Annotated in this window: 43 protein-coding genes and 1 pseudogene (2 of these 44 only partly in view); 19 read left to right on the top strand and 25 right to left on the bottom strand. The window is 71.0% G+C overall.

The window, feature by feature from the left end:
- The 4 genes in view from J7I97_RS18585 to J7I97_RS18570 are tightly spaced (at most 53 nt apart) and all read right to left on the bottom strand, a layout consistent with a single transcriptional unit that may run on beyond the window.
- On the bottom strand, positions 1–236 hold the 5' portion of the coding sequence (locus J7I97_RS18585) for a hypothetical protein (RefSeq protein ID WP_214936261.1). The gene continues 1051 nt to the left of window position 1, outside the view; only the first 236 of its 1287 coding nucleotides appear in the window; the start codon lies at positions 234–236; the stop codon falls past the left edge of the window.
- A 53-nt stretch (positions 237–289) separates the two neighbouring features.
- Positions 290–640 (bottom strand): hypothetical protein, encoded by a 351-nt coding sequence (locus tag J7I97_RS18580; protein WP_214936260.1) that lies wholly within the window; start codon positions 638–640, stop codon positions 290–292.
- Positions 637–1914 (bottom strand): hypothetical protein, encoded by a 1278-nt coding sequence (locus J7I97_RS18575; RefSeq protein WP_214936259.1) that lies wholly within the window; start codon positions 1912–1914, stop codon positions 637–639. Before J7I97_RS18575 ends, J7I97_RS18580 begins: the two co-directional genes overlap by 4 nt.
- Complete coding sequence (locus tag J7I97_RS18570; protein ID WP_214936258.1) at positions 1907–4318, bottom strand: hypothetical protein; 2412 nt, start codon at positions 4316–4318, stop codon at positions 1907–1909. The genes J7I97_RS18575 and J7I97_RS18570 overlap by 8 nt, the downstream gene beginning before the upstream one ends.
- A gap of 467 nt (positions 4319–4785) precedes the next feature.
- Between J7I97_RS18570 and J7I97_RS39935 the strand changes: the two genes are divergently transcribed.
- The 4 genes from J7I97_RS39935 to J7I97_RS18555 all read left to right on the top strand — a co-directional run bounded on the left by J7I97_RS39935 (position 4786) and on the right by J7I97_RS18555 (position 9800).
- On the top strand, positions 4786–5715 hold the full coding sequence (locus J7I97_RS39935; protein WP_308369171.1) for a hypothetical protein: 930 nt from the start codon (positions 4786–4788) through the stop codon (positions 5713–5715).
- A complete protein-coding gene (locus J7I97_RS38590) occupies positions 5637–6419 on the top strand; it encodes a hypothetical protein (RefSeq protein WP_308369172.1) in 783 nt (260 codons plus the stop codon). Before J7I97_RS39935 ends, J7I97_RS38590 begins: the two co-directional genes overlap by 79 nt.
- A 60-nt stretch (positions 6420–6479) precedes the next feature.
- Complete coding sequence (locus J7I97_RS18560) at positions 6480–7922, top strand: APC family permease (protein ID WP_214936256.1); 1443 nt, start codon at positions 6480–6482, stop codon at positions 7920–7922.
- A gap of 177 nt (positions 7923–8099) precedes the next feature.
- Positions 8100–9800 (top strand): SWIM zinc finger domain-containing protein, encoded by a 1701-nt coding sequence (locus J7I97_RS18555; protein WP_374195492.1) that lies wholly within the window; start codon positions 8100–8102, stop codon positions 9798–9800.
- A gap of 512 nt (positions 9801–10312) precedes the next feature.
- Here the strand turns inward: J7I97_RS18555 and J7I97_RS18550 are convergent.
- Together J7I97_RS18550 and J7I97_RS18545 are read right to left on the bottom strand one after the other, a co-directional pair.
- Positions 10313–11959, bottom strand: coding sequence for a trypsin-like serine protease (locus tag J7I97_RS18550; RefSeq protein ID WP_214936253.1), 1647 nt, complete (start codon positions 11957–11959; stop codon positions 10313–10315).
- 139 nt (positions 11960–12098) lie between these two features.
- Positions 12099–12623: a hypothetical protein gene (locus J7I97_RS18545; RefSeq protein ID WP_214936252.1), complete on the bottom strand. Its 525-nt coding sequence runs from the start codon at positions 12621–12623 to the stop codon at positions 12099–12101.
- 604 nt (positions 12624–13227) lie between these two features.
- Here J7I97_RS18545 and J7I97_RS18540 point away from each other — a divergent pair.
- On the top strand, positions 13228–16590 hold the full coding sequence (locus J7I97_RS18540) for an ALF repeat-containing protein (protein WP_214936250.1): 3363 nt from the start codon (positions 13228–13230) through the stop codon (positions 16588–16590).
- Between the two features lie 232 nt (positions 16591–16822).
- Here J7I97_RS18540 and J7I97_RS18535 read toward each other — a convergent pair whose 3' ends face one another.
- The 4 genes from J7I97_RS18535 to J7I97_RS18520 all read right to left on the bottom strand — a co-directional run bounded on the left by J7I97_RS18535 (position 16823) and on the right by J7I97_RS18520 (position 20883).
- A complete protein-coding gene (locus tag J7I97_RS18535) occupies positions 16823–18103 on the bottom strand; it encodes a DUF6545 domain-containing protein (RefSeq protein ID WP_214936249.1) in 1281 nt (426 codons plus the stop codon).
- Between the two features lie 13 nt (positions 18104–18116).
- Positions 18117–18629, bottom strand: coding sequence for a toxin-antitoxin system, toxin component (locus J7I97_RS18530; protein ID WP_214936247.1), 513 nt, complete (start codon positions 18627–18629; stop codon positions 18117–18119).
- A gap of 114 nt (positions 18630–18743) precedes the next feature.
- Positions 18744–19481 carry a hypothetical protein gene (locus tag J7I97_RS18525; RefSeq protein ID WP_214936245.1) on the bottom strand — a complete coding sequence of 246 codons (738 nt, stop codon included), beginning with the start codon at positions 19479–19481 and terminating at the stop codon, positions 18744–18746.
- A 223-nt stretch (positions 19482–19704) separates the two neighbouring features.
- A complete protein-coding gene (locus J7I97_RS18520; protein ID WP_214936244.1) occupies positions 19705–20883 on the bottom strand; it encodes a PP2C family protein-serine/threonine phosphatase in 1179 nt (392 codons plus the stop codon).
- Between the two features lie 410 nt (positions 20884–21293).
- Between J7I97_RS18520 and J7I97_RS18515 the strand changes: the two genes are divergently transcribed.
- From J7I97_RS18515 to J7I97_RS18505, 3 genes are all read left to right on the top strand, one after another.
- Positions 21294–24065 carry a SpoIIE family protein phosphatase gene (locus tag J7I97_RS18515; protein ID WP_251058920.1) on the top strand — a complete coding sequence of 924 codons (2772 nt, stop codon included), beginning with the start codon at positions 21294–21296 and terminating at the stop codon, positions 24063–24065.
- Positions 24066–24189: 124 nt separating this feature from the next.
- Positions 24190–25335, top strand: a complete 1146-nt coding sequence (locus tag J7I97_RS18510; protein ID WP_214936243.1) for an extracellular solute-binding protein — start codon at positions 24190–24192, stop codon at positions 25333–25335.
- Between the two features lie 455 nt (positions 25336–25790).
- Positions 25791–26873, top strand: coding sequence for a terpene synthase family protein (locus tag J7I97_RS18505; protein ID WP_214936241.1), 1083 nt, complete (start codon positions 25791–25793; stop codon positions 26871–26873).
- A gap of 89 nt (positions 26874–26962) precedes the next feature.
- Here the strand turns inward: J7I97_RS18505 and J7I97_RS18500 are convergent, their stop codons facing one another.
- From J7I97_RS18500 to J7I97_RS18455, 10 genes are all read right to left on the bottom strand, one after another.
- Positions 26963–28408 (bottom strand): cytochrome P450, encoded by a 1446-nt coding sequence (locus tag J7I97_RS18500; RefSeq protein WP_214936239.1) that lies wholly within the window; start codon positions 28406–28408, stop codon positions 26963–26965.
- Complete coding sequence (locus J7I97_RS18495; RefSeq protein ID WP_214936237.1) at positions 28405–29028, bottom strand: ATP/GTP-binding protein; 624 nt, start codon at positions 29026–29028, stop codon at positions 28405–28407. Before J7I97_RS18495 ends, J7I97_RS18500 begins: the two co-directional genes overlap by 4 nt.
- Positions 29009–29365 carry a DUF742 domain-containing protein gene (locus J7I97_RS18490; RefSeq protein ID WP_214936235.1) on the bottom strand — a complete coding sequence of 119 codons (357 nt, stop codon included), beginning with the start codon at positions 29363–29365 and terminating at the stop codon, positions 29009–29011. Before J7I97_RS18490 ends, J7I97_RS18495 begins: the two co-directional genes overlap by 20 nt.
- The gene (locus tag J7I97_RS18485; protein WP_214936337.1) at positions 29362–29751 is read right to left on the bottom strand and encodes a roadblock/LC7 domain-containing protein; all 390 of its coding nucleotides are present in this window, start codon (positions 29749–29751) and stop codon (positions 29362–29364) included. The genes J7I97_RS18490 and J7I97_RS18485 overlap by 4 nt, the downstream gene beginning before the upstream one ends.
- Before the next feature lie 19 nt (positions 29752–29770).
- Positions 29771–31342: an ATP-binding protein gene (locus J7I97_RS39930; protein ID WP_214936233.1), complete on the bottom strand. Its 1572-nt coding sequence runs from the start codon at positions 31340–31342 to the stop codon at positions 29771–29773.
- A 408-nt stretch (positions 31343–31750) separates the two neighbouring features.
- The gene (locus tag J7I97_RS18475) at positions 31751–32971 is read right to left on the bottom strand and encodes a type III PLP-dependent enzyme (RefSeq protein WP_214936231.1); all 1221 of its coding nucleotides are present in this window, start codon (positions 32969–32971) and stop codon (positions 31751–31753) included.
- Positions 32968–34845, bottom strand: coding sequence for an IucA/IucC family protein (locus tag J7I97_RS18470; protein WP_214936229.1), 1878 nt, complete (start codon positions 34843–34845; stop codon positions 32968–32970). Before J7I97_RS18470 ends, J7I97_RS18475 begins: the two co-directional genes overlap by 4 nt.
- Positions 34845–36203: an MFS transporter gene (locus J7I97_RS18465; protein WP_251050390.1), complete on the bottom strand. Its 1359-nt coding sequence runs from the start codon at positions 36201–36203 to the stop codon at positions 34845–34847. The genes J7I97_RS18470 and J7I97_RS18465 overlap by 1 nt, the downstream gene beginning before the upstream one ends.
- Positions 36200–38029 carry an IucA/IucC family protein gene (locus J7I97_RS18460; RefSeq protein WP_214936227.1) on the bottom strand — a complete coding sequence of 610 codons (1830 nt, stop codon included), beginning with the start codon at positions 38027–38029 and terminating at the stop codon, positions 36200–36202. The genes J7I97_RS18465 and J7I97_RS18460 overlap by 4 nt, the downstream gene beginning before the upstream one ends.
- Positions 38026–39210 (bottom strand): acetyl-CoA carboxylase biotin carboxylase subunit family protein, encoded by a 1185-nt coding sequence (locus J7I97_RS18455; protein ID WP_214936225.1) that lies wholly within the window; start codon positions 39208–39210, stop codon positions 38026–38028. Before J7I97_RS18455 ends, J7I97_RS18460 begins: the two co-directional genes overlap by 4 nt.
- A 217-nt stretch (positions 39211–39427) precedes the next feature.
- Here J7I97_RS18455 and J7I97_RS18450 point away from each other — a divergent pair, with 217 nt between their 5' ends.
- On the top strand, positions 39428–40309 hold the full coding sequence (locus J7I97_RS18450; protein ID WP_214936223.1) for a (2Fe-2S)-binding protein: 882 nt from the start codon (positions 39428–39430) through the stop codon (positions 40307–40309).
- A gap of 148 nt (positions 40310–40457) precedes the next feature.
- Here the strand turns inward: J7I97_RS18450 and J7I97_RS18445 are convergent, their stop codons facing one another.
- Positions 40458–41480: an ABC transporter substrate-binding protein gene (locus tag J7I97_RS18445; protein ID WP_214936221.1), complete on the bottom strand. Its 1023-nt coding sequence runs from the start codon at positions 41478–41480 to the stop codon at positions 40458–40460.
- A gap of 152 nt (positions 41481–41632) precedes the next feature.
- Between J7I97_RS18445 and J7I97_RS18440 the strand changes: the two genes are divergently transcribed.
- From J7I97_RS18440 to J7I97_RS18430, 3 genes are read left to right on the top strand one after another with little or no spacing between them, the layout of a single operon-like run.
- Positions 41633–42706 carry an iron ABC transporter permease gene (locus J7I97_RS18440; protein ID WP_308364869.1) on the top strand — a complete coding sequence of 358 codons (1074 nt, stop codon included), beginning with the start codon at positions 41633–41635 and terminating at the stop codon, positions 42704–42706.
- Positions 42703–43758 carry an iron chelate uptake ABC transporter family permease subunit gene (locus J7I97_RS18435; RefSeq protein ID WP_214936219.1) on the top strand — a complete coding sequence of 352 codons (1056 nt, stop codon included), beginning with the start codon at positions 42703–42705 and terminating at the stop codon, positions 43756–43758. The genes J7I97_RS18440 and J7I97_RS18435 overlap by 4 nt, the downstream gene beginning before the upstream one ends.
- A gap of 1 nt (position 43759) precedes the next feature.
- The gene (locus J7I97_RS18430; RefSeq protein ID WP_374103674.1) at positions 43760–44620 is read left to right on the top strand and encodes an ABC transporter ATP-binding protein; all 861 of its coding nucleotides are present in this window, start codon (positions 43760–43762) and stop codon (positions 44618–44620) included.
- 77 nt (positions 44621–44697) lie between these two features.
- On the opposite strand, the gene J7I97_RS18425 is transcribed toward J7I97_RS18430, so the two are convergent.
- Complete coding sequence (locus J7I97_RS18425; RefSeq protein WP_308364867.1) at positions 44698–45015, bottom strand: endo-1,4-beta-xylanase; 318 nt, start codon at positions 45013–45015, stop codon at positions 44698–44700.
- A gap of 396 nt (positions 45016–45411) precedes the next feature.
- Here J7I97_RS18425 and J7I97_RS18420 point away from each other — a divergent pair, with 396 nt between their 5' ends.
- Both J7I97_RS18420 and J7I97_RS18415 read left to right on the top strand, forming a co-directional pair.
- Positions 45412–46914 carry a cellulase family glycosylhydrolase gene (locus J7I97_RS18420; protein WP_214936215.1) on the top strand — a complete coding sequence of 501 codons (1503 nt, stop codon included), beginning with the start codon at positions 45412–45414 and terminating at the stop codon, positions 46912–46914.
- 47 nt (positions 46915–46961) lie between these two features.
- Positions 46962–48698 (top strand): glycoside hydrolase family 6 protein, encoded by a 1737-nt coding sequence (locus tag J7I97_RS18415; RefSeq protein WP_214936213.1) that lies wholly within the window; start codon positions 46962–46964, stop codon positions 48696–48698.
- Positions 48699–48781: 83 nt separating this feature from the next.
- On the opposite strand, the gene J7I97_RS18410 is transcribed toward J7I97_RS18415, so the two are convergent.
- Positions 48782–49810 (bottom strand): LacI family DNA-binding transcriptional regulator, encoded by a 1029-nt coding sequence (locus J7I97_RS18410; protein ID WP_214936329.1) that lies wholly within the window; start codon positions 49808–49810, stop codon positions 48782–48784.
- Positions 49811–50226: 416 nt separating this feature from the next.
- On the opposite strand from J7I97_RS18410, the gene J7I97_RS18405 reads away from it, so the two are divergent.
- The 5 genes and pseudogenes from J7I97_RS18405 to J7I97_RS18385 all read left to right on the top strand — a co-directional run.
- On the top strand, positions 50227–51588 hold the full coding sequence (locus J7I97_RS18405) for an ABC transporter substrate-binding protein (protein ID WP_214936212.1): 1362 nt from the start codon (positions 50227–50229) through the stop codon (positions 51586–51588).
- Between the two features lie 143 nt (positions 51589–51731).
- Positions 51732–52742, top strand: coding sequence for a carbohydrate ABC transporter permease (locus J7I97_RS18400; protein WP_214936210.1), 1011 nt, complete (start codon positions 51732–51734; stop codon positions 52740–52742).
- Complete coding sequence (locus tag J7I97_RS18395) at positions 52739–53590, top strand: carbohydrate ABC transporter permease (RefSeq protein ID WP_214936208.1); 852 nt, start codon at positions 52739–52741, stop codon at positions 53588–53590. Before J7I97_RS18400 ends, J7I97_RS18395 begins: the two co-directional genes overlap by 4 nt.
- A gap of 142 nt (positions 53591–53732) precedes the next feature.
- On the top strand, positions 53733–55199 hold the full coding sequence (locus J7I97_RS18390; RefSeq protein WP_214936206.1) for a GH1 family beta-glucosidase: 1467 nt from the start codon (positions 53733–53735) through the stop codon (positions 55197–55199).
- Between the two features lie 57 nt (positions 55200–55256).
- Positions 55257–55421 (top strand): annotated as a pseudogene (locus tag J7I97_RS18385) (substrate-binding domain-containing protein); the annotation flags it as partial.
- A 25-nt stretch (positions 55422–55446) separates the two neighbouring features.
- On the opposite strand, the gene J7I97_RS18380 reads toward J7I97_RS18385, so the two are convergent.
- On the bottom strand, positions 55447–56745 hold the full coding sequence (locus J7I97_RS18380) for an MFS transporter (protein WP_214936204.1): 1299 nt from the start codon (positions 56743–56745) through the stop codon (positions 55447–55449).
- Positions 56742–57671 carry the 3' portion of a PLP-dependent cysteine synthase family protein gene (locus J7I97_RS18375; protein ID WP_214936202.1) on the bottom strand. It continues 174 nt past the right edge of the window, so 930 of the gene's 1104 nt are visible here — the last part of the coding sequence; its start codon lies beyond the right edge, outside the window — the gene reads right to left on this strand; its stop codon occupies positions 56742–56744. Before J7I97_RS18375 ends, J7I97_RS18380 begins: the two co-directional genes overlap by 4 nt.

Here is a 57671-nt window from a genome sequence, read left to right as displayed (position 1 = left end):
TGCCGGCGCGGAAGGATGACGCCCTGCTGGGGTCCCGGCCGCGTCGCCAGCGGACCGAAACGGCTCCGCGTCGGCCAGGCACCCCCAAGCACAGGAGTCGCGTTGCGCAGGGGGAGCACGGCTGGTGGGTTCCCCGCCCGGAAGCCCTGTCCCCAGGCGCTCTCCAGCAGTGACAGCAGCTCCGCGGGGTGCTGCTGGAAGAGGAAGTCGGCCTGGTTCAGCACCGGGAGCGGCACAGGCGGAACCGCAGGCGGATAAAGCACAACATTGCTGGCAAGTTGTCGGAACATCAGAAGCTCCCCTCGGTCTTCTCGGAGTCCGCGGACTTCTTCGACGGCTGCTCGGATTTCGGCGGTGCCTGCTGCTGCACTTGTCCCTGACCCTGCTGCTGTACGGGTGCCTGTTGTTGCACCTGACCCTGAGCCTGCTGCTGTACGGGTGCCTGCTGCTGCACCTGACCCTGACCCTGCTGCTGCACGGGTGCCTGCCCCTGCCCCTGCCCATGCCCCCTGGGCAGCGTCCAGAAGTCGTTGAGTTTGCTGGTCGGCAGGTCCGGCCCCTTGAGAACGTCGGCAAGCTCCTTCAGGGCCGCCGCAATTCTGAGCTGTTCCTGCTCCTGAGGGGTCAGTGCTCGGTTCACGGTCTCTCCTCTCGCACTACGTCGCGGACGCCCTGTCCGAGTCGCGTCATCCAGTCCTCGAACTCCGCCGCCACCGACTCCGCCGCCTCGGGCTCCGTCGCGGCTCGCCACCCCGAAAGGGCCAGCAGCCGGAGCCCCTCCGCGTCCAGCCAGTGCGGGGAGCTGTACAACGCCGGCCCCGCCTCTTGGGCCAGTTGCCTCAGCGCGTCGGGCCGCACCCGCACCGGGTCGACCAGGCCGGCCAGCGGCGCGCCGCCGAAGGCCCGCATGGGCCGCAGCAGGCACACCTCCGCGATGAGCGGCAGCCACGGGACCGAGCGCCGCAGCAGCTCCCGGTCACCGTCCGGCGCCGAGCCGATCCGATAGGTCAGCGTCCAGGCCCGGGCCAAGTCGTCCCACGGGCCGGAGCCGTAGAACCTGCGCGCCATCGCGGAGTTGAGCAGCACCCTCAGGTACGCCACGGGATGCGGATCGCCGGGCCGGATGCGGAAAACTTGCCGGGGCTCCCCGGCCAGGACGTCGTGGAGCGCGGCCACCGCCGCGTATCCGGCGTGCGCGAAGGCGAAGGTGTCCGCCGCGGTCTCCGACGCCCAGCCGGCCCATGTCTCGGCCACCTCTGGGTCGTCGGCGAGCGTGAGCCGCAGCGCGCTGGCGAGCTCCTCGTTCCAGCCGAGCGTGTGGGCGACTTGATGACCGGCCTCGTGCATCAGTGCTGTCGGGCGGTGCAGATTGTGCCGCGTGATCTTGATGGCGGCGGCCGGGGTGAGACCGCCCGCGTCCCAGAGGCGCAGCCCGGTTCTCAGGATGGAGGCGCCCATGCCCTTGTCGACGTACGTGAGTACGGGCGGCGTGGGCCGGCCGAGGGGGCCGAGCACCGCCTGCATGCTTCGGATCGCGAGCAGGTCGCAGGCCCGCAGGACGGCGGCCAACTTGTCCGAGGTACGGGAGTTCACGGCGTCGCCGTAGAAATCGAGGGCGGTCTCCACACGCGTGTAGCGCCGCCGGAATCTCGTGATTCTGCGGCGGAGTAGCTCCAGGTCGGCCCCGACGCGGGCGGCGCCCAGTTCCGCCGCCAGGACGTCGGCCTCGGCGCGCAGTGTCTCGACGGCCTCCGCGAGGTGCCGCCGAACCGCCACCCCCAGCTGGTGCTCGAGAGTTCGCCAGGCCCCGGCGGCGGCGAAGTTCTCCGGGTCGGCGAGCGTGCTGACGGCGCCCCTCCAGTGCCCGACCTGACGGGCCAGCTGGAGCCGCAGCGCCGCGACGTCGTCACGCACGCCGGTATCCGGGGACGATCTCCACCCGCGTGTCGCGCGGCGCACCGGCCAGGGCGGCGTGAAGAGGTGCGGAGTCCGTGGTACCCGACTCCCGCCGCTTCACGTGTGCGCGCAGCTCGTCGAATCCGGGCGGCTGGACGAGCTGGACGAGCAGGGTCACGCCGTCCGCCGGGTCCTCGGTGGCGGCGACGAAGGCCCGCCGGTCGCGGGCGAGGGCGCGGGAGAGTCCGAGACTCGCCCAGGTCGTCAGCCGGTCGGCAGCCGTCGGTGTCCCGCCCCGTCCAGGTCCGCCCTGCCCCGGTCCGCCGTGTTCGGGGCCGGTGCGGAGCTGTGACGCTTCGGGGGTCGCCTCCGCGACGCGTACTCGCCGATCCCGCGCGTCGGAGAGGGCCTCGCCCAGGGCGGCGCGGAGGGTGTGGCGCAGCGCGGCCAGCGTGACGGCGGGACTGTCGCCGCGGCGCAACGCGGCAGCCATGGTCTGGGCTTTCGCCTCGGGCAGGTGGAGCGCGACGCGGATCTCCTTGGTCCGGCCATCGAGCAGCACGGTCACCGGGGGGCCGGTCCTGCGCCGCGCAGCCCCGCGCGTCCCCCGGCCCGGCCGGGAGCGCGTGACGACGCCGGGCACCTGGACCGCGTAGAAGCGCTGACCGAGCAAGGGTGCGCCCGGTGTGCCGGGGAACCGCCCCCGATGGCCGGTGAGATCGTCCGGTGCGGCGACTTCCTTGCCGCCGAGTGCCGGATCACCGAGCAGCAGGCCGGCCGCGATGGGCGTGAGCGGGTGCAGCAGCTCCCAGGGCGCCTCGGAGCCGGAGTCCCAGCCGAGGAGGCCGGCCTCCGACCGGGCGATCCGGTCGAGCCTGCTGCCGGGCACGGCTTGGTAGAGGTGGATCCGCGCCCGTACCGGTCCCGCGGTGCCGAACCTGTCCCTGAGGTGCGAGTCGAGGGTACGGCCACCGAAGACACGTACTGCCCGGGCCAGTTGGGGGGTGAGGGTGACGTCGAAGATCCGCGCGCACTTCCGGTAGCGCCGGGGTCCCCGGCGGGGCATGGCCACCCAGGGCACGGCGGGCCGGGTGGCCTCGTCCGCCAGTCCGTCGGGGCGCAGCACCTCGTACGGGAAGCTCGTCGCGGCGGCGTCACGGCCGGCCTCCACCAGGGCGGCTTCCAGCAGCAGCGGGTCGTCAAGCGTCTCCTCGTCCAACTGCGTGACGTGTGCCGTGGCGTCCTCCACGAGGGCGGCGAGGGCCTCGGCTGCGAGGCGGCGCGTGTCGCCCTCGTGCAGGCCGTTCGCCCCGTCCGGTTCGCCGCTCTCCTCATCAGGAGCTTCGAGGGTCAGCATGCGCAGTCCCGCGTCCACGATGGCGCGGGACAGCGCCGGGGAGATGCGCGGGCCGACATAGGGGGCGATGAGCCGGCCCAGGTACGTGGCGAGGAAGTGGACCACGCGCTCGCGTCCGACGATCCGGACGCCGAGGCGCAGCGCGGCCACCGGCAGGAACTCCTCCACGAGCCGGGTGGGGTCCTGCCCTTCCTCCAGCCGGGCGAGCCCTTCGACGAACCGCTCCCGTCCCTCGTCGAACAGGGCGAGGGTGTCGTCCTGTTCGTCGTCGGCGGCCACCGCCTCGGCCGCGACCAGGGTCTGCAGTTCGTACTCGTCGGCGGCCAGCAGCAGTTCCGCGAGCGACGCGTCGAATCGGAGCTGGAGCGCCGCAGCGTCGGGCACGGTGGTCGGCACCGCCACGTCCGCCGCCGGGGCCTCGCCCGCGGTCTTCAGGTAGCGCTGGGCCAGTCGGCTCGCGTATGGGCGCAGTGCGGGCGGCAGCCGGTCGAGCGCCAGCCGCAGAACCCGCTGGAGCAGCGGCCGTACCAGCGGTGCCAGCCTCCGCAGCAGAACGGCGGCCGGAACCAGGCGCCCCGCGGCGGCGATGCCCTTCCGGGCAAGTCCCGCGGCGCGTTTCGCAAGTTTCTTCGCCTTCTTCTTCAGGGAGCCAAGGAATTCGTCGAAGGCGGCGGACACGTCCGTCATGGTGACCGGTACGGATTCGAGCAGCTCCTCGATCCGGTGCTCGTCCGCCACGTCCGGGTCCTCGGCCTCCAGTGCCGCGGCCATGCGTCCCAGTAGGTCGTCGGCGGATTCCTGCAGGGGCGCGGCCCAGGTACGCAGCAGCCGTTCCGCGCGCACCTGATCGGGTCTGTAGCCGCCGGCCTCCTCGGCCGGGCCGGGGACGATCTGCCGCAGGTGCGCTTCGCCCTCCTGGACGAGTCCCCAGAGCGCCAGGTCGAATTCGTCGTCGTACAGCTCGCCGAGCAGCGCCTGGAACTCCTCGCCAACCGGGTCCGTGATCTCGTCGCCGAGCTGATAAAGGGAGGGGAACGGACTGACGGCGTCGACGTACTCGGGCATGGGGTCTCCTCGTCGCGGAGCGACGGCGCGGTGAGCCCACGCCGATGCGGGTCGGCAACGCATGATCATGCGCTCACTGTCCGTAACATCTCTTCGCTCGCAATGTAGGGCGAGGCGGTGCGGCACGCGACTCGAGGAGCGGATGTCAGGTACGCAGACTCAGGCCCGGGCGAGCCCCCGGGCGGGCGGTGCATGGCCCGAGAGGTCCTCACAAAGGCGTTGGACATGCCGGTGAGTGATCGGGCAGGTCGCGAGGCCGAGGAAGACCAGCAGGAAGCTGCCGGCATTGCGATTCTTCGGTCGCAGACTTGAACAAGTTCGAGTGGAGTCTGTTCACCCACTCGGCACGGCTCACCCTCGACCACACTGTTCAAGTCGACTGCGTCCTGGCTGCATCACGAAGTCAGCAGCCGACCGTAACCGCTGTCCAATGGCGGAACCTCGGGCAAGCTGGCGGAGCGGGCCCGGTGACCGGCTCCGCTCGTACGCGGCCCGGACTCCGTCCCGGTCAGGGGCTGTCGCGGGCGCAGGAGTCGCCGCAGCACGCGGTGGACGCGAGCCGGGACCTCCGGGCCCTCAAGGCGGCCGCCGCCCGGCGCGGACTGCGCGTGGCGTTCGCCGCCGACACCCATCTGCACGCCGACTTCCTCTCCGGCGCTGTGCAGCTCGCCCACGACGACGGCGCCCAGGTACTGGCCTCCGCCGCCGGAGACCGCTCCTTCCCCCACACCCCGCTCGGCGACGGGGACGAGACGGACCTGGGCGGCCTGACGCTGCAGGCTCTGGCCACCCCGGGCCACACCGACGAGCACCTGTCCTTCCTGCTCCTGGACGGCAACCGGGAACTCGGTGTCTTCACCGGCGGCTCGATGATCGTGAACTCCGCCGCCCGCACCGACCTCCTCGGCTCCGACCGGACCGAAGAGCTGGCCCGCGCCCAGTACCGCTCGCTCCGGCGCCTGGCCGCACTCCCGGACCCGACCGCCGTCTGGCCCACCCACGGGGCCGGTTCCTTCTGCTCCGCCATACGGGGCGACGAGCGCACCTCCACCATCGGCGGGCAGAAGCAGACCAACCCGCTGCTCGCCGCCCCGGACGAAGACGCCTTCGTGCGGCAGCTGGTGGCCGGCCTCGGCGGCGAGCTGGCCCTCGCCCTGGCCGGCGGCGTCGACCCCGCTCGGATCGTGGTGCACGGCAACGCCAAGACGGACGCCGAACTGCGGACGGCCGTGGACGCAGGCGCCGGTCTGATCGTCATCGACAACTTCGACGACATCGACCGGCTGGGCGGATCGTCGCCGACGAGCAGCCCGTCCTGGTGCGTGTCACACCCGGCATCCGGCCCGACACCCACGCGGCAGTCTCAACCGGCCAGGAGGGCTCGAAGTTCGGGCTGACGCTGCCCCAGGCCCGCGAGGCCATCGCCCGACTGCGCGGCAGCGGCCGGCTGAGGCTGGACGGAGTGCACGTCCACATCGGATCCCAGATCCTCGACACGGAGCCGTTCGCCCGGGCCGTCGAGGCAGTGGCGGGCCTCGGCACCTTCGCCGTGTACGACCTCGGGGGCGGCCTGGGCGCCCGCTACACGTACGAAGACCACCCGCCCAGCGTCGAGGAGTACCTGGACGCGCTGGTCGACGCGGCCCGCCGGGTACTGCCCGAGGACGCCCACGTCATCATCGAGCCGGGCCGGTCCATGGTGGCCGAGTCCGGCGTGACCCTTTACCGGGTGGCCACCGTCAAGCGCGGCGAGCCCGCATTCGTCGCCGTCGACGGCGGCATGGCCGACAACCTCGAAGTCGCCCTCTACGGGCAGCGCTTCGAAGCGACCGTCGCCACACGCGTCGGCGGCGGCGACCCGTGCCACCTGGTCGGCAGACACTGCGAGTCCGGCGACACCCTGAGCCCGGACGTACCACTGCGCGACCCCCGCCCCGGTGACCTGATCGCGGTGCCCGTCACCGGCGCTTACACCTACTCCCTCGGCAACAACTACAACGGTGCACTCCGGCCGCCCGTCGTCTTCTGCCAGGACGGCGAGGCACGGGCCGTCGTACGCCGAGAGACATACGGCGACCTGCTGCGTCGCGACCTCCGCTGAACCGCCTCCGCCCGTCCGACCCGGCAGTCCACCCCTCCCCCTCCCCCGCAGGAGTCCCCCATGTCCTCTCGCCCGACACTGCGCCGGCAGATGCTGAGACGCAAGCCACTGCACACCTTCGCGACGGACGCGGACCGGGCGGGCGGGCTGCGCCGTACCGTCGGCCCCTTCCAGCTCACGATGATCGGCATCGGCGCCACCATCGGCACCGGCATCTTCTTCGCACTGGGCAGCGCGGTGCCCGAGGCCGGTCCCGCCGTGATCGTGTCGTTCGCGGTCGCGGCGGCCGCCGCGGCCCTCACCGCGCTCTGTTACGCCGAACTGGCCTCGGCCGTCCCGGTGTCCGGTTCCTCCTACTCCTATGCGTACGCGACCCTGGGCGAGTTCGCCGCCTGGGCCGTGGGGTGGTGCCTCCTGCTGGAGTACGCGGTCTCCGGCGCCGCGATAGCGGTCAGCTGGGGGCAGTACCTCAACGACTTCACCATGCGCCTCTTCGACTTCCGGATGCCCGAGGCCATCTCCTCGCCCGCGGGCACGGGCGGCGTCATCAATCTGCCCGGAGTCGTCCTGGTGGGTCTGTGCTGCCTGCTGCTGGTACGGGGCGCCAAGGAATCGGTCCTGGTCAACACGGTGATTGTCCTGGTCAAGCTGGGAATCCTGGCGCTGTTCATCGTGGTCGGCGCGACCGGCTTCGATACCGGCAACCTGCAGCCCTTCGCCCCGTTGGGCGTCGCCGGCGTCAGCACGGCCGCAGCCACGGTCTTCTTCGCCTTCATAGGCCTCGACGCCGTCTCCACCGCCGGCGACGAGGTCCGCAACCCCCGGCGCACCCTGCCGGTGGCCATCATCGGCGCCCTGCTCGTGGTCACCACCCTGTACATCCTGGTCGCCGTGGTCGGGGTCGGAGCCCAGCCCTGGACGGCCTTCGAAGGACAGGAAGCGGGCCTCTCCGCCATCCTCGGCGACATCACCGGGGCCCGGTGGCCGGCCCTGCTGCTGTCCGCCGGCGCGGTGCTCTCCATCGTCAGCGTCACCCTGGTCGTCCTCTACGGACAGAGCCGCATCCTGTACACCATGGGCCGCGACGGCATGCTGCCCTCCGCGTTCCGCCGCGTCAGCCCGCGCAGCGGCACACCGGTGTTCACCACCCTCCTGACCGGCGGCTTCGTCGCCCTCCTCGCGGCGGTCTTCCCCCTGGACCTGCTCGCCGACCTCACCAGCATGGGCACCCTCGCCGCCTTCACCGTGGTCTCACTCGGCGTGCTCATCCTGCGCCGCACCGCTCCTGGTCTCGACAGGGGCTTCCGCGCCCCGGGCTACCCGGTGGTCCCGATCCTGTCCATTCTCGCCTGCGGATATCTGATCTACGAACTTCCCCTCGACACCTATCTGTTGTTCGGAGGCTGGCTCTTGCTGGCCCTGGCCGTCTACCTGCTCTACAGCCGCAAGAACTCCCGACTGCAGACGGCCCCGGACTCCACCCGGGACCGGTCCCGAGTCTGACCGGCCGAAGTCGGTCAGCAGTTCGTGAGGGTGACGATCGCCGCCGTCGACATCGGGCGGCGGGCCGAGGACCGTCGCGCTGTCGAGCCCTCCATCCGAAACGGTCACTGGTTGAAGTACGGCCCCGCTCCCCCAAGCCCTTCACCGAGCGTGCCGTCACGCGGTTGAATGGCCGTTGTGACACACCGATGGGGATTCACCAAAGGCGATCTTCGCGAGCTGGCCGGGGACCGCTCCTACGAGCGTGGCCTCGGCTATCTGGACGCGGTGTCCCGCCTGGAGATCGAGGACGGGACCATCAGCGCCGCCGTCGAGGGCACGGACAGATACGAGGTCGAGCTGACCGACGACGAGGCTGGGGACGGGCCCGGCCTCACCGGCTGGTGCAACTGCCCGTACGGACTGGACGGCAACTTCTGCAAGCACTGCGTGGCGGTCGGCCTGGCTGTACTGGGGCAGGCCGAGTCGCTGCCCCGGCAACGGGCCGCCGCCCGCGGCCGTACCAAGGAATTGGACACCTGGCTGGAATCCCGCAGCCGCGAGGAACTGCTCGGCCTGGTACGGGAACAGCTCGCCGAAGACCGCGATCTGCGCCGCCGCCTGGAGCTGCGCGCCGCCACCGCCGGGGCGGACACCGGCATCGTCCGGGAGCGCGTCCTGAACCTGCTCGACACCAGCCCGTTCGCCCAGTACGGCTACGTTGAGTACGCCGACGCCCATGCCTACGGGCAGCAGGCGGCGGAGGCGGTGACCGCTCTGCGCGCGCTGGCGGCGAGCGGCCGGGCGGCGGTCGCGGTTGAGGTGGCCCGCGAGGCGCTCGCGGCGCTGGGCCGGACGTACGGGGAGATCGACGACTCGGACGGCCTGCTCGGGGAGGTGGCGACAGGGCTCGCCGAGGCGCACCTGGAGGCTTGCCGGGCCTCCCGGGCCGACCCGGTGGAAACCGCAGACTGGCTGGTGAACCATCTGCTGGACGATGGGAACGACGTCACCGGCATCGACCTCTTCGACTACCAGGAGGTGCTGGGCGAGCCGGGCCTGGCCCGGGCCCGGGAACTTGTGGTCGCCGCCTGGCGGGCCGAACCCAAGGGGTGGGCGGAGAAACACCTGATGGAACGGCTGCTCCAGGCGGACGGCGGCAGCGTGGACGAGTTGGTCGCGGTGCACGCGGCGTCTCTCGCCCCGAACGGCCACACCCACCTCGTGATCGCCAAGGAGCTGGAGGCGGCGGGCCGCCCGGCGGACGCCCTGGAGTGGGCCGAACGCGGCCTCCGGGAGACCGGGTCGGAGTGGGGCCCGGACGGCGAGCTGGTCGCCTTCGTCTGCGCACGGTACGCGCGGACCGGCCGCCTGGCGGACGTGGTCACGATCCGCCGCGACCTGCTGCGGGCCCGCCCTTCGCTCGCCGCCTACCAGGACCTGCGTACGGAGGCCCGTACGGCCGACGCCTGGGACGGCGCCGAGCGCACGGGTGCGCTGGAGGTACTGCGGGCTGCCGCTGCCCCGCCCAAGGAGGGCCGCTGGTACGGCGGTTCCGCGCTGGTCGACGCGCTCATGGACGAAGGCGACCTCGATGCCGCCTGGCAGGCCGCCGCCGAGGGCTACGCCGACCAGCAGCAGTGGCTGGCGCTGGCCGACCGGATCCGGGAACGGCGGCCTGCCGACGCGCTGGCCGTCTACCTGCGCTGGATCGAGCCGCTGCGCAAGCAGACCGGCGACGCCACGTACGAGCGCATGACCGAGCTACTGCTCAGCGCCCGCGCCTGCCACCGCACGCTGGGCACGGAGGGCGAGTTCGCCACATACCTGGCCACCCTGCGCGCCGACCAGAGGCGCAAGCGGAAGCTGATGGCGATGCTCGACCAGCACGACCTCTAACCAGTTGCCGGCCCGGCGCCTGGGCCACGAACCCGACCCAGGCGCCGGGCGGGACCGGACTGGGACCGATGCTGACCACTTGCTGACCTGGGGCCCGGAAGCATCGCCCTGACCGTTCACGATCACACGCCGGATGATCTATCGGCGCGTGCCCCAACTGTCCGGCCGGGCCCGAAAGCGGAGCGGAAATGGTGCACCGCCTCGGTGATCCGCGCCCCGCGCAGGTCGTCGCCGACGCCTTCGCCCAGACCGAAGCCCGCGACCCCGACACCTGCCCGGGGTCAGCCGTTCCAGGTGGCGATGGCGTCGGAGGCCGTGACGGTGAGGACGTCCTTGAGTTCGGCGAACGGGGTCCAGGTGCCCCGGCCCTGGCGCAGGTGAATGGGGGCCTGCCCGGCCCCCCGTCACGTGGTGGCTGTTCACGGCCGGACAGTCCAGCCATGGCTGTGCCCGCCCACCGCCCCCGAAGGAGGACGGGGGCGGGTGGGCGGGTGCGGAGAGCCGGCTCAGTATCAGAGCGTGCCGGCGAGGGCGATGGAGCCGAGCGGGGTGGCGGCGATGCCCTGGATCGTGGGCACGGTGACCGGGTTCGTGAAGATGGCGCCAGCGGTGTTGCGGGAAGTGTGCACGACCCGGTTGTCGCTGGTGGTGAATGCGATCTCGACGTCATGGTCGACGCCGGCCGCACCCACGGACTTGACGGTGATGTTGCCGAGGTGGGCCGTCAGCTCCTTGAAGGTGCTCCAGCCGCCGGTGCCGAGGCGGACGGCGTGGTACTGGCGGGTGCCGTTGTCTGTGGCGAGGACGATGTGGGCGGTGCTGCCCATCCCGGCCATGGCCACGGAAGAGATCGGGCCGGTGGCACCGGCGGCCTGAGCGACGTCGCCCCAGACGGCCCAGTGGCCGGCGGTGGTGCGCAGGGTGTGGTAGGCCTTGCCGCCGGTGACGGCGATGACCTGGAGCTCGCCGCCGGTGTTGGCGGTGGCGATCGAGGTCACGCCGCTGATGGGGCTGCTCACGGCGGCGACGTCACCGAAGGGGGCCCAGGTGCCGTTCGCGCGGCGCACGGTGTGGAAGACCTTGCCGTTGGAGACCGCGATCACCTGGATCTCGGTGCCGGTGGACACGGCGGACACCTGGGTGACGTTCGTGAGCGCGCCGGCCTCGCCGAAGACATCCCCGAAGGTGCCCCACGTGCCGTCCGCCTTGCGGATGGTGTGGTAGATCCGGCCGTTGGTGCCGAGCGCCACCACGTGGGTGTCGCCGTTGATCCCGGCGACGGTGGCCGTGCGGATGCCGCCGATGTTGCCGGCCTTGGTCTGGACGTCGGTGAAGCCGGTCCAGGCACCGTCATCCATGCGGATGCCCTGGTAGAGGGAGGTGCCCGCCTGGACGACGGCCTCGGTCTTCCAGCCGGCGGTCAGCGAGCGGACCTCCGCGGACCACGCGCTCAGGTTGTCGGCCCGTGCGGCGATGGCCCCGGTGCGGGTCTCGGTGGCCGGAGTGGCGAGGCAACCACCCTGCCAGGAGCGGCTGTTGACGCCCACGAGCTGGCCGGCCGCGTTGAGGAGCGGACCGCCGGTGTCGCCCTTGCAGATGGCGTCGGTGCCCTTCCCGGTGATGGTGACGGTGCCGGTGTCGGACGCGTTGGTGGTGAAGGTGCCCGTGTGGACCTTGTCGGGGACCCACTCGGTCTTCGTACGTCCGAACCCGGCCGCGGTGAGGTCGGTGCCGGCCGCGGGAACAGCGGGGGCGAACCTGGTCCACGGGAGACCGGTGGCGGCGGTGGCCAGGCGGGCCAGAACCAGGTCACGGTCGGTACGGGGCACGAGGTCGACGACCTCGACGGCCTTGCCGTCGGACAGCGTGGCGATGGACTTCAGCGCCGGCTTGCCGGCCGGCACCGAGGTACCGGGGGTGGCGGCGAAGCAGCTCGCGGCCGTGATGATCCAGTTCGCGTCGACCAGGGTCGCCGTGCAGCCACGGGAGTTGGCCTCGTCGCCGATGGTCAGCTTGACGACGGACTTGTACGTGTCGGCCGGGGCCTCGGGGCCGGCGATCGCGAGGGCGGGGGCGGCCGAGATCAGGCCTGCGGCGACCGCGGTGGCGGCGACGAGCAGACCGGTTGTCCGCGCCGGGCGCAGACGGAGTGCGAGCATGGTTCTTCCTTCGGTGAACGGGTGTGCGTGGGGAGGCGGTCGAAGTGCGTCGGAAGCACGTCGCGAGTGCAACGGACGGTGCTTCATCGACGGTTGTTCCTGTCGGTCCTGACTGACCCCTGCCAGTGCCGTACAGGCGTTACTTGGTGGTCCGGATCTCCATGAGCATGAACTCGCGGCCCTGCTCGTCGGCGCTCTCACCGACCGCGGTCCAGGAGTTCTTGTTCACGTCCCACGTCTTCTCCTCCTCGCCGACCTTCATGTCGACCTGGGCGGAGTAGTTGTTGCCCTTGACGGCGAAGACCGAGGGGATCTCCAGAGTCAGGTAGCCGCTGGTTCCGGTGACCCGGAAGCAGATCTTCTCCTTCTCGCGGGACCAGACCTCCAGGAGGTCGGTCGCGCTCGCACAGTCGGCGAGGAGGATGTGGCCGTCGCCGCGCTTGAGGGTGATGTTCTGCTCGGCGAGGATCTTGTCGGCGTTCGGGTAGCCGAAGTCCTCGATGGCGTAGCCCGGGCCCTCCTCGGCGATGGCCTTCAGCGCGGTGGTGTCCGTGACGGTCCCGCCCCCGGTGGCGCCGTTGGCGCCCGTGATCGCCATCCATGCGAGGGCGCCGGCCGCCGTGGCCGCGGCCACCGTGCGGACGAGTGTCTTACGTGCCTTCATCCCTACCCCAGTCGTCAGTTCCGGTCACTGACCGGAAGATGCCATACGGATGCGAAGGCTCATGTCTAACCAACAAGAGATGCGTCAAAGACGGGTGATCCCTCCTTGGAAGCCCCCAACTTCCTCCGGGATCCTAACCGAACACCCGGAGTAGAAATCAAGTTCTGAAAAACGAACGTGGCAGCCCATCAGTTGACTTTCTGCATCGGCGAACCACGTGAGGATATCCGTCACCAGGTGCCGTGCGGGTGGACTCGCCGGCAGCGAAGGGCGGTCGGCGGACCCCTTGGGCAAGTGATCCGGCCCACACGGGACCGAGGCGCCGACCAGGGAATACGTATCGCTTGGGGAGTTGATGTCCGATTTGGGTGGCGAGTTGGGCCGTCCTGAGGCCCAGTCAGAGGCAGGTTGAATAAACGGAAGTTGATTCTCCATCATCTATCGTCTAGCCAAAGCGATGTGTCCCGCGTAGGGTCATGCTGCGCACCTCTCGGACCTCGCAATGCGTTCCATGGTCCGGCGAATGAAACGCGACTCACACCTTGCTGCCCTGGCCACGCCGCACTTTTCGCGGCGCGCCATGCGCCGATAGCGAAGGACCGTTTTGGACACCATTTATTGGAGTAGGCGGCGCATTCTTGGCGCCGTCGCGGCCACTGCTGCCGTCGTCACCACTTCCAGCCTCGTTCTCAACCCCACGGCAGCCTGGGCCGAGACGCCGCCCCCGGAAGGCGACCCGTTCCGACTGCCGGACACCGACCGCGCCAAGGTCGTCAAGGCGTGGGTGCTGGGCGGAACGGCCGTTCGTGCCGCCGCCGCTGCCGCGTTGACCGGGTCCGACGCCGACGTGCAGAACTTCCTGGCCGTCAGGTACGCGTCGGAGACCGCGGTGGACAACCGCACCTCGCTCCTCAACAGCCTCGCGGCGGCCGGCAAGGGCACCCGTCGTGAAGCGACCGCCGCGCTCAACGGTGGCGACTCCGCCATCTCCGCGTTCCTGGCGGGCGGCTTCAAGTCCGCCCACGTGGAGGACCTGCGGGTGGCCACCGCCACGGTCATGGCCACCAGTGGGAAGGCCGTGACCAAGGCGGGCAACGCCGCCCTCACCGACGGCTCCGCGGCCGCGCTGGAGAAGTTCCTCACCACGGACCAGTTCACGGCCCGACTGGAGGACATGCGCGTCGAGGCCTCCAAACTGCTGATGCTGGCGGGCCCGGAGGTGCAGAAGTACGCCAACCGGGCCCTGTCGGGCACGGAAGCCGAGGTCGAGTGGTTCCTCGACACCGGCCAGCACATCGCCCGCGCCCGCGATCAGGAGCAGTCCAAGATCGAGGAGCTCGTCGCAGTCGCCACGCGCGAGGGCAAGACGGCCGAAGCGAAGACGAAGGAGGCCGAAGAGGCCTGCGCCCGGGCCGTGGAAGCCGCGGCCAAGGCCAAGGAGGCCGCGGAGACCGCGGAGGCCGAGGCCCGCTTGGCGGAGAACGACGTCGTGAAGGCCGCCCAGGCGGCCCGCAAGGCGGCCGAAGCCTCGAAGGGAGCCTCCGACGCGGCACGGATGGCCACCAACGCCGCGAATGCTGCGATTCAGGCTTCCCGTCGCGCCTCGAACGCCGCCATGGCCGCGAGCCAGGCGGCAGCCGCCGCGGGCAACGCCGCATCGCGGGCCTACAGGTCGGCCATCGACGCCTCCAAGAACGCCGCACTGTCGGGCAAGGCCAAGGAAGATGCCGCCTGGTGCCGGAAGATCGCCGCCCACGCCCTGGCCACGGCGGATCAGGCCGAGCAGGCCGCCAGCGCCGCGCAGAAGTGCGCTGACATCGGCTCCAACGCCGCCGGCGCGGCACGCCAGGCCGCCGCCACGGCGGAGGCCGCCCAGCGATCCGCGGAGAGGTCAGCCGGTGTGGCCGGGGCGGAGGCCGCGGAGGCCCAGCGTCAGGCACAGATCGCCACCACGAACGCCCGGATCGCCACGAACGCCGCCGGAACGGCGCAGGCTCTCGCGAGCGCGGCCGCGACCGCGGCGCGTAACGCCCGCAATGCCGCCTACAGTGCGGCCGCCCATGCGATAAAGGCCGCGGAGGCCTGCGAGTGGGCCGTCACGTACGCCGGCCAGGCATTGGACTATGCGAACAAGTCCACCGAGTTCGCCAACGAGGCCACCAAGGCCGCCGAAAAGGCCACGGCAGCGGTCGTCGAGGCGATCAAGGTGGAGAAGGACGCGCGCGAGGCCGAACAGCAGCGACTGGACCACGAAACCCAGCGGGCGATCGAGGAAATGCGCCTCTTCGCCCAGGCCGAAGCCCGCGAGCGGGCAGCGACCGAGGCGAAGCGCAGCCAGGCCGAGCAGACCTCCCAGACGACGAAGGACCTCATCGCGCAGGCCGAGTCGGCGCTGCGGGCCGGGAACCTGGCAGCGGCCACGGCTACGGGCCGCAAGGCGGCCCTCGCCGTCATGGACTCCCACGGCATCTGGTCCCGGGAGGCCGCGCAGTTCGCCCTGGCCGGCACGGACGCCGACATCCACGCCTGGGTCGACAGCGACCGGCAGATCGCCCAGCGGCAGGACGACCGCGAGAGCACCGTCCACCTCGCCCGGATCTCCCCCTCGAAGGTCGCCTTCGCCGCGACCGCGGCGCTGCAGAGCAGCGATCCCGACGCTGCGGCAACGTTCCTCCGCACCGGTGCCATCCAGGCGGCGGCCATGGACAACCGCGTCGTGGTCGCCCGCCTGCTGGCCGAGAAGCCCGGCCGCGCGGTGGCCGAGGCGGCCAACGCAGCACTGAGCGCCGGAACGCCCGAGGCGCTGTACGAGTTCCTCTACGTCACGTACGAGAAGGCGCAGCGGGAGGACGACGCGGTGGCCACCGCTGCCCTCCTCAAGACTGCGGGGCCCTACACCAAGGCCCATGCCCAGGCAATTCTCGAGGGCCCCGCGTGGATGCGCCGGAAGTTCCTCGCCTCCGCCCAGTACGAGACCGCACAGCTCGACCACGACTTCGCCACTCACGTCGCGGCCATGCAAGGTGCCATCGCCGCGGCCGCGAAGATCGCCGACAAGGCACAGGAGGATGCCGCCCGCGCCCAGGAGGCCGCGGCCACGGCTCGCAACGCTGCCACGGAAGCGAGGGAGTGGGCAGGGAAGGCGGAGGCGGCGGCCGCTCGAGCCGTCACCTCCGCGCAGCAGGCGAACACTTACGCGGACCAGGCCGAAGCATCCGCCCGTAACGCCCAGGCCTCGGCCGACCAGGCGAAGCAGGCAGCGGCCACCGCCCGCTTCGCCGCCCGCTCGGCGAACTACTCCGCCAACCAGGCCATCACGTCCGCTCGGAGCGCGCTCACCTCCGCCGCCAACGCGAAGGCGTACGCGACTCAGGCCCGCGCCTCCGCGATCCTGGCGGGCAAGAACGCGATCGAAGCGGCCACCGCAGCCAGCGAGGCTCACCTGGAGGCGAAGCTGAAGCGGGAGGCCGAAGACAGGGCGGCGGCCGAATACGCAGCGAAGGAGATAGCGGCGGCCGAGGCTGCCAAGACGAACCTGGCCGACGCCCCCGAGCACGACAAGGTCAGGTGGGGCATACCCACGTCGGAGTGGAAGGACTGGGCCCATGACACCCATGAACTGGCCTTCTACACCGCCGTGGGCAGCGTGGCAGCCGGTGTCGCCGGTGTGCTCGCCGGCTTGACCGTTGCCGGTATTCCCCTCGCCATGGAACTTGCGGGGGTGGCCATCGTCCTGAGCGTGACCACTGTCGTCCTCGACTTCGCGACCGCGTTCTTCACCGGTATGGGCTACGGATTCGACAGCAAGGAGTTCTGGCAGTCCCTCGGAGTCGCGGGGCTCAGCCTCATCACCATGGGGAAGGCGAGGCTGATCAGCAAGATTCCCGGAGTCTCCCACGTCGCCAAGGAGCTCACGAGTGCCGCGTATGACGGCTTCGGGGCGATCGTCAACCGGCTGATTCACTGACGCGGTGACGGACTGAAACACCCTGTGGGGCCGGCGGCAGAGATGCCGTCGGCCCCCTTAACCTCTGGGCCACCGAGAGCTGGAACAGCGCCGGAGCGTACGCCGCCCTCGACGGCAATGCCCTCGTCGTCCACGCGCAGGACGGCGGCACCCGCTGGGCGGCTCCACCTTCCGCGGCACGCAACCGCTGCCTGGATCTGACAAGGTGGCGGCCTGACCCACAGGCCGCCACCTAGGCGGCCTCCATGCCGGCGGCCCCGTCCGGCGACTGCCCGGAGGGGTGCCGGTCCGGACTCGGGGAATCTGCCGCTCCGGCAGGAGCCCCGTGCGGCATGACGGCCAGGGCCGGAAGAGCCCGGGAGATGCCGACCAGAAGGTCGCGGTACTTGGCTTCGGCGGCCCGCAGCGCCCGAACCGCCGCCACGCCCTGCTCCTTGTCGGCGGGCATCCCGAGGGCGCGGGCGTCCGCCGCGGCCCTGAACATGGCGGCCAGGCCGAAGGCGACACTCTCGGCCTCCGTCTTGCCGCCCTCGCGGGCCCGGGCGTAGGCGTCTGCCCGTACCTCCTCCGAGCAGTACGCCCCCAACTCCAGCATCCGGTCGTGGATGTCGGTCATCCGGTCCGTGAGGCGCCGGCCGGGGCCGGCGTACCAGGGAGTGGGGAGCCGCATCCGGCCACGGGGACCGCCGACGCTACATATGGTCCGCCGCAGGGGGCCCAGGGAGCGCAGAGTCCGCAGAGGCCCGAAGACCTGTGGGGTGATCCAGGGTCCGACGATGGGGATGAGGAAGCCGACGGCGACGAGGAGGGTGCCGAGGCAGGCGAAGGACATGGCCGCCCGGTTGAGCGGTTCCCAGTCCCGGCCGCTCCAGGCGGCCACGACCGCGGCCAGCTTGGCCGTACCGTAGGTGACGTTGGTCAGGAAGCCGACGGCCAGGACACCGAGCCCGATGCGCAGCAAGCCTCCGGCCGGTGTCCTCCGCTCGGGGAACTCCCTGCGGATGTCGCGCGCCCATTTCCAGCACGCGGCGGCCGCCGCGGCGGCAGAGGCGGTGACGGCGAACAGGCAGAGCAGCACCATCTCGCGCATGAAGGGGGTGTTGGCGTAATACGTCTCGAAGTCACGCTGCCGTTCGACCGGCGCCTCGCCCCATACGAAACAGCCGATGAGCAGGATGGTCACGACACCGTGGCCCCAGATCCAACGCCTGACCCGGCGGCGGGTGTGGGGGAGGACCTCCACGTCCTCGCGCCAGTTCTCCATGAGGACCCGGCAGGCACACGCGTAGGCGGAGAGGATGCAGTAGACCAGTACCACCGAGAAGTTGCTGACGCCGGTCATCTCGTTGACGACCGTGATTGTCGGGGGCGCCGAGAAGAAGAACGCCGCGGCCTGCAGGAAGATCACGGCGTTGACGCTGCGGACCACGGGGCTGTGCCAGCGCCTCACCAACGAGGGAAGTTTGACGACCAGCACGATGCCGAGCGCGGCGGCCGGGAAGTAGAGATTCACGTCTTCTCGCCCGTCATCCTCTGAGCGACGCCCAGATGCGGCCGGGCACTCCGCCGGAGGGTGTCGTGCTACGGCTGCGCTCCAGGTGGGGCCTTACCCGGTCGGCCAGCATCCGGCCGAACTTTTCCGCACGCCGCTCCTCTTCGAGGTCCGGCTCCGTACGGGCGGCGACGTGGGTGACTGCGTCGGCAAGGCTCCAGCGGTCCCCCAGCATGCGGGCTGCGGCCATCGCACCGGCCGCGCTGCCATGACCGCAGTGCCCCTCCTTGAGGTGCCACAGCTCATGCCCCAGTATCACGACCTGGTGCAGGGGAGAGGTGTTCGCCTCGAGGACGATCAGGTCGTAGTCGCCCATGTCCAGCCACAGGCCCGTCACCGTGTCCGGCGGGAACTCTTCGAGCATCAGGCGCACTTCGCGCCCGCTGCTCCGTGCCGCACACGCGCAGAACGCCTTCAGCAGCTCCACCGGTCGCTCGGGAACCAGCTGCGGCAGATCCATGATCAGCGCGTCGCGATACCGTCTCATCTCTCGCGAGACCCCCACCCCGTGCCACCCGTCCCTCGTGCCGGATGCACAGCCCCCCATGCATCGTTCCTTGCGCGTTACCGCTGGTGAGACGTGGTTTCCACGCCGCCGCGGTCAATCGACGTCATTGTGCACCATCCCGGTCTCGAGGGCCGCGCGGGCCTCCCGGGCGCGCTCCTCCCGGGAACGCCGTGCGACGGACTCGATCAGGGCGATCAGGGGCTGGGCGGTGTCGTCCGGTACGTCGGCCAGAGCCCGGGCAGCGTACGCGACAACGCCGAGCGAGGGATCCACCTCGCTCGCGGGCCCCGCGGTTCGCAGGCGCCGCAGGTCCTTGTCCTGGCGCTCCACAGTCCGCTCCAGCAGGTCCTTGTGGATCTGCTGCAGGACCCGGTCCAGCGCCTCGGCCGGCTCGGCGACCAGGAACTCGATCTTCTCTCCGAAGAATGCCGCGATCCCGGCGGCGTGGTCGAGGTTCGGCGCCCTGCCTGTCTTGATCATCTTGTCGAGCCACTGCGCACTGGTTCCCGCGCCGACCGCGATCTCCGCTATGGAGTACGCCCGTCTGCTGCCGTCCGCGGCCGCGCGCAGCCGCGTCGCGCGCAGGAACAGGATCCGCTCGACCACGCGCCGGTGGCGCGCCTCGACCACGTCCACACCCGGGCCGGGCTCAGCGGACCGCTCGCCGCGCAGCAGCTCCCGTACCTCCTCCACGGCCACCCCGGAGGCATACGACAGCCCGCCCTCGCCCTCTACCCGCAGCACGTCCCCGCGGTTCAATCCCATGCGGTCCAACAGCGAGTCGATCCGACGCACCGTGCCGATCAGGTCCTGAGCAGGCCCATCACTCACAAGAACTCCCGCGGTCATCGGACGAGGCCCTGCAAGGCTAGCAACCACCGTTGATCCGTCATCACCGATCCCTGGATCCCCCGATCACGCCGGCTCCGGGCTCGTCCTGGCCGGTCGCCGGCCGTTCGGGCCTTGGCCTGGTCGGTGGTGGTCGGCACGACCCGGGCGAGGCCGGGTACGCGTCGGGCCTCTCGGGCTGTTGCCCGACGCGTAATCACGGGGCCTATAGCGGACCCTGGGCCGGGCCTCCGGCCGACCCGCGCCCCTCGTCTTCGCGCCGGTCGACGAGGATGACCGCCACATCGTCCGCCAAGCGGCCCTGAGTGTGGCGAAACAACGCCTGGCGCAAGCCCTCCAGGAACGCCTGCCGGGTGTGGTCGCGCATGGTCACCATGGCCTCGGGCAAGTCGAAGAAGGTGCTGTCCCGGTCGCGGGCCTCGATGACGCCGTCGGTGCACAACAGCAGCCGGTCCCCCGGTGCGAACGGATAGCTGTCGGTCCGCCCGGGAGGACCGCTGATGAATTCCTCAAGACCGAGCGGCGGCAGGGGGGCGGTGGGCATCAGGGACCGGACCGTGCCGCTGCGCAGCAGCAGCGGCGGCGGATGGCCCCGGTTGATCACCTCAACACGGGGGCCGTCCGGGATCTGGGCCACCAGAGCGGTGACAAATGCCTCGAGAAGGGCGTCGTCACCGCCGACCGCGCCCGCGCCCACGACGACGGCGTCCCGCCGCAGGGCCGCTCCGCAGTGGTTGATGACCTCCACCAGGTCGTCCTCGTAGTGCACGGCCTCCCGGAATGCGCCCAGCACGACCGCGGCGGCCCGTACGGCGGGCAGTCCCTTGCCCCGGACGTCCCCGACGATCATCCGGACTCCGTACCGGGTCTGGACCGCGTCGTACAGATCTCCGCCGATCTGCGCGCCCGTCTCAGCGGCCAGGTACATGCTGGCCGCCCGTACGGGGCCCAGCCGGTCCGGCACCGGCCGCAGCAGGACCTCCTGGGCGGCCGTGGCGATCCGGCGGAGCTGGTTGAGCTCGTTCTCCCGGCGCGTGCGCGCGGCGCGGCTCGTCATGAAGCTCGCCACCGAGACCAGGAACAAGGCGAGGAAGTTCGTGTAGACCTGCTGGCCACCCCAGGCATGGTTGTAGGTGGCGGTGGTCACGCTGACGCCGACGGCCACTCCCGTCGCCGCGAGCGTGCCCTTGGGACCCATCGTCACCGCCGCCAGAGCGGGTGTCGCAACCAGCAAGGGGCCGGTATACACGACGTGCGCCGGCGTGAGCTCGACGAGGAGCACCAGCAGGGCGACCGCGAAGGGCAGGCACTCCGCGAGGGCGAAAAGGACCTGGTGGTGGCCGCCAGCTCCCGGTCCCGGGGGCGAGCGCAAAGGCGCTCTCATGAGTACAGCCTGCCTCGCCCGGACGCATGGCCGCCACTCCGGTTCACCGGTCCCCGTGGGCGGCCGGTCGCTGCCGGAACCGGCGTAGGGATAGAGCATCACGCCGGCCTCGGTCCGGGAGCGGCTGCGCCAGCCGTCCAACGCCCGGCGCCCTCCTGCCTCGGCCAGGAGCCACCGACGGTGGCCGGCAAACGTCGCCGGCTGCCGGGTGAGTGACTCCCGGCCCGGCGAGATGGCCAGCGGCGAGCCCGACCGGGACTGTCCAAACGGTCCTTCCCGGGACGCCACCCAGGGCCGACGGCGACCAGCACGAGCTCGTCCACCCCTCCGCGGAGGGGCGCCCGGATCGCTACCGCTCGGCGACCGTCGCTCCCCGCTGCCGACGACCCGTAGAGGTTAGAAAATGGAGTATGAGCGACCTCCTTGGATATTTCCGGCGCCAGGAGCATCAGGAGCACGCCCAGCCCCCCAAGGGAAGGGCGCCGCGGCCGCAGCGTCTGTCCTCCCTGCTGAGCGTGCGCAGCGTGGCCGGCGAGGTGTTCCTCCTGCAGCTGGCCGTCGTGGTGCTTCTCGTCGCCGCCGCGGTGGTGGCGCTCGTGGTGCAGGCCCGGAGCGACGCCATGCTGGACGCCCGGGACCGTACGCTCGCCGCCGCCGGAACGTTCGCGGAGTCTCCGGGAATCGTCGCCGCCCTGCGCAGCCCCCATCCGAGCGCGGTGCTACAGCCGAGCGCCCAGGCGGCCCGGAAGATCGCCGGGGTCGACGGCATCAACGTGTACACACTCGACGGGGTCACCCTCACCCACAGCGACCCGCGGCAGATCGGGAAGCACGTCGTCGGCCCCTTCTCCAAGGCGGCGGCCGGCAAGTCCTTCACCGAGACGTTCGAAGGGTCCCTGGGGCAGTCCGTGGTCTCGGTGGTCCCCGTCAAGGACTCCGACGGCCGCGTCATCGCCATCGTCTCCTCCCCGGTCACGGTCCAGAACGTCCAGAGCATGGTGAACCGGCAGCTGCCGGTCGTCCTCGGCAGCGCAGCCGCGGTGCTCGCCCTGTCCGCGGGCGGGACGGCTCTGGTGAGCCGTCGGCTGTTGCGCCGGACCCACGGCCTGGGACCGGCCGAGATGACGAGGATGTACGAGCACCACGACGCGGTGCTGCACGCGGTGCGAGAGGGCGTACTGATCGTCGGCGGCGGCGGACGGCTGCTGCTGGCCAATGACGAGGCGCGGCGGCTGCTGGATCTGCCGGTGGACGCGGAAGGGCTCTCCGTCACGGACCTGGGTCTGGAGGAGGGGATCGCCGATCCCATCGCATCGGGCCGTTCCGCGACCGACGAGCTGCACATGGCAGCCGATCGGCTGCTGGCGGTGAACATCCGGCCCACCGCCCCCTACGGGCAGGCCGGGACCGTCGTCACGCTGCGGGACACCACCGAGCTGCGGGCACTCTCCGGCAGGGCCGAGGTGGCCCGCGAGCGGCTGAAGTTGCTGTACGACGCGGGGGTGCAGGTCGGAACGACGCTGAACGTGGAGCGCACCGCGGAGGAACTGGCGGAGGTGGCGGTCCCGCGGTTCGCCGACGTGGTGACGGTCGACCTACTGGACCCGGTGCTGCGCGGCGAGGAGCCGCCCGAAACGAGCACCGAGATGCGCCGCACCGCCGTCGTCGGCCTTCAGGGCGACCACCCGCTCTCCCCCGTCGGCGAGCTGATCCGGTTCGGTCCCACCGGTCCCATGGCCGCCGGGCTGGCCGGCGGCCATGCGGTCCTGGAGGCGGACCTGCGCGCCACCCACCGCTGGCGGGCCCAGGACCAGGCCAACGCCCTGCAGATCCTGGACCGCGGCATCCACTCCCTGATCGTCGTGCCCCTGCGGGCCCGGGGCGTGGTGCTGGGGATGGCCGGCTACTGGCGGGGGCAGGACTCCCCGCCGTTCGACGAGGAGGATGTGTCCTTCGCCGAGGAGCTGACCGCCCGGGCGGCACTGTCCGTCGACAATGCCCGCCGCTACACCCGCGAGCACAACATGGCCGTGACCCTGCAGCGCAGCCTGCTGCCCCGGGGAGTACCGGAGCAGTCCGCCGTCGAGGTCGCGCACCGCTATCTGGCCGCCCAGGCCGGGGTGGGCGGTGACTGGTTCGATGTCATCCCGCTGCCCGGCACCCGAGTGGCCCTGGTGGTCGGCGACGTCGTCGGCCACGGTCTCCACGCCGCCGCCACCATGGGCCGCCTGCGCACCGCCGTGTACAACTTCTCCACCCTCGACCTGCCCCCGGACGAACTCCTGAGCCACCTGGACGAGCTGGTCACCCACATCGACACCGACGAGCAGGAGTGGCAGGGGATCACCGGAGCCACCTGCCTGTGCGCCGTCTACGATCCCGTCTCGGGGCAGGTGACCGCCGCCACCGCCGGTCATCCGGGCCCCGCTCTTGTCCGCCCCGACGGAACCGTGTCCTTCCCCGAGGTGCCGGTCTCCCCGCCGCTGGGCCTGGGCGCGGGTATGCCCGTGGAGACCATGACGGTCACCCTGCCCGAAGGCTCCCGGCTGGCACTCTTCACCGACGGGCTGATCGAGAGCCGCGACCGCGATCCGGACGCGGGCCTGGCAGCGCTGCGCGCCGCCCTGGCCGGGCCCGCCCGCACCCCGGAGGAAACCTGCACCGCGGTGATCGACGCGATGCTGCCCGCCAGGCCCAGCGACGACGTCGCGCTGCTGGTGGCCCGCACCCGCCGCTTGGACCCCGCGCGGATCGCCGAGTGGGACGTGCCCCCCGACCCTGCGGCGGTGTCCCCGGTGCGCAACGCCTGCGCCCGCCGACTTGCGGACTGGGGCCTGGAGGACATGGCCTTCACCACGGAACTCATCCTCAGCGAGCTGATAACCAACGCCATCCGTTACGGCACCGAGCCCATCCGGGTGAGGCTGCTGTACGACCGCAGCCTGGTCTGCGAGGTCTCCGACGGGTCCAGCACCTCCCCGCACCTGCGCCGGGCCGAGGCCACCGACGAGGGCGGCCGCGGCCTGTTCCTCGTCGCGCAGTTCGCCGAGCGCTGGGGCACCCGCTACACCGCCCGCGGCAAGATCATCTGGAGCGAGCAGGCCCTCCACGACGGGGCCGCACCGCCCGCGATGGATCTCGGGGAGGCGCTCCTGGCCGGGTGGGACGACGAGGGGTTCTGAGAACGCGCCGGGTACGGCAGCCGCAGGGAAGACAGCGGACACCACCATCTGGGACGGCGCTGCCGAGGCCCGCCGAACGTACGCTGGCCTAGATCAGTACGCGACCGCCCGTTATGGAGCCTTCGTGCCCGCACCCCGTCTCCGGACAGCCACCGTCGCCGCCTGCCTGGCCCTCACGGCCGCGCCCCTCGGCGGCTGCGGAGACAAACCCACCGCCGCGCCCAGAGCACCCGTGGTGGCCACCTCCGCCGCGGACGCCGGCGGCATGGCGGCACTGACCACAGCGGCGAAGAAGGAAGGCTCGCTCAACACGATCGCGCTCCCGAGCGACTGGGCCAACTACGGCGCACTGATCGACGGCTTCGAGAAGAAGTACGGGATCAAGGTCAAGGTGGAGAACCCGGAAGGTACCAGCCAGGACGAGATCAACGCCCTGAAGGAGCACAGGGGCGAAGGCCGCGCCCCCGATGTGATCGACGTGGGGGGCTCGTTCGCGCAGGCCGCGGCACGGCAGGGCCTGCTCGCTCCGTACAAGGTCGCCGCGTACGAAGAGATCCCCAAGGAACAGAAGGACCCGCACGCCCGCTGGTACAACAACTACGGCGGCTACATCTCGATCGGTTGTGACGCCAAGCGCGTCAAGACCTGCCCCGCGACCTTCGCCGACCTGCGCAAGCCCGAGTACAAAGGCAAGGTCGCGCTCAACGGCAACCCCACCAAGTCCGGCTCCGCCTTCGCCGGGGTGTACGCGGCGGCTCTGGCGAACGGGGGTTCCTTCGACGACATCCAGCCCGGCATCGACTTCTTCGCCGAGCTCAGCAAAAACGGCAACTTCATCCCGGTCGAATCCACCCCGGCCACGATCGCGAAGGGCCAGACCCCGATCAGCATCGACTGGGACTTCCTCAACCTCGGATACGCCGACGAGTTCCGCGAGAAGGGCACGGACGTCGGCTGGCGGACCGCCATCCCCTTCGACGGCAGCTTCGCCCAGTACTACGCGAACGGGGTGAACAAGGACGCCCCACACCCCGCGGCGGCACGTCTGTGGCAGGAGTACGTCTTCAGCCCGGAAGGCCAGAACATCCGGCTCGGCGCCTATGCACGCCCCGTCCTCATGGACGCCATGGAGAAGGACGGCACCCTCGACAGAGCCGCCGCGGAGAAACTGCCGACGGTCGAGGGCACGCCGACGTTTCCGACGGAAGCGCAGAGGGAGAAGGCGAGACAGGCCGTCAACCGCGGCTGGGCCGAGGCCGTCTCGGGCTGATGACCGCGGGCGGCCCCCGGCCGGCGTGCGCCCGCCCGTCCGGGCCGCATACCGGTGGCCACGGCACGCGCAGCCGCTGTCCTGCCCAACTGCAGGCCCTTTCGCTGGTGACCAGCTGGCGCTCGAGTGGAGCCCTGCACCCTCCTCGGAGGGCGAGACCACCTCCGTCGAGACCGTCACCTCGTGGCACTTGCGCGGACTTACGGAAAGCGCTCCGGAGGGATCGTTCCATTCCGCAAGGGACCTGTTCTGATCGGCAGTCCGTGGCGGGCAGGTTTGGAGAGCCGCGGGACGGGCATGGTCCGGCCTCACGGCAGGGGCGGTCGTCACCACATTGCGGGAGCGCCCGCAGCGCACCGCATCCCTCTGGCAGGCCGTCCGACGGCGTGCCCGAGCTCCCAGCGGCGAGGTGAGAACGACAGGGGGAACCAACTTCGTGCAGGCAGGCCGCTCGCATGGTGGTCCGCACACCGATGCGGGCCGAAGAGAGAAGGAGATTGGTCCCCATGACAGTACGTACCGTCGAGCTCCCCCAGCTGTGGATGCCCTATCCGCTGCGGGTGAATCCGTATCTGTCGGCCCTTCACGAGGAGAGCGAATCCTGGGCGCGCAAGATGGGCATGCTGGACGGCTACGAGGGGCCGTCGGCCCGCCGCGCGATATGGACCCGGCCCAAGTTCCGTGCCATGACCGTTGACCAGCTGACTGCCTGGACCCTTCCTGACGCCTCACTCGCCGGCCTCCGGCTCAACCACCGGTTCAATGTGTGGGCTCTGGCCTGGGACGACTACTTCGCCTCCGCCTTCAAACAGACCGGTGACCTCCCCGGCGCGCTGGTCTTCACCGCCCGGCTGCACGCCTTCCTGCGACCGGAGCACGGCGCCCGGTTACCGGAGCCGACGAATGCCGTCGAGAGGGGAATTGCCGATCTGCAACAACACCTCTTCCCCCCGAGTCTGGCGCACTGGCGAAACGAGTTCAACCGGGCCCTGGCGAGATACATCGATGCGGGAGTCGAGGAACTGGCCAACAGCCGCAGCGGCCGCATTCCCCACCTGATCGATTACGCCCCGTTCCGACGTGAGAGCTTCGCCGCCTATACCGCCTCCTATTCCGTCGAGTTGGCCACCGGCACTCGAATACCTGAGAAGATCCGGCACACCCGGACCGTCCGCGCCCTGCTCGATGCCTTCATGGACTTCATGGGACTGGCGAATGACATTGCCTCCTATGAAAGGGAAGTCCATGAGGAACACGACGTCAACAACCTCGTCCTGGTCGTCGGAACGTCATTGGGCATAAGCCGCCACGACGCCGTACCCGCTGCCTTGAATCTGGTGAACGCCCGCCTACGTGACTTCGAGCACCTCAGACAAAAAGACCTGCCCCAGCTCGTCCGGCGATCCGGGCTGCACCACGATGAGCGAGCCGAGCTGGCAACGTGGCTCCAGGGAGCATGCAGTTTTCTGTCCGGCCTCCATGCCTGGTACACCGGAGCACCCCGCTACGCCCCCGCGGACGTCTCGTTCCAGGAGTAACGGCAGCGGGCCGGATCCGAGGGTACCGACAGACACTCGTCGGTACCCTCGGCTGTGGCGCTCGGCGCTTATGCACTGGCCGTGCCGGTCTACCGCCTCCGCAGGAGGCGTCCGACGCGCGTCCACCACGAGGCACGGGGTTCAGGCCGGCGTTCCGACTCGGGGCCGGGCACCGGACGCAGCGGCGCTGATGGCATCCCGTTGCTCTGGGCGGGCGGGGCCGGAAGCGGGCCCGGGACGTCGTTGGCCTGGGGAGAGCGGGAAGCGAAGTTCACTGGTAGTGCCGTGAGATGCCGGGCCCAGGTGGAGGAACGCCAGGTCAGACTTTCCTCGGGGACGGCCAGGGTGATGTCGGGAAGGCGGGTGAGCAAGATGTCGATGCCGGAGTCGGCGATGATGCGGCCGATGTCCTGGCCGGGGCATTCGTGGGTACCGGCGCTGAAGGACAGGTGCGCGCGGTTGTGGTGCACAGGGGTCGAGGGATCCGGGCGGATCGCCTGGTCGACGTTTCCGGCGGCCAGGCCCAGCAGGAGCATGTCTCCCGCCTTGATCTGCTGTCCACCGAGGGTGGTGTCACCGTTGGCCCAGCGGCCCGGGCACACCATCAGCGGTGGCTCGTCCCAGAGGACCTGCTCCACGGCTTCGGGCAAGGTCATCTGACCGCCGGCCAGCGAACCGCGGAACCGGGGGTCGGTGACGACCATGCGGACGACGTTGGACATGAGGTTGGCGGTCGTTTCGTAGCCGGCGAGCAGGATGAGGCGTAGGTGATGCTGGACCTCCTCGTCCGTGAGGTTGGCGGGATGGGCCATCAACGCGGAGGCGATGTCGTGCCCTGGGCGGGCACGCTTGGCGACGACGAGCTGTTCGAGGCTCTCCAGCACGTAGGCGTTGCTGGCGAGCGACGTCTCGGTGGCCTTGAAGAGGTCACGGGCGGCGTGCACGAGCTTGGGGCCGGACTCGTCCGACATTCCGAGCAGATGGGTAAGAGTGAGCATGGGCAGGTGCTCGGTGAACTGGCCTACCAGTTCCGCCTCGCCGCTCTCACAGAATGTGTCGATCAGCTGGTGGGCGAAACGGGTGATGTGACGGCGGATTCCGCGGTGGTCGAACTGGCTGAGGCTGGCCGTGACCGCACCACGCAGTCGCTGGTGTTCCTCGCCGTCCGCGCAGACGCAGTCGGGACGCCAGCCGATCATCGGCACGAGCGGCGAGGTGGCGGGGTCGATCTCCCCGCTCGTCCAGCCGTGCCAGACGCGGGGATCGCGGGAGAACTGGGTCGGGCGGCTGGCCACGTCACGGTTCTCGAGGTACCCCAGGACGAGCCAGGCGCGTACGTCGCCGTCGAGCAGAACGGGCGCCACCGGACCGTGGGTGGCACGCAACTTCTCGTACAGACCCATGGGGTCCGTCGCCGCTGCGGCGCCGTAGAGCCGGGTGGCTCCGTCGGTTCCTGTGGCGGTGTGGGCCGGGCAGCCCGGGGGCGGGGTCGGCCCGGGCTTCGCGGTGGCGTGTTCAGCAGGTGGAATGGTCATGCGGTCTCCTGGGCGGCGGCGAGGGTGCACAGGTAGGCCATCAGCGAGAGCAGGGCGTCGCGGCAGGACGCCCGGTCCCGTGCGTCACAGGTGACGATGGGCACGGATTCGCTGAGGGCCAGAGCAGTGCGCAAATCTGGTACGGGGTACTGCGGAGCCTCCGGGAAGGCGTTGACGGCCACGACGAACGGGACGCGGCGGTCTTCGAGACGGGTGATGACCTCGAAACAGACTTCGATCCTGCGTGTGTCGACGAGGACCACGGCGCCGAGCGCGCCTTCGAAGATGCCGTTCCACAGGAACCAGAAACGCTCTTGTCCCGGAGTCCCGAACAGATAGAGGACCAGCTCCTGGTTGATGCTGATCCGTCCGAAGTCCATCGCGACGGTCGTGGTGTTCTTGCCTTCGGCGCCGGGGTTGTGGTCGATCCCGACGCCCGCCTGAGTCATGGTCTCTTCGGTGGTCAGGGGCGGGATCTCGCTCACCGCCCCGACCATGGTCGTCTTGCCGACTCCGAAGCCGCCGACGATCACGACCTTGACTCCCCTGGCGCCGTGAGGCAGCAGTACATCGGTGTCACGCGGGCCGGCATCAGGCGCGTCAGAGCTTACGTAGTCCATGGATCACCGCCTCCAGAAGGCCGCGTTCGGGGTATGCCGCCACAGGCACGGGCGCGATGGCCTCGACCCGCTCGTCGTCGACGAGTTTGGACAGCAGCACGGTGACGACGCTGAACGGAAGACTGAGGTACGCCGACACCTCGGCCACCGAGAGCGGGTATGTGCACATGGAGAGGATGGCCGCCTGCTCGGGCTGCATCGCGGGTTCGGGCTCGGACCTCGCCGCGATGAGGGTGACCAGGTTGAAGGTCTTGGCCGAGGAACCCGGGCCACCGGTAATGACATAGAGCGGAACGGGGGTGCCTTCATCCCAGGGGTCCTGGTTCTCTGATGTCACACCGCCTGCCCGACGTCCTCACGAGGCGGGCTGGTCATGTGCTGGCCGATCCGGACCACCAACGTCCGCATGCGGTCGCCCAGAAGTCCGGCGTCCACCTCCTGGTCGGCCAGCACCGCGAGATAGGCCCCGGGACCGGCCGCCATCAAGGAGAAGTACCCGCCGTCGGCCTCGATCCCGACCATCCGCGTCGAACCGTCGCCGTGCGGGAACATCTGCGCGATGGCCCTCGCCAGGCTCTGGATACCGGAGCAGGCGGCGGCGATCGCGTCAGCGGTGTCGGGCGCCGTGTTCGCCTGCCCGATGCACAGGCCGTCCGACGACAGGACGACCACGTGTCGCACGTAGGGGACGCCGCCCGCGAGTTCCTTGAGCATCCAGTCCATGTTGGGCAGTGGCTGCACGTTACTCAACCTCATCTGACGGTTCGCTGTGGGGAGTGGAAGGTTCGGCGACTGATCTCTTCTCGCCGTTGAACGCCTCCCACATCAGACCCGGCTGGCGGGATGTGCCGGAGGTGCCCCGGGGGGCAGCCGGAGCGACGGGGGGCGTGGGAGTCGCCAGTACGACCGGTTTCGGGACGGGCGACTCCCGTCGTCGTTGCGGAAGTCCGTTGGCGGTCTTCCTGACCTCGCCGGAATCCATGGCGGCATCGCGCGCCGGCGTCGGCCGGGGCAGGATCGGGCCGCCCGTGCGCTTCCGGACGGGCTCCTGGGGCCTCACGACAGGCTGCGGCACCGTGGTGATCAGACGCCTGGGCACGAGCACGACGGCCCGTACACCTCCGTAGGCGGAGGTGCGCAGGTCGACCTCGCAGCCGTGCTCGCGGGCCAGCCTGCTGACGACGGGCAGGCCGAGCTGTGTAACCTCGCCCAGGCCCGCCAGATGGATACCCGACAATGCCTGCGCCATGACGCGTCCGATGTGCTGCCGGACTTCTTCGGTGAGTCCGACCCCACGGTCCTCGATCTCGATTGCGATACCGGAGGGCACCTCGCTCGCGGTCACCTCCACCGGGGTGTTCGGCGGCGAGAACGTCGTGGCGTTGTCGAGCAGCTCGGCGAGCAGATGGATCAGCGGCTCGGCTCCCGGGCCGATCACAGCCACCTCTGTCACCGCCTGCAGCTTCACGCGGGGATAGTCCACGATGCGTGACATGGCCCCCCGCAAGACGTCGTAGAGCGGAATCGCCTTCGACCACTGACGCCCGGGCCGAGCGTCACCCAGGACCGCGATGCTGGCCGCGAGGCGGCCGATCAGCGCATTGCGATGGTCGATGTCCTGCAGACCGCGGGAGACCACGACATCCGTACCGTGGAGGATCTGCATGGAATGGAGGTCCTTGGCGAGCTGATGCACGATCGCCTGAACCCTGCGCGCGACGGCCACAAGTGCCCGCTGGGAGGAGTCCCGTGTGTGCTCCTCGGCCTCCACGGCTTCCAGGAGCGTCTGCAGAGCCCCCCTGAGCGCTTCGCTGAACTCGCCGTCGAGGTGTTTGCCGAAGGCGACGGCCTGCAGGATCTCCGAGGCGGGAACGCCCTTCTGCAGACGGGCGACAGCCGCGGGAAGGAGCTCTTCGGCGAACCAGACTGCGGTGGCCCGCTGATCGGCCAGGCGTCCGGTCAGCGCGGCCTCACGTTGCGCGTGGTACTCGTCTGCCTCGGCACTCGCCTGCGCGTGGCGGGCCGCTTCTGCCGATCGCAGTCGGCGCGCGGTCTCGGCCGAGGTGATGACCGTCAGGACGACCGCGGCAAGGCCGCACCAGGCAACCGGTGTCCGTATGTGTGCAGGGGAAAAGAGCAACGCTATGGCGGAGGCTCCCGCCAGAACTCCGGGAGGGAGCAGCCATACCCGGGCAACTACAGTTGGCCGGGCTCTGGAAATTGCACCTGAACGAACCATCAGGGGGTCCCTATACAGTCTGAAAATGAGCGGACTGAGGCGATGCGATGCGCCGAAAGGAACGACGGGCTTCACTCGGGCATGTACGAGTGCTCCGATGAGGCCCCGACGGGTCGCTTCGAGATCGCGCCGATGGTCGCTTCCCTTTGCAGCCACGCTCCGTCCGCGCGCACCACAGCGTCCATGACTCGCTGTGAGCGCAGCGCAACACATCGGGGAGCATAGTCAGTTCGGGTTCGCCATGTGACCTTGCCGAAATGACAGCCTCCACCGGTCATTCCGGACCCATAAAAAGACCAATCACCGTGCCTAAGATGCAATAAAACGATCAGATTCTGACGTCTGCCCACCATGACTCCCGACCCCCGACCCGCCACGCGGCGCGAGCATGACAAACCGGAGCAGATCCGCCCCTGCCGGCCGGTGAGCCCGCGGCAGCCACGGCACGCCGGCTCCGCGAATCGCCGCCAACTGGCCGGGCTGTCAGGTTTCCTGCCGGTCGATGAAGTGGAAGCCGGGGCGGGGGTGCATGAGGAAGTCGTGGTGCGAGATGTTCCACGCGTAGGCGCCCGCGAGGGCGAAGGCCACCCGGTCGCCGGCTCGCAGTCCGGGCGCCGGGACCTGGCGGGCGAGGACGTCCTTGGGGGTGCACAGCTGGCCGGTGAGGGTGATCCGGTCCTGGCGGGCGGCCGGGCGTGGCCAGGGGTGCGGCCAGGTGTCGGTGGGCAGGACGGAGCAGGGCTGGTCGTGGCCCTTGGTCGCCGGGGTGCGCAGATGGTGGGTGCCGCCCCGGACGACCGCGAACTCCTCGCCGTGGCTGAGCTTCACGTCCAGCACGTCGGTGGCGTACCAGCCGCAGTACGCGGTCAGGGCGCGCCCGGGTTCGATCCGCAGCGTCAGGCCGGGGTGGGCGGCTGCGAGGAGGGCGAGACCCGCGCCGTACGCGGTCCAGTCGAAGCGGCGCTCGGGCGCGGTGTAGTCGACGTTCATGCCGCCGCCGACGTTGACCTCGGCGAGGCGGAGGGGGATTCCGTGGCGCGCGAACAGGCCCGTGGTCCACGTCACCACCGACCGCGCGACGGCCAGCTGCTCGGCGGCTTCGAGGCCGCTGGCCAGGTGGGCGTGGACGCCCCGCAGTTCGAGCTGCGGCCACCTGCCGTCGGTGAGGAGGCCTACGACGGTGTCAGCGTCGGCGGGGTCGAGGCCGAAGGGGGTCGGGCGGCCGCCCATCGCCAGTGAACTGCCCGCCAGCGAGGCGTTGGACAGCGGCAGGTTGAAGCGGAGCAGGACGGCCACCGGGGCGTCGGGGGACGTCCGCGCCGCCAGTTCCGCCAGCATGTGGAGTTCGTGCACGCTCTCTACGTGGAAGCGGGTCACGCCCTGCTCCAGCGCGGTGGCGATCTCGGCCGGGGTCTTGCCGGGGCCGCCGAAGGCCAGCGGGCGGCCCGGGACGGCCTTGCCGACGTGCGCGAGTTCGCCGCCCGAGGAGACCTCGTAACCGTCGACGTACGGGCCGAGCGCGGCCAGGATCCCGGCCTCGGGGTTCGCCTTGGCGGCGTAGTACAGCTCGACGCCCGCGGGGAGGGCCGCCCGGACCGAGGCGGCGTGCTCGCGCAGGGCCGCCAGGTCGTAGACGTACGCGGGCAGTCCGGTGGCGGGCAGGGCGAGGATCCGGTCGCTCACCGAGGGACTGGGTGCGGTCATCGGGCGCTCCAGGTGTCCTGGTCGTGGGCTGCTTCCGACAGCACGTCCTCGGCGAAGGGGGAGGCGAGGCGCACGTAGCCGGCCTCGCGGTCGGCCTTGCGCTCCCAGCGGGTGAGCAGGTTGGCCTTGGCCGGCAGCGGCACTCCGGCCAGGAGGGCGGCGAGCCGGGGCGGGCAGCCGTTTCGGTCGGCGTACGTCCGCATGGTGGCCCGCACCTGGGCCCACAGCGCGGGCTCGGACTGCGGATGCAGGTCGGCGAGCGCGGCGAGCATGTCGGCGACGTGGTTGACCAGCAGGCAGTAGACGACCCGGTCCCAGCCGCGCTGCGCGTCGTACGTCATGGGACCGGCGACGTCGGCGGGCAGCGTGGCGAGGGTGGCGGCGTGCCGCTCGGGGAGCAGCTTGGTGCCCTCCAGGTCGCGGAAGAGGACCTGGGCCGGCATGCCGTCGTCGTCGACGCAGACGATGACGTTCTGCAGATGCGGCTCCAGGACCAGCCCGTGGTCGAAGTAGGCGGCCAGGACGGGCGGCACGAGCAGCCTGAGGTACGCCGTCCACCAGTCGAGGACGTTCCGCGGCCCCGCTCCCTCCAGGAGGCGGGAGACGTGACCCGGGCCCGTCGGGTATTCGTCGGCGACCGCGGCCGCGAGCAGCGGGGTCGTGCCCGGCAGGAGCTGCCGGGACAGGCCCTCGCGGACGATCACTCCGAAGCCTTCGAGCAGAGTCCGGTCGGGGGTCCCGTCGGGGCCGGGCAGGGCGAGGCTGCGGTAGGCGGGTTCGCGGAGCATGGCGCTGCCGGGGAAGCGGGCCGCCAGGTCGGTCAGCGCGGGCTCCAGCAGCCGGGTCATGGCCACGGCGCCCGAGAGTTCGTAACTCGCGTTCTTGCGCAGGCAGTTGGTAATGCGGACGTTGAGGCTGAACTTCAGGAAGGTCTCACCGTCGTAGAGGGTGCGCACCGACGCGGTGGCGGCGAAGGGCGTGTCGCCCGGTCCGAGGTCAAGGATGTCGCCCCGGTCGAAGGCCGCCCGCAGCTCGGGGTGCTCGCGCAGCATCTCGTACTGCCAGGGGTGCGCGGGCAGCAGCCGGTAGCCGTCCGGGACGTCGGGGTGCAGCCGGTCCAGCGGGTCGGTGGCGCACTCCTCGGCGCGCTCCTCGGCGATCAGGTGGGCGCGGACGGCGAGGTGGCGCAGCGGGAAGACCGCACCGGCCTCGGGCGCGTACGACAGCCAGGACCCGGGATCGCCGGTGCGTGCCTTGGGGGTGGGGTGGAAGCGGTGGCCGAAGAGGAGGGACTGCTCGGAGGCGACGTACGTCGCGAGCTCGTCTCCGCCCTGCGACAGGGCGGAGGCCGTTGCCCCCGTGCGGGCGGCAAGTGCTGCGGTGACGGCCTGGTGACCGGAGGCGACCTGATCCAGGAACTCCTCGTTCCGCACGCCCGTACGCAGCGACAGCTCGTCCTGGGTGTACTCGGCCAGGCGCCGCCAGTCGATCTGCGCCCAGCGGTCGCCGTACTGCTCCAGCACCGGGCCGGTGAACCGGTGGGCGCCCAGCAGGGAGGTACGGCGCAGGGCGATGCGCAGCAGTACGCCGCGCCGGGGCAGACGCAGCAGCAGATGGCCCTCGGTGACGGCGCTCTGGTGCTCCGGTCCGGACACTTCGCGCAGCAGGCAGTTGAGGAGGGTGTGGGCGACGACGTCGTCCGCGCTCGGCAGGCCGGAAGGGGCGGGGGCCACTGGGGCGGTGGTCACTGGGGCAGTGGCGTGTGGGGCGGGGGCCACTGGGGCGGTGGCGAGTGGGGCGCTGGCCACTGGGGCAGTGGCGAGTGGGGCGCTGGCCACTGGGGCGGTGGCGAGTGACTTGTTCAGCGGGGGCATCAACGGCTCCAGCGGGTACGGAGGGTGCGGAGGCTGCGACGAGAGCGGGGAAGAACGAGGGCGCACGCGGCCACCAGGGCCATGGCGCCGCCGGTCAGTACGGGCGCGGCCGGGCCGTAGTGGCCAGTGCCTATGGCGGCGGCGACCCCGGCGACGACCGCACCCGCCTTGGAGAAGAACTCCCGCGCGCCGAACAGCCTGCCCGGCGCGCGTCCCTTGACACACTCGGCGGCCAGTACGGACAGGCATACGAGCCCGAGGGTCAGACCGGCGCCGAGCAGCAGTCGTACGGCGGTCAGTGTGACCGGGCCGTCGGCCACACCGTGCCCGGCGAGGCCGAGCGCGATGCAGGTGAAGCCCAGCGCCATGCCGAGGCGGGGGCGACGGTGGAAGGCGGAGTGCACCACCATCGCCGTCAGCAGGTAACAGAGGTGCGGGAGGGCGAAGAGGACGCCGGACAGGAACGGGGAGGTGCCGGGTATGCGCTCGCCGATCAGCCGGATCAGGTAGGGATAGGAGATGACGGTGGAGAAGACGAAGGCGAATTCGAGGGCGTAGAGGGTGCGGAGTTCCGACGCCGGGGAAGGCTCTTCGGTCACCTCCGCCACCGGCCCGGCCGCTTCGGCGGCGGGCGCCCGTCTCGGCCCGCGCGACTCCGGCAGGGCCGCGATCAGCACGGCCGCCGTGAGCGGCAGGACGGCGAGCAGCGCGTACTGGCGGTGCGGCGACAGCCAGGGCGACAGCGAGCCGACGACCACGGGCGCGAAGACCAGGGCCGCCCGCGCCGCGCCCTGCATCAGGGTGAGCGCCTTGGACAGCTCCGGGCCGTCCAGGGCGGCGCCCAGATACCCGTTGGACGCGGCGAACGTGCCGCCGAGGATGCCCTGGAGCACCAGGGCCAGGATGAAGGTGGCGAGGGAGTCGGCCCACCCGGCCAGCAGGAACGACAGGGCGAGCCCGAGCTGGGCGCGCAGAAGCAGCCGCTTGCGGCCGAACCGGTCGGCGAGCCGGCCCCACAGCGGCGCCCCGACGGCGGCGCATACGGTTGGTACGACGTACAGCACGCCCGCCCACTGGGCGGTGGTGTCGCCGAAACCGGGGAGGATCTCGGTGAGGTACGGGGGCAGCCCGAGGGCGGCGAAGGACGCCACGAAGTAGCACCCGGCGACGGCGTTCACCTGCCGCCGCCCCAGCGAGGGCGGGGACGACGCGGACGGAACCGACGGGGTCGGTGTGTGCGACGGGGCCCGTGTGTGCGACGGGGCCGGTCCGTCCGGCGGAGTCGGTGTGTGCGACGGGGTCGCCCGCCTCGCAGTCATCGAGCCGGTGTACGCCGCCGCGGCCGCTGTGGCACTCATCGCAGGTCCCTCGCTCGCCGTCGCAGGTAGTTGGGGCCGGTCGTGTAGTGCGTGTTGACGTCGGAGGCGCCCGAGCGTTCCTTGGTGAGCAGCGTTCCGGCGGTGACCATCGCCTTTACCGGCAGCTCGGCGGCGTCCAGTACCCGCTCCCGCAGCACCGCGCCCGGCTGCCCGCTGCCCGTCCCGAGCCGCTCGGCGGCTTCGGTCAGCCGTTCGCGTACGAGTCCCAGTACCGCCTCGGGCGAGGCGATGCGGCCGTGCTCCGCCAGCCCGAAGGCGTACGAGCCCGCGCACAGGTGGAGGGTGATGGTGGTGAGCATGTCGGTGACGGCCCGGTAGTCCTCGCCGAACATGCGCGGGTCCTGGAACCCGGCCAGCAGCCCGTCGGCCTCCGCGCCCAGGGTCCGGCGCAGCCGCGGGACGTTGAGGCGGGGGCTGTCGTCGTCCTTGAACAGCAGGCGCAGGCGGGTGAGGCCGTCCTCCGGGGTACGGTCGAGCACCAGGGAGACGTTCTGCTGGTGGGACGCCAGGGCGATGCCGTAGCCGTAGAGCGTGGTCTGCCAGTCGAACAGCAGCGTGAGGAAGGCGTCGAGCAGCGCGACCGGGTCACCGTCGTGGAAGCGGTCGGCGAGGTGGTCGATGACCAGCCGCCCGCCGGGCGCGGTGCTCAGCAGCGCGGCCAGGGGCAGCACGACGGCGCGGTCGAGGCCGGCCGGGTAGCGGCGGCAGAGCACGGCGAGCAGCTCGTGCCCGGCGTGGGCGTAGACCGTCTCGTCGGCGTGCAGGATCGCGTCCTTGAACCGCGGCTCCCGCCCGGTCACCGCCTCCAGCAGCCGTTGTCCGGCGGCGCCGTGCACGAGGGTGAGGGGGTCGATGGTGCGGCGGTTGCGCAGGCCCAGGGTGGCTGTGGCCAGGGGCAGTTTGAGGTGCAGGTCGGCCTCGCCCACGAGGCCGACCGTACGCATCGACAGGGTCGGTACGGCCTCCAGGTACGGTCCGTCGGCGAGGACGGCCGTGCCTTCCAACCCGGTCTCGCGCAGGGCGTCGCGCAGCGGGGCGCCGAGGGTGAGCGGGTGGACCGGGAGCGCGAGGTGGCTCGCGGCCAGCTCGGGCAGGCCTAGGTCGGCGGGCGAGGGCCAGCTCGCGGGCAGCATCGCGGGGCCGCCGGGGATGGTGAGCGCGCCCCGGGGTACGGCCAGCCAGCGCAGGCCGAAACGCGGGTGGAACTCGGGTGCGTACGCCCGCAGCTGCGCGTCGTCCAGGCCGGAGCGGCCGCGCGCGGTCGGGTAGACCGGGTGGTCGAGGCGGGCGGCGAGGGTGTCGTGGGCGAGGGAGGCGGCCGGCCCGGTCCAGTCGGCGGGGTCGGCGCCGTAGCGGGCGGTCAGGTCGTCGAAGACCTCGGCGGCGGTCCGGTCGTGCAGCCGCATGGTCGCCAGGGTCTGGCGGCATTCCTCGGCGAAGGCCTCGAAGCCGGGGCGGTCGAGGGGGTCGGACAGCGCGGTCAGCGCGGTCAGGATCGCATCGCAGCCGGTGAGTTCAGTGCCGTCCGGCTCCTTGACCAGCAGCGGCACGCGGGCGGCGTACTCGCCCTGGAAGCCGTCCTCGGCGACCGGGAGCAGCAGCGCCGCCACGTCTTCGCCGACGGACAGGGGCAGGGGCAAGCGCAGCCAGCGGCCGTCCTCGCGGTCCACGGTGGTGGAGCGGGTGCGCAGGCCTACGACGTCCTCGCGGAGGAAGGCGCTCAGCACGCGCAGCAGCAGGGCCCCTTCGGCGGCTTCGGCGCCGTCGGTAGCTTCGGCAGCGTCGGTCGTGGCGGCGCGGGTCACGGCTTGATCTCCCAGTGATGGGTATCGAGGAAATCGGCGTGGACGCGGTTGACGCTCGCTTGGCCGGTGCCGACGACCCGCACGGCGCCGAGGTAGTCACGGTGGGTGCGGGCCAGCTCGCGCCACTCCCCCACGTCGCGCATCGGCCGGTACGTCAGCCGTACGCCGTCCACGTCCACGTCGGTGGCGGCGGGCGCGGCCGTCAGGGTGCCGGCGCGGTCGGCGAGCGGCCACGAGATCCGGGCCGCACCGTCACGGCGGGCGCACAGGTCGGCCGGGAGCGGCTCCCCGAGGTGGGTCCGCAGCACGAGTTCGAAGAGCGGGATGCCGAGCAGATCCGCGAGCAGCAGGTCACACTGGTCGCCGATGGCCCGGTAGTTGACCTCGATGATGCGGGCGCGTCCCTCGTGCACCACGAACTCGGTGTGGCAGATGCCGAAGCCGATGCCGAGCGCGTCGAGCTGGGCGAGGATCTGGGCGACGACCGGCTCGGGATGGGCCGGGACGAAGGTCAGCCGTTGCTCTATGAAGAGCGGCGGCGGGGTCAGATCGGTGCGGAATCCGCCCAGGACGTGGCGGGTGGCGCCGTCCCCGAGCGTCTCCAGCGTGTACAGCTGGCCCGCGAGGTACTCCTCGACGACCAGGGGCGCGCCGGGCCGCCTCGCCTGGATCGCCTTGCAGTGCAGGAGCAGGTCCTCGGGCCCGTGCACCATGACCACGTCCTCGCTGGCCACCCCCTCACGCGGCTTGATCACACAGGGGTAGGGGACCCCGGCGGTCGCGGGTACGTCCCCGGGGCCGATCTCCACGGACCACACGGAGTCGGTGCCGGAGGCGGCGAGGTGACGGCGCATCTGCGCCTTGTCCTTCACGCGCAGCGCGGCCTGCCAGTTCTTGCCCGGCAGGCCGAAGTATTCGGCGGCCAGGGCGGCTTGCAACTGGAGATGGTCACTGTTGCTGAACACCGCGTCGGGCGTGTGGTGGGTCGCCATCCGGGTGATGACGGCGCGGAAGTCGCGTACGTCGCACTGCAGGACCTCGACGTCCGCGGCGTAGCGGGCGCGGTGGGCGTCGGGCTGGTCGGTCAGCACGGTGACGTCCAGGCCGAGCCGGGCAGCGGCGGGGAGGAAGCCGTCGGTGACCGAATCGGTGAGGTTGAGGGCGAGCAGGTACAGCCGCATGGGGCCCCTTCCGAGTCGTGGAGGTGGCGAGCAGGCGTGGTCACGGCCTGGATGCTGGCCGTCGATGGCCGGAAAGCGGACCGGCTCACACAGCTTAGGTTAGGCTAACCTAAGCAATCAACCCTGGCTTCACTCATACGCCTTGGATGGATTGATCGCCGTCGATCACACACCTAAGGTAAGGCTTACCTGTTCTCACACCCGTGAAGGAGTGCCGATGACCACGCCCCTGGACACCACGGCGGCCCCCGCCTCCGTGAACGGGGGCCGTCCGCTCGCCTCCACCTACCTGCGCCTCACGGCATCGTGCGAGGTGCTGAACGTGCGGGTCGCCGGCGCCGTGCCGTCGGCCGGAACGTGGGTGAGCGGAACGGATCTGACGGAGCGGCCGGAGGCGCTGGAACGATTCGTCGACGCCGAATCCGCGCGCATCAAGGAGCGGCACGGGCTCGCCCCCCGCAGGGACGTCGCGGCCTCCCGGGCCCTGCACGACTACCTCTGGTCCGTCAGCCTGCTGATGAGCGGCGCCTGGTACCTGGAACGGCGCGTCCCGCGCATCCGGCCGGCGGAGATCCGGCTGGACCTCGCGACGGGCACCTTCGAAGTCGCCCCGGGCTCCGGATTCGCCTGCCTGCCGGATGATCCGGCGGCGGATGGCCGCCCACAGTCCGGAGTCGGGCGCTCCGGTGTCCGGGTGGTTGGCCACGAGGAGGCGCTGCGGGCGGAGTTGCGGGCCGCCGTGGTCGACCACATGAGACCGCTGCTGACCGCGATCGGCCCGGCCGCCCGGCGTGGGCCGCGGGCCCTGTGGGGCATGGCGGCCGACGACCTGGTCTCGGGCATCTGGTACCTCGGCCGCGTGCTCGGCCAGGAGGAACGAGCGGTGGGCGCCGCGACCGAGCTGCTCCCGACGGCCATAGCGCCGTTCCCCGGCGGCGCGGACTTCCGCCGGCTGGCGGGTCGTGAGGGGCACCGGTACCCGACGCGGACCCGGCTCGGGTGCTGCCTGTACTACGCACTCGACGCCGCGCGGGCGTGCGGCACCTGCCCGCGCACCTGCGACGCGGAGCGGCTGCGCAGGCTGGAGGACGAGGGCTGACCTCACGCCCCGGCCCTCCCCCGGGGCCTTCCCCGGGGTCTCGCCGGGGCCTCCCCCGTCGCCTCCCCGGGGGAATGGCGCGGGCCGGCACCGCAGGCGTACGAGTCGTACGTCCACAGTGCCGGCCCGGAAAGGCGTCAGCCGCAGGCTACTTGGCGGGCTCGACCTTGAAGATCTTCGCCATGTCGTCGAGGACCATGTCCGCGCCCTGGAGCGAGACGGACGTCATCCACGTGGCGTCGTCCACCTCGTGGACATTGCCCTTCTGGACCGCGTTCAGGCGCTGCCACAGCGGGTTCGCCATGAACTTCTTCTTCCGCTCCTCGCCACCCGAGAAGGCCGTCAGGAAGATGTGGTCGGCGTCGACCTGCTGGATCTGCTCTTCGCTGATCTCGATGTTGAACTTCACGGTGTCGCGCTGGTTCTCCGGCCGCAGCAGGCCCATGTCCGTCAGGATGATGCCGCTGAAGCTCTTCGGCAGGTAGATGCGGGTCGGGCCGTCCACGAAGCGGGTGACGGAGACGGTCGGCTTGCCGCCGTCGCCGCTGCCGCCGCCCTGGGCGTTGATGGCGTCACCGATCTTCTTGGCGCGGGTCTCGTACGCCGTGAGCTTCGCCTTGGCCTTCTCCTCCTGGCCGAGCGCCTGGCCGAGGAAGGTGACGTTCTCCTTCCAGATCGGACCCGTCGTCTTGACGAAGACGGTCGGGGCGATCTTGCTCAGCTGGTCGTACAGGTCCGCGTGGCGGACGGTCGCCGACACGATGAGGTCCGGCTTGAGGGCGGCGATCGCTTCGAGGTTGGGGCTGTCGAGCGGACCGACGTCCTTGGTCTCCTTGACCGCGTCGCCCAAGTAGGCGGGGAAACCCTTCTGGTCGCGGTACGAGCTGATGCCGCCGACCAGCGGGGCGTCCAGCGCGACGACGGCCTCGACCAGGCTGTTGTCCAGCGCGACCACGCGCTTGGGCTTGGTCTTGACCTCGGTAGTGCCCTTGTCGTGGGTGATGGTGCGCGGGAAGCCGGCGTCGGCCGCGGCGGGCTTCCCCGAGGCGTCGGAGGCCGGCTTGTCGTCACCACTGCCGCCTCCGCAGGCGGCCAGCGAGAAGGCCAGTGCTGCCGTGAGGACGGCAGCGGCCACCCGGCCGGGCCGGCGGCGCTGAGCGAAGGTGTTCATTCGGGTCTCTCCCATGAGATGCAGTACAGAGGGTGACGACTTAGGCAAGGCTTACCTATGTAAGCGCGCTGCGAGGATAGCGGCTGTCCGAAATCGAATCCACCCCTGGGGCAATCACCACTCCCTGTAAGGCATGCCTTACCTTATGGGATGTGACCCTGAAGCCCGTCGTCGGAGGGCTGGCTCCCGAAGCCCGCCGCGCCGCTCCACCACCCCCGCCACCGCGGCGCGTTGCCGCCCGCGCCACGGTGGCGGCCGTTCTCCTCGCTGCCGTTCTCGCCGCCGTCTGCGCCTCGTTCGCCATCGGCACCAAGGCCGTACCGCTCTCCGACGTACTGGCCGCGATAGGCGGCGGCACCGACGGAGACGCCGTGGTGATCCGCGAACTCCGCATGCCACGCACCTTCCTGGGCCTGCTCGTCGGCCTGGCCCTGGGTGCGGCCGGAGCGGTCGCCCAGGACATCACCCGCAATCCGCTCGGCGACCCCGGCCTGATCGGCATCAGCGCGGGCGGTGCCTTCGCCGTCGCCGTCAGCATCGGAGCGCTGGGACTGACGAGCCCGTACGAGTACATCTGGTTCGCTTTCCTCGGCGCCGCGTTGGCCGGATTGCTCGCGTACGCGGTCGGCGGCACCGGATACGGCGGTGCCACCCCGGCCAAACTGGCGCTCGCCGGGGCCGCGGTGACGGTCCTTCTCGACGCCGGCACCAACACCCTCGTCCTGCTCGACGTCCGCACCCTGGACCAGTACCGCTTCTGGGCGGTGGGCTCCCTCGCGGGCCGCGAAGCCGGGCTGGCCATGCAGCTGCTGCCGTTCGTCGCCGTCGGGCTGCTGCTGGCCGTCGGGCTCAGCGGCCGGCTCAACGCCCTCGCGCTGGGCGACGACCTCGCCAGCAGCCTCGGCACCAAGGTCAAGGCGACCCGGGCGCTGGGGGCCGTGGCGGTGATCCTGCTCGCGGGCGCGGCCGTCGCCGCCGCGGGCCCGGTCACCTTCATCGGCCTGGTCGTCCCGCACGTCGTACGGGCCTTCACCGGGCCCGACGCCCGCTGGCTGGTGCCCTGTTCGGCGCTGGGCGGCGCGGCCCTCATGCTGACGGCGGACGTCGTCGGCCGGATGGCCGCCCGCCCCGGCGAACTGGAGGCCGGAGTCGTCACCGCACTGCTCGGCGCCCCGTTCCTCGCAGTGCTCGTCAAGCGCGGCAAGCTCAAGGAGCACACCCGATGAGCCTCTTGAGGATGGAGGCCGGCCCCCTCGGCGTGGCCGTGCGGCCCCGCGTCGCGATCGCGGTCCTCGCGCTGGCCCTCACCGGTTTCGCGGCGCTCGTCGTCTCGGTGTCCCTCGGGACGTACGCCATCCCGCTCGACGAGGTGCTCGGCGCGGTCCTCGGCACCGGCGACGGGGCCGCCGACCTGATCATCCATCAACTCCGGCTGCCCCGCGCCCTCACCGCGCTCCTGGTCGGCGCCGCCTTCGGGCTGGCCGGCGCCGTCTACCAGGCGGTCACCCGCAACTCCCTGGCCAGCCCCGACCTCATCGGCATCGCGGCCGGCTCCGGGGCGGGCGCGGTCACCGCCATCCTCATCGGCGGGGTCACCGCCGCCGGGGCCGGAACCTTCGGCGCCGTGCCGTTCGGCGCCCTCGCGGGCGCCCTGCTCACCTCCGCCGCGATCTACCTGCTCGCCTACCGCGACGGCACCGTCACCGGCTACCGCTTCGTCCTCGTCGGCCTGGCGGCGAACGGCGCCCTCATGGCCCTGACCCGCTGGATGCTGGCCCGCGCCGACATCGACCAGGCCTCCCGCGCCATGGTCTGGCTCACCGGCAGCCTCAACGGCCGCGGCTACGAACACGTCCAGTGGTCCGGCCTCGCCCTCGCGCTCCTCATGCCGCTGACGCTCGCCCTGGCCCGCCCGTACCAGCTCCTGCAGTTCGACGACGACACCGCGCGCAGCCTCGGCATCCCGCTGAAGCACTCGCGCATCGCGCTCCTGGTGCTCGCCACCTGCCTCACGGCGCTGGCCACCTCGGCGGCCGGGCCCATCGCCTTCATCGCCCTCGGCGCACCGCAGATCGCCCGCCGCCTCACCGGCACCGCCGGAATCCCGCTGGTGACCAGCGCCCTCACCGGCTCGGTGCTGCTGATCCTCGCCGACCTGGCCTCCCGCCTCGTACTGGCCCCGACCGAACTGCCCGTAGGCGTGCTCACCGGCGCCGTGGGCGCCCCGTACCTGCTGCTGCTCCTCGCCCGGGCCAACCGGGCCGGAAAGGGAGGCTGACGTGACCGCCCCGCTGACCGCCCCACCGACCGACCCACCCGCCGACCCACCGGCCGACGCCCGCCCCGCCGCGCTGCACGGGGCGGGGCTGCGCCTGGGCTACGGCGACCGGATCGTCGCCGAGGATCTCGACCTGCCGATTCCGGCGGGCCGGGTCACCGCCCTCGTCGGCCCGAACGCCTGCGGCAAGTCCACCGCCCTGCGCGCTCTGGCCCGGCTGCTCAAGCCGGCGGACGGCACCGTTCTGCTGGACGGCGAGGACATCGCCGCGCTGTCCGCCCGGGACTTCGCGCTGCGCCTCGCCCTGCTGCCACAGACCCCGAGCGCGCCGGACGGGATCACCGTACGGGACCTGGTGGCCCGTGGCCGCACCCCGCACCAGCGCTGGTGGCGCCAGTGGTCGTCGGTGGACGAAGCCGCTGTGGACACCGCACTTGCGGCCACCGGCTCGGCGGAACTCGCGGACCGCTCCATCGACGAACTCTCGGGCGGCCAGCGCCAGCGGGTGTGGATCGCCATGGCCCTCGCGCAGGACACTTCCGTACTCCTGCTTGACGAGCCTACGACCTACCTGGACCTCGCCCACCAGGTCGACGTCCTGGAACTGGTGGCGGAGCTCAACCGGTCCGAGGGCCGCACCGTCGTGATGGTCCTGCACGAGCTCAACCTGGCCTGCCGCTACGCCGACCACCTCATCGCCATGCGAGACGGCCGCGTGGTCGCCGCCGGTCGGCCCTCGGAGATCGTCACCCCGGAACTGGTGCACGAGGTCTTCGGCCTGCGCGCCGCGGTCATCGAGTGCCCCGTCGCCGGCACCCCCCTGGTCATCCCCGAAGGCGGACGCAGGAGCGAGACGGTCTGACGGGACGCCGGACCCCCGGCTGACGGCGATTTCAGGGGGTCATGCCGCGTTTCCACACCCCGAGGTGGGCGCCGCCCTCACGACCCCGTGGTGCACCGCAGCCCGGTCGGGGGCGTGTTCACCCCCGCCCGTCCACCCCAGGGCCTCCGCGATCCCGTCGTACGCGGGTTTCGGCCGCAGGTATGGCTGCCGCGTACGGGCTCCACCGACGCCCACTTCATCTCGTTGCCGGGCGTGACCGAGCCGAACTGCTCACCGGCCACCGCCGCGTACGCACCGCTCAGCTTGGCGGCGGTCACGGCCGTGCCGTACGTGATGCCCTGTCCGGCTGCGAGATCCCTGAGGACCGGTGCCTCGGCCGCCCGGGCCGGCGCGGTGAGAGTCAGCACACTCACCGCGCCGGCGAGCAGCGCCGTGGTCAGACGACGTATACGGGTACGGCCCGGAAGCGGTCCGGGAAACGGACCTGGGCGTGGTCGTGGTCGTACGCGCGGCCGGGAGGCGACCGGCCAGGGCAGCGGTGACATGCGCTTGTTCTCCTCGCGGCTCGGGAGGGTGAGGGGCGTGACGAAGGCATGAGCTACAAGCTTTGAACCAGTGGGAGCGCTCCCACTATGGGGACGGGCCCCAATTCGGTCAAGGTGTTTGAAGAGTCGAAGAATTTCGACGGACGAAGTTGACAACTTCCCTTTCCCCCGACGGAAGTTGGCGCTACGGTCAGGGCCCACCAGTGGGAGCGATTCCGTCAGTCGGCGCGGCACAGTCCGCGCCCGAGCTGTGAGGAGTCGCTCATGCGACACCCCCCACGTTCCATCGCGCTGCTCGCAGGAGCGGCGCTCGTGACCGCGAGCCTCGCTCTCGTCCACGTCGTCCCGGCCTCCGGGGCCGCCCCCGTCTGCACGGTCGAGTACACCGCCGTGAGCGAATGGGCCGGCGGCTTCCAGGGGTCGGTCACCGTCACCAACAACGGATCCGCGCTCAGCGGCTGGAACCTCGGCTTCGCCTTTCCTGCCGGCCAGCGGGTGACACAGGGCTGGGGCGCCAAGTGGTCCCAGACCGGTACGGCCGTCACCGCGGTCAACGAGAGCTGGAACGGTTCGCTCGGCACGGGTGCGAGCGTCACGGCCGGGTTCATCGCCTCCTGGTCGGGGACCAACCCCCGCCCGGCCTCGTTCACGCTCAACGGCACGCTGTGCAACGCAGATCCGGGTCCCACCGACCCGACCGACCCGCCGGATCCGACCGACCCGCCCGACCCCACCGACCCGCCCGCCCCGGCCGACGGCGCGCCCGAGCTGAGCGTCACCCGCAACCGGCTCGTCGACCAGAAGGGCGCCACCCGCCGCCTGCTCGGAGTCAACCGCTCCGGCGGCGAGTACATGTGCGTCCAGGGGCACGGCATCTTCGACGGCCCGGTCGACGACGCGTCCGTCCAGGCGATCGCCGACTGGAACGCCAACACCGTCCGCATACCGCTCAACGAGGAGTGCTGGCTGGGCCTGGACAACATCAAGCCCGAGTACCGGGGCGCGAACTACATCAACGCCGTCAAGGCCCTGGTCCGCCGGATCGAGGACCACGGCATGACGCCCGTCGTCGAACTCCACTGGACGTGGGGCCAGTACACCGGCAGCTCCGCCGGCTGCTCCGACATCCACGCCTCCTGCCAGAAGCCGATGCCCGACACCCGCTACACCCCGGCCTTCTGGACCTCCGCGGCCGACACGTTCAAGGGTGATCGCCGCGTCGTCTTCGACCTCTTCAACGAGCCCTATCCGGACCGTGCCACACCCACCGCCGCAGAGGCGTGGGCCTGCTGGCGGGACGGCGGGACCTGCCCCGGCATCGGTTACGAGGTCGCCGGAATGCAGGACCTGATCGACGCGGTACGGGCGACCGGCGCGACCAACACCGTACTGGTCCCGGGGGTCGCGTACTCCAACGACCTCAGCCAGTGGCTCCGGTACGCGCCCACCGACCCGGCCGGCAATCTCGTCGCGGCCTGGCACATCTACAACTTCAACTCCTGTTCGAGCGAGGCCTGCTGGGACTCCACCCTGGCTCCGGTCGCCGCCCGCGTCCCGCTCGTCGCGGGGGAGATCGGCGAGAACACCTGCGCCCACTCCTTCATCGACCGCGTCATGAAGTGGTTCGACGACCGCGGGCTCTCCTACCTCGGCTGGACCTGGAACACCTGGGACTGCTCCTCCGGCCCTGCCCTGATCAGCGGCTACGACGGAACCCCCACAGCGTTCGGCGCCGGACTGCGCGACCACTTGCGCGCCCTGCGCTGACCGGCAACACCCCTTCCCCACCGACCCACCGAGAGGTACTCAGCATCATGAGCCGCACCACCACGACACCCTCCCGCCCCCGTACGGCCCTGATCGCGGCCTGCACCGTGATCGCGGCGGCGGGCGCCACCGCCACCGCCCTGAGCAGCACCGCCACGGCCGCCGCCGCGGGCTGCCGGGTCGACTACCAGGTCACCAGCCAGTGGAACACCGGCTTCGGCGCCAACGTCACCCTGACCAACACCGGCCCGGCCGTCAGCAGTTGGAACGTCGAGTGGTCCTACGCCGGGAACCAGCAGGTCACCCAGGGCTGGAACGCCGCGATCACCCAGACCGGCACCGCCGTCAGCGCCAAGAACGTCTCCTACAACGGCACGCTCGCCACCGGAGGCTCCACCGGCTTCGGTTTCAACGCCTCCTACAGCGGGGCCAACGCCGTACCGACCGTGTTCAAGCTGAACGGGGTCACCTGCAACGCGGATCCGGGCCCCACCGACCCGACGGACCCAACCGACCCGACCGACCCGCAAAAGGGCCGGGTGGACAACCCGTACGCCGGGGCCAAGGTGTACGTGAACCCGGAGTGGTCCGCGAAGGCCGCGGCCGAGCCGGGCGGCAGCAGGATCGCCAACCAGCCGACCGCCGTCTGGCTGGACCGTACGGCCGCCATCGCGGGCGTCGCAGGCGGCATGAGCCTGCGCGACCACCTCGACGAGGCCCTGCGGCAGAAGGGCAGCGGCGAACTCGTCGTCCAGCTGGTGATCTACAACCTTCCCGGACGGGACTGCGCGGCGCTCGCCTCGAACGGCGAACTGGGCCCGACCGAGATCGACAAGTACAAGACGCAGTACATCCACCCGATCGCGGCGATCCTCGGCGACGCGAAGTACGCCGGGCTGCGGATCGTCACCACCGTCGAGATCGACTCGCTGCCGAACCTGGTCACCAACACCACCCCGCGTCCGACGGCAACCCCCAACTGCGACGTGATGAAGGCCAACGGCAACTACATCAAGGGGGTCGGCTACGCGCTGAACAAGCTGGGCGCGGTGGGCAACGTCTACAACTACGTCGACGCCGGCCACCACGGCTGGCTCGGCTGGGACGACAACTTCGGCGCCTCGGCCGAGATCTTCAAGCAGGCGGCGACCGCCGAGGGCTCGACGATCGGCAAGGTGCACGGCTTCATCGTCAACACCGCCAACTACAGCGCACTGAAGGAGAACCACTTCACCATCGACGACAGCGTGAACGGGGTCTCGGTCCGCCAGTCGAAGTGGGTGGACTGGAACCGCTACACCGACGAGCTCTCCTACGCCCAGGCGATGCGGGCCAAGCTCGTCTCGATCGGCTTCGACTCCGGCCTCGGCATGCTGATCGACACCTCCCGCAACGGCTGGGGCGGCACCGCCCGGCCCACCGCCCCGGGCGCGCGGACCAGCGTGGACACCTTCGTGGACGGCGGCCGTTACGACCGCCGCATCCAGCTGGGCAACTGGTGCAACCAGGCCGGCGCCGGCCTGGGCGAGCGGCCGCAGGCGGCTCCGGCCGCGGGCATCGACGCGTACGTGTGGGTCAAGCCCCCGGGCGAGTCGGACGGGTCGAGCACGCAGATCCCGAACGACGAGGGCAAGGGCTTCGACCGGATGTGCGACCCGACATACACCGGTAACCCGCGGAACAACAACAACATGTCCGGCGCCCTGCCGAACGCCCCCCTCTCCGGGAAGTGGTTCTCCGTCCAGTTCCAGGAGTTGATGAAGAACGCCTACCCGGCACTCTGACCCCACCCCGAACGCGAGCCCCCGCCCCCGGACACTGACCCGGGGCGCGGGGGCTCGCCCCGCACCCCGTCACAGCGGCGTATTCACGCGGACTCGCGTACCACCAGCTCCGTCGGCAGCACCAGCTGCGGACGGAGCGTCTCCTCACCCGCGATCTCACGGAGCAGGGCGCGGGCCATCGCGCGGCCCATCTCCTCGGTCGGCTGGCGCACGCTGGTCAGCGCGGGGTCCATATGGCGCGCCACCGCCGAGTCGTCCACCCCGATCAGGGAGACGTCGTCGGGGATCCGCCGACCGGCCTCACGCAGTACGCCGCGTGCCCCCGCCGCCATGACGTCCGACGCGGCGAACACCGCGTCCAGATCCGGGCACCGCTCCAGCAGCTCCCGCATGGCCAGCCGGCCGCCCTCCTCGGTGAAGTCGGCCTCGGCGACGAGGCGTTCGTCGTGGCGGAGCCCCGCGGCCTCGATGCCCTGCCGGTACCCGTCGAGGCGGCAGCGGGCGGCGTACATGTCGAGGGGCCCGGTGATCGTGGCGATCGTGCGCCGTCCGCGCCCGGCCAGGTGGTCCACCGCCGACCGGCCCGCGCCCACGTTGTCGGAGTCGACGTACGCCAGCTCCTCGTTCTCCGCGCGCCGGCCGTTCAGCACCGCGGGCAGCCGCAGCTCCTCCACCAGGCTCGGCAGCGGATCGTCACCGTGTACGGATACCAGCAGCACGCCGTCGACGCGGCGGGCGGCGAGGTACTGGAGGAAGCGCTGGCGCTCCCTGTCCGTCCGGATCAGCGTGAGCAGCAACTGCATGTCGGCATCGGCGAGTTCGGCGCCGGCACCACGGATGATGTCCATGAAGTACGGCTCGGCGAAGAGCCTGGCCTCGCTCTCCGGGATGACCAGCGCGACGGCGTCCGTACGACTGCCGGCGAGTGCGCGGGCCGCGCGGTTGGGGACGTACCCCAGCTCGGCGACGGCCTGCGCGACCGCCGCCTTCGCGCGCTCGCTCACCCTCGGGGAGCCGTTGATCACGCGGGACACCGTGCCGCGCCCGACCCCCGCCCGGGCCGCTACCTCCTCCAGGGTGGGCATCCCGGTCTGCCGTCCGCTCATCGCCATCGGTTCACCGCCGTCGGTCTCCCATCCACGAGCCCTGCTCGCCACCACGCCAAGGGTGCCCCCTCCACGGCCTGCGTGGGAGTGGCCGGGCGGCCACTCCCGGTGGGAGCGCTCCCACTGTAGCGAAGAAGAGCCCGGTCGAGCGTCGCCGGTCTTCAGGAATTGACGTCAACTCCCCTCCAGTGCCCAGGTATGCGGTCCGATGCCTCCGCTGAAAACAAATCCGTATTCATCTCTTGACACCCACCCCCGCCAGGCAGCAACCTTCCGGCAGACGACGTGGGAGCGCTCCCACTCAGGTACGTCCCGATCCGGCCGCCGGCGAGCCGCTGAAGCCGAATCCGGACCCCCCGCAGCGCCGACGGCGCTCATCAGTCATGGCGCACATCAGCACGACCCTGGACGAGGAGAGTGGAATGCGCACTTCCAGCAGCACCCGCGGACGCAGAACCAGAAGCCGCCGTAACGCGGTCGCGGCGGTCGCGGGGCTCGCGACCTGCGCGGTCCTGGTCACCGGCTGCGACAGCGGCGGCGACGGCGGGACGGGCAAGGGGGAGGACGGCAACAAGCAGGTCACCCTGCGGATCGGCACCTTCGGCTCGTTCGGCTACGACAACACGACGGGCGCCAAGCTCTACGCCGAGTACGAGCGGCTGCACCCGAACATCAAGATCATCGAGTCGAACGTGGCCGACGGACAGAAGTACTGGGACACCCTGAAGCTGCGCCTCTCCCGCAACAGCGGTCTCGCGGACATCCAGGCCGTCGAGGTCGGCTACATAGCCGAGGCCACCGGTCCGGCCATGGCCGGCAAGTGGGTGGACCTCTCGAAGACCGGCGGCGCGACGCCCGGCGCGTTCCTCGACTGGAAGGCCAAGCAGGCCACCACCGCCGACGGCAAGCTGATCGGCCTCGGCACCGACATCGGCCCGATGGCCATCTGCTACAACAAGGACCTGTTCGCCAAGGCCAAACTGCCCACCGACCGCGCGGCGGTCGCGGCGCTGTGGAAGGGCGACTGGGCGAAGTTCATCGAGGCGGGCAAGACCTACCAGAAGAACGCCCCGGAGGGGACCGCCTTCCACGACTCCGCCAGCGGTCTCTTCAACGCCGTGGTCTCCAGCCAGCCGGTCCAGTACGCCAATGAGAAGGGCGAGTTGGACTACGAGAACAGCCCGGGCGTGAAGAAGGCCTGGGACGTCGCCGCCGAGGCGGCGCAGAGCGGGCTCACCGCCAAGCTGCGCCAGTTCGACGAGAAGGGCACCTGGAACGCGGGCTTCAAGAACTCGCAGTTCGCCACGGTGGCCTGCCCGAGCTGGATGACCGGCATCATCAAGGACCAGGCGGGCCCGGCGAACCAGGGCAAGTGGGATATCGCGCCGGCGCCGGAGTCGGGGAACTGGGGCGGTTCCTTCCTCGCCGTACCCAAGTCGGGCGAGCACGCCGAGGAGGCCGCCGAGCTCGCGGCCTGGCTGACCGCGCCGGAGCAGCACGCCAAGGTGTTCCAGGTCAACGGCAACATCCCCTCGACCAAGGACACCCTGGCCTCTCCGGCGGTCCGGGACGCCAAGCTCCCGTACTTCGGTGAGACGCCGGTCGGCCAGATCTACTCCGAGGTCGCGGCGGGCATCAAGGCGGTGCCGATCAGCCGCTGGGACGGCCAGGTGAAGACCTTCGTCACCGACAACGGGATCCTCGACATCGAGCAGCGCGGCACCGATCCGGCCAAGGCCTGGGAGAACGTCAGGAAGCTCGTCAACGACAAGATCGAGAAGTAGCGGGGGGCTCCGCGGCAGTCGCCCGGCGAGCGCCGGGCGACTGCCCGTGCGCACCGCGGTGCCCGCCCACGCGAGACCCGCACGCACCGACGCGCGCACCGCGCACGCACCGACGCACGCACCGACCTGGAAGGACGCCCTCCGTGGCCACCTCCGTCAGGGCGGCGGCCGACGGCTCCCAGCCGCCCGCCCCGCCGCCCCCCGCCGTACGCCCGAACCCGATGCCGGACCAGGCGAGTTGGCGCAGCAAGCTGTACCGCTGGGACCTCAAGGCGACTCCGTACGCCTTCATCGCCCCGTTCTTCCTCTGCTTCGCGGCCTTCGGGCTCTTCCCCCTGGTCTACACGGGCTGGCTCTCGCTGCACCGGGTGGAACTCGGCGGGGCGTCCGAGTGGCGCGGCTTCGGTAACTACACGGGCCTGTGGGACAGCGACTTCTTCTGGAACGCACTGGCCAACACCTTCACCATCGGCGTCATCTCCACCGTCCCGCAGCTGCTGCTCGCCCTGAGCCTCGCGCACCTGCTCAACTACAAGCTCCGCGGCCGCGGCTTCTTCCGAGTCGCGATCCTGGCTCCGTACGCCACTTCGATCGCCGCGGCCACCCTGGTCTTCGCCCAGCTGTTCAACAGCGACTACGGGCTGATCAATACGGTGATCGGCTGGGCCGGCTTCGACCCGGTCGACTGGGAGTCCTCGAAGTGGCCGGCCCAGACCGCCATCTCGGTGATCGTCATCTGGCGCTGGACCGGGTACAACGCGCTGATCTACCTCGCCGCCATGCAGGCGGTACCACAGGACCTGTACGAGGCCGCGGCACTCGACGGCGCCTCGCGCTGGAGGCAGTTCATCAACGTCACCATTCCCTCGATCCGGCCGACGATCCTCTTCACCATCGTCGTCTCCACCATCGGTGCCACCCAGCTCTTCGGCGAGCCGATGCTGTTCGGCGGCAGCCTCGGCGTCAGCGGCGGCAGCGGAAACCAGTTCCAGACGCTGAGCCTGCTCATGTACGAGAAGGGCTGGATCACCGGCGCGCTCGGCCAGGCCTCAGCGATCGCCTGGGCGATACTCCTGCTGCTGCTCCTGATCGGCGGCATCCAGACCCTCGTGGCACGTGCGAACCGCAAGAAGCTGGGAGCTGACCACCGATGATGTCCATGAAGCAGTCGGCGGGACGGCAGCACCACGCCGGCCCCCTGACGTACGTCCTGCTGGGACTCGCCGCACTGGTCTCCCTCTTCCCGCTCTACTGGAACCTCGTCGCGGCATCCCACTCCGGCGAGCGCGTGGTCGAGGCCCCGGCGCCGCTGCTGCCGGGGCCCCGCCTCCTCGAGAACCTCACCTTCGCCTGGAACCAGGTGGACATGGGCGAGGCGCTGGTCAACACCACGGTGGTGGCGGGCCTGGTGGCGCTGTCCACCGTGCTCTTCTCCACCCTCGCCGGGTTCGCCTTCGCCAAACTGCCGTTCCGCGGCCGCAACGTCATGCTGGCCCTGGTGGTGGCGACGATGACCGTTCCGCCCCAGCTGAGCGTGATCCCGCTGTACCGGATCATCACCGACCTGGGCTGGGTGGACCAGCTCCAGTCCGTCGTCCTGCCGTCGCTGGTGGCCGCGTTCGGGGTGTTCTTCATGCGGCAGTACCTGCTGGAGGCGCTGCCGGTGGAGCTGGTCGAGGCCGCCAGGATGGACGGCGCGCACAGCCTGCGGATCATCTGGCACGTGGTCTTCCCGGTCGCCCGGCCGGCCATGGCCGTCCTCGGCATGCTCGTCTTCGTCCAGGCGTGGAACGACTTCTTCTGGCCGTTCATCGCCCTGACGCCCGACGGCAGCCCGACGCTCCAAGTGGCGCTGGCCGGGCTGGGCTCGGGCAACCACACCGTCAACCAGGCGATCGTGCTCACGGGGGCACTGATCTCGACGCTGCCGCTGCTGCTGGTGTTCGCGGTGCTCGGCAAGCACATCGTGGGCGGCATCACCTCGGGCGCGGTCAAGAGCTGACGCTTACCCGGCCCCGGCCCCGGCCCGGGCCCGACCCGACCCGACCCGGCCCGACCCGACCCGACTCGACGCGCCCCGTCCCATCCCCCGTTCCTGGTCCTCGTTTTCGTATCAGAATCACCTCTGCGTTGGGAGCGCTCCCATGACTACGTCCGAACCCATGTCCGAACCCTTGCCCGTCACCGCAACCCGCCAGTTCCCGCCCGGATTCCTCTGGGGCGCCGCCACCGCCGCCTACCAGGTCGAAGGCGCGGCGGCCGAGGACGGCCGCACCCCGTCGATCTGGGACACCTTCTCCCATACACCGGGCAAAATCTTCCAGGGGCACAACGGAGATGTGGCCGTCGACCACTACCACCGGTTCCGCGACGACGTACGGATGATGGCGGACCTCGGCCTGACCGCGTACCGGTTCTCGGTCTCCTGGTCCCGTGTCCAGCCCACCGGCCGCGGACCCGCCGTCCAGCGCGGCCTGGACTTCTACCGCGCGCTCACCGACGAACTGCTCGGCGCCGGCATCACGCCCGTCACCACCCTGTACCACTGGGACCTGCCGCAGGAACTCGAGAACGCCGGCGGCTGGCCGCGGCGCGAGACCGCCGAGCGGTTCGGGGAGTACGCCGCGCTGGTGGGGGAGGCGCTGGGCGACCGGGTGGAGCGGTGGACCACCCTCAACGAGCCCTGGTGCACCGCCTTCCTCGGATACGGCTCCGGCGTCCACGCCCCCGGCCGCACCGACCCCGTGGCCGCCCTGCACGCCGCCCACCACCTCAACCTGGGCCACGGACTCGCCGTCCAGGCGCTGCGCTCGGTGCTCCCGGCCCGCGCCCAGGTCTCGGTGTCGCTCAATCTGCACGAGGTACGGCCGCTCACCCCGTCCGCCGAGAACCTGGACGCGGCGCGCAGGATCGACGCGCTGGGCAACCGGATCTTCACCGGCCCGATGCTGGACGGGGCCTACCCCGAGGATCTCCGGGCGGACACGGCGCACCTGACCGACTGGTCCTTCGTGCGACCCGGCGATCTCGCGGACATCCACCAGCCGCTGGACTCGCTCGGCGTCAACTACTACACGCCGACGCTGGTCGCCGCACCGGTCGAGGGCGAGCGGAGCCCGCGTGCCGACGGCCATGGCGCGAGCGAGCACTCCCCGTGGCCCGGCTCCGAGGAAGTGGCCTTCCACCAGCCACCCGGCGAGCGGACCGCGATGGGGTGGGCAGTCGACGCCTCCGGCCTGTACGACCTCCTGACGCGGCTGGCGAAGCAGCGCCCGGCGCTACCGCTGCTCGTCACGGAGAACGGGGCGGCCTACGAGGACGAGGTCGCCGCCGACGGAACGGTAAGCGACCCGGACCGGATCGCCTACGTACAGGCCCATCTGGAGGCGGTGCACCGGGCCATGGAGGACGGCGCCGACGTGCGCGGCTATTTCCTGTGGTCCCTCGTGGACAACTTCGAATGGTCGTACGGCTACGCCAAGCGCTTCGGCATGGTGCACGTCGACCTCGAGACACAGACCCGTACCCCCAAGGCGAGCGCCCACTGGTACCGGCGGATGGCGAGCTCGGGCGAACTGCCCGCTCCCGTCGGCCCGCCGCGCGAAGCCTGACCGGCGGCGATTCGTGGCCGGGGCCCCGGGCCCGGTCCGAGAGCCCGGCTGCGGTCTGAGAGTCCCGCGGCCCTGTCCGCCCGTCCCGCGCTCACAACGGTGCGCCAGCCCTGGGAGCGGATCAGCAGCGAGATGGTGCGGATGCTGCTGGCCCGCATCAGGGGCGACGACCCGGCCGCCGTCATACTCCCCACGGAACTGGTCCGCCGCGACTCCGCGTGAACGGCACCCGAGGTCGTGATGTCCCTCAGACCGCCGCGGTGTTTCGCGTGGGCTCCCGCGCCGCCAGGCGGCCCGTGCGGTGCAGGCCGTACAGGGAAGCCGCGCAGGCGAGGCCGAGTGCGGACAGGGCGATCCACGTCAGCGCGGGCATGCCCGCCGCGCGGGCGGCGTCCAGTGCCGCGCCCGTGAGGAGGTTCCCGAGGGTGATTCCGATGCCGCAGATGGTGTTGTACAGCCCGTAGTGGGTGGCGACGAGCCGGTCACCGGAGAGGCGGACGATGGTGTCCATCTCGAAGGGGTAGGCGATCATCGTCCCCACGGCGAGCAGCAGCGCGGCGGCCATCGGTGGGAGCGCGGCGAGCAGCCGCAGTCCCGCGCCGGATTCCGGTACGGGCACGGCGGTGGCGAGCAGCAGGGGCAGGAACGCCAGGCCCATCACGACCAGACCGCGGGTCAGGGCCTGCCCGGGCTCCAACCGTGCCTTGCACCATGCGGTCACCCGGGTCTGGCAGAGGATCGTGCTCAGGCCGGAGACCGCGAAGAGCGCCGCCACGGCGGCTGCGGCGAACTCCCCGTCCCCGCCGAGCCGGCGTACCTCCAGCGGCAGGGCCAGATACACCTGGAAGGACAGGACGTACGAGCCGATCATCGCGGCCGAGAAGAGCAGGAACGGCCGGTTGGCGAGGATGCCGCGCCACTGCGCGCGCACGCTCTCGCGGCCTTCACCGCGCGGGCTCTCGCCGTCCTGCGCGCGCCGGGCGGGCAGCGCGCGGATCTGCACGATGCTGAGCAGGGCGAAGATGCCGGCCGCGACGAGGCAGGTGATACGGAAGTCCACCCCGGTCAGCACCATGCCCACCAGCGGGCCGAGCAGAATGCCCGCCTGGTAGAAGACGTTGAACAGCGCGAACGCCTCCACCCTGCGCTCCCCCGCGTCCGCGGCGAGATACGCGCGGACCGCCGGGTTGAACAGCGCCCCGGCCAGTCCCGCGGCCGCCGAGGCGGCGATCAGGGCGGGCAGTGAGTCCACCAGGCCGAGCATCGCGAAGCCGACCGTACGCAGCACACAGCCGGCCACGATCAACGGCTTGTAGCCGAACCGGTCGGCGAGCGTCCCGCCGACCAGGAACATGCCCTGCTGGCTGAAGTTCCGTACGCCCAGGACGAGTCCGACCACCCACCCGGCGAGACCGAGGGTGCCGGACAGATGGGCGGCGAGATAGGGCATCAGCATGTAGAAGCCGAGGTTGATGGTGAACTGGTTGACCATCAGCAGCTGGACACTGCGCTCGTACGAACGCACCTGCGCGAGCGTCCCCTTCACCGGGCCTCCTCCGGCGCGGTGGAACCGTCGAGGGTGAGGGGGTCGACCACGTCGGTGCACCGGGTCCAGCGGACGACCTCCTTCTCGTCCGGGCGGCCGACGACGTCCGGCTCCACGGGCGGATCCGCGTCGAGCAGCCCGTGCTCGGCGCAGTACTCGTCGTCGTACACCGTGCCGAGGTAGCGCTGCGGGCCGTCGGGGAAGACGGCCGCGATGCGCGCGTCGGCCGGCATGGTGCGCGCCAGCCACCCCGCGACCAGGGCCACCGCGCCCACGCTCCAGCCGCCGGTGGCGTAGTGCGAGGCGGCCAGTCGGCGGCAGGTCCACACCGCTTCGGCGGGGTTGACCCAGTGCACCTCGGTGAAGTTCTCGTACGCGACATTGCGCGGGTAGATGCTGGAGCCCAGGCCGCGCATCAGCCGGGGACGGGCGGGCTGCCCGAAGATGGTCGAGCCGATCGTGTCGACGCCGACGACCCGGATGTCCGGATACAGCTGACGCAGCACGCGGCCGACGCCCGCGGAGTGGCCGCCGGTGCCCACGCTGCACACGAGGACGTCGACATGGCCCATTTGGGAGGCCAGTTCGAGGGCCAGCGGGGTGTACGCGGTGGTGTTGTCGGGGTTGCCGTACTGGTCCGGGCACCAGGAGCCGGGGTGTGTGTCGAGCAGTTCGGTGACCCGGTCGCGGCGGGCCTGCTGCCAGCCTCCGGTCGGATGCGGGTCGGTGACGATGTCGACCTGTGCCCCGTAGACGCCGAGCAGGCGGATCATGGAGGGTTCGAGGCCGGGGTCGGTGACGAGGGTGACGGGGTGGCCGTACACCATCCCGGCCAGGGCCAGCCCGAGGCCGAGGGTGCCGCTGGTGGACTCGATGATCCTGCCGCCGGGGCGCAGGTCGCCGCGGGCCCGGGCCCGCTCGACCAT

The organism is Streptomyces sp. ISL-87 (assembly GCF_018614095.1).
GTDB lineage: Bacteria > Actinomycetota > Actinomycetes > Streptomycetales > Streptomycetaceae > Streptomyces.
This window is presented reverse-complemented; position numbering and strand designations above follow the sequence as displayed.

What these genes read in the sequence shown, in the direction of transcription:
- J7I97_RS18570 (WP_214936258.1), bottom strand. Translation starts at nt 4,318, where the DNA reads ATGCCCGAGTACGTCGACGCCGTCAGTCCGTTCCCCTCCCTTTATCAG.
- J7I97_RS18560 (WP_214936256.1), top strand. Translation starts at nt 6,480, where the DNA reads ATGTCCTCTCGCCCGACACTGCGCCGGCAGATGCTGAGACGCAAGCCA.
- J7I97_RS18550 (WP_214936253.1), bottom strand. Translation starts at nt 11,959, where the DNA reads ATGCTCGCACTCCGTCTGCGCCCGGCGCGGACAACCGGTCTGCTCGTC.
- J7I97_RS18545 (WP_214936252.1), bottom strand. Translation starts at nt 12,623, where the DNA reads ATGAAGGCACGTAAGACACTCGTCCGCACGGTGGCCGCGGCCACGGCG.
- J7I97_RS18530 (WP_214936247.1), bottom strand. Translation starts at nt 18,629, where the DNA reads ATGAGACGGTATCGCGACGCGCTGATCATGGATCTGCCGCAGCTGGTT.
- J7I97_RS18520 (WP_214936244.1), bottom strand. Translation starts at nt 20,883, where the DNA reads ATGAGAGCGCCTTTGCGCTCGCCCCCGGGACCGGGAGCTGGCGGCCAC.
- J7I97_RS18515 (WP_251058920.1), top strand. Translation starts at nt 21,294, where the DNA reads ATGAGCGACCTCCTTGGATATTTCCGGCGCCAGGAGCATCAGGAGCAC.
- J7I97_RS18505 (WP_214936241.1), top strand. Translation starts at nt 25,791, where the DNA reads ATGGTGGTCCGCACACCGATGCGGGCCGAAGAGAGAAGGAGATTGGTC.
- J7I97_RS18500 (WP_214936239.1), bottom strand. Translation starts at nt 28,408, where the DNA reads ATGACCATTCCACCTGCTGAACACGCCACCGCGAAGCCCGGGCCGACC.
- J7I97_RS18495 (WP_214936237.1), bottom strand. Translation starts at nt 29,028, where the DNA reads ATGGACTACGTAAGCTCTGACGCGCCTGATGCCGGCCCGCGTGACACC.
- J7I97_RS18485 (WP_214936337.1), bottom strand. Translation starts at nt 29,751, where the DNA reads ATGGACTGGATGCTCAAGGAACTCGCGGGCGGCGTCCCCTACGTGCGA.
- J7I97_RS18475 (WP_214936231.1), bottom strand. Translation starts at nt 32,971, where the DNA reads ATGACCGCACCCAGTCCCTCGGTGAGCGACCGGATCCTCGCCCTGCCC.
- J7I97_RS18470 (WP_214936229.1), bottom strand. Translation starts at nt 34,845, where the DNA reads ATGCCCCCGCTGAACAAGTCACTCGCCACCGCCCCAGTGGCCAGCGCC.
- J7I97_RS18465 (WP_251050390.1), bottom strand. Translation starts at nt 36,203, where the DNA reads ATGAGTGCCACAGCGGCCGCGGCGGCGTACACCGGCTCGATGACTGCG.
- J7I97_RS18455 (WP_214936225.1), bottom strand. Translation starts at nt 39,210, where the DNA reads ATGCGGCTGTACCTGCTCGCCCTCAACCTCACCGATTCGGTCACCGAC.
- J7I97_RS18450 (WP_214936223.1), top strand. Translation starts at nt 39,428, where the DNA reads ATGACCACGCCCCTGGACACCACGGCGGCCCCCGCCTCCGTGAACGGG.
- J7I97_RS18445 (WP_214936221.1), bottom strand. Translation starts at nt 41,480, where the DNA reads ATGAACACCTTCGCTCAGCGCCGCCGGCCCGGCCGGGTGGCCGCTGCC.
- J7I97_RS18435 (WP_214936219.1), top strand. Translation starts at nt 42,703, where the DNA reads ATGAGCCTCTTGAGGATGGAGGCCGGCCCCCTCGGCGTGGCCGTGCGG.
- J7I97_RS18420 (WP_214936215.1), top strand. Translation starts at nt 45,412, where the DNA reads ATGCGACACCCCCCACGTTCCATCGCGCTGCTCGCAGGAGCGGCGCTC.
- J7I97_RS18415 (WP_214936213.1), top strand. Translation starts at nt 46,962, where the DNA reads ATGAGCCGCACCACCACGACACCCTCCCGCCCCCGTACGGCCCTGATC.
- J7I97_RS18410 (WP_214936329.1), bottom strand. Translation starts at nt 49,810, where the DNA reads ATGGCGATGAGCGGACGGCAGACCGGGATGCCCACCCTGGAGGAGGTA.
- J7I97_RS18405 (WP_214936212.1), top strand. Translation starts at nt 50,227, where the DNA reads ATGCGCACTTCCAGCAGCACCCGCGGACGCAGAACCAGAAGCCGCCGT.
- J7I97_RS18395 (WP_214936208.1), top strand. Translation starts at nt 52,739, where the DNA reads ATGATGTCCATGAAGCAGTCGGCGGGACGGCAGCACCACGCCGGCCCC.
- J7I97_RS18390 (WP_214936206.1), top strand. Translation starts at nt 53,733, where the DNA reads ATGACTACGTCCGAACCCATGTCCGAACCCTTGCCCGTCACCGCAACC.